The sequence below is a fragment of the Pseudoalteromonas luteoviolacea CPMOR-1 genome, from assembly GCF_001625685.1.
In the GTDB taxonomy this organism is placed as follows: Bacteria; Pseudomonadota; Gammaproteobacteria; order Enterobacterales; family Alteromonadaceae; genus Pseudoalteromonas; species Pseudoalteromonas luteoviolacea_K.
The window spans coordinates 57,672-115,342 of the sequence record NZ_AUYC01000022.1 but is presented as its reverse complement, the minus strand read 5'-3'; the positions used below and the strand labels follow the sequence as shown (position 1 = coordinate 115,342).

Here is a 57,671-nt window from a genome sequence, read left to right as displayed (position 1 = left end):
CCGCTCAGATCAGTGGGTTTGAGGCCGAACTCAGGTGGTACGCCAGCGAACATTTTGAACACATTTTAAGTTACCAGCAACAGTCCGGGGAAGATAATCATCAGCAAAGGTTAGATGATCTACACCCAAGAGAATTGAGTTGGACCATGTTAGTGCATTTTGACAATTGGTCGCTTTCAAACGCTTATCGATATACTTTAGATGCTGATGAGGTGGGTGGCTCTGAGCTGGAGCGAGACGCTTTTACCGTGTGGGATGTGTCAGTTGAGCATCAATTAACGGACAGACAAACAGTGACCGTTGCGATTAATAATCTTACAGACGAAGCCTACTATGGAAGCTTAGACGAAGACGCCGCCTTGCAGCCTGAGCGCAGCGTTAAATTATCAACGAGTATACAATTTTAAAGGAAGCAATGAGTTTTAATAAAAAAAATAGAAGTATTCATAAGTGGGCGAGTATTATTATTTCTATCCCTCTACTTGTGATTATTGTCACTGGTATTTTATTGCTAGTAAGAAAAGAGTTTAGCTTTATCCAGCCGCCTTCTGCAAAAGGAGTTGGCACTGTGCCTGAATTGACGTTTACGCAAATTTTAGACATTGCTAAGTCAGTAGAGTCGGCTGAAATCAAAAACTGGGATGATGTGAATCGCTTAGATGTTCGCCCTGCAAAAGGGATAACAAAAATTCGCAGTAATAATAAAATTGAGATTCAAATTGACAATCAGACCGGCGAAATCTTACACAGTGCAAAGCGTAACTCCGAGCTGATTGAAAGCTTGCATGATGGCACTTTCTTTGAAAAAAACGCCAATTTATGGCTGATGTTACCAGTTTCTTTTGTGACTTTAGTTATTTCTATCACTGGTATGATTTTGTTCTTTTTCCCTTATATTAAAAAGCGCCGAAAACGACAACACGTCGCCTCATGATTTGTAATTTACTGGCCTATTTGAATTTTAAAATCACGTTTGCAGCCAGCAGTTGCTGAAAAAACTGGCTGCAATTTTCTTCAAATTAAGCTTGATAGCTTGACCAATCTCCTCGAATTGCCAAGGTCTTGGTGGGCGAATAGATATTGACGAATAAGGTTGACCCATCAGGAGAAAAGCAGGCGCCTGCAAGCTCAGTTTTAGCGCGCAGTTTAGCAAACGGATATACTTCGCCCTTGGGCGACACACCACGTAGATGATTGTCTGGCAATAAAGTATATTGGTCCTCGCACACCAGTAGGTGTCCTTGCGGTGTGACCGTAAGATTGTCGCCAAAGTCATACAGTGATTTATCACTGCTCTCTAAAAACAATTGAATTTGACCCGGATGCTTGGTTTCTTGTGCGGTGCCTTCATAGGCTGAAGGTAGATAACGCATGATTTGCCCTAGTTGTTTTTCTCCGCCATTGGTGCAACAAAAATAAAGCTCATTGTCGCCAAAATGAATACCTTCGCCTCGTGCAAATACAGCTGCACCTAAATCATAACCGCGCAGCCGCAGGTCATCTTCAGGACTTTGCGGGTTATCCAAGGTGATCCACTCGGTCTCGAACCAAGTTGATAAAGGCATGTCAGCTTGTGTCCAGTTACGGGTGTCAAAATGTGGTGTGTTTTTAACCACGAGGGCTTGCAAAGTACCGCCTAACGCCAATTGGCCTTTTTGTTTAGGAATAAAGCGATAGAAGAGACCATCACCTCGGTCTTCGGTTAAATAAACAGTCCCTGTTCTTGGGTCTACTGCGGCAGCTTCATGGTTAAATCGGCCCATATCCACAAGCGGTACCGGTTGAGTTAACCCTTGTTGATTTGCTGGCACTTCAAAGATGTAACCATGATCTTTATTCAGTCCATCTCCAGCCAGTTGTACCGTTTCTTCGCAGGTAAGCCATGTGCCCCAAGGGGTTGTCCCGCCAGCACAATTTCTAATAGTGCCAACGAGACTATAATATTGCTGTTCAATACGCTGAGTCTCAAGGTTATACACCATGGTTGTGGTGCCCCCGGGCAGTGCAATGTCTTTATTTAAGCTGTCATAAGCGTTATTGGTACGATGCGCAGCAATATCTGGTGCCGCATTTTTTAAATGTTTTGGGCTCAGTTCATGGTTTCTGATTAAAGCGACGCGTTTTTCATCTAATCCGATACACCCCATGCCATCAGCATTGTCTGGCACACTGAGCCCATCATCCATTTTGTCATGCAAACTAGAGATAATTTGGTAACTAAACCCATCAGGTAAGTCCAACAGGCCTTTGGGGTCTTTGATGAGCGGGCCATAACCTGTGGTTGTTGGTGTGGGGGTGATAGAACGCTTTTGCGCGCAACCCAAGATACTGTTGTTCAACCCGACAAATGCAAGTGCAACTGTCCCTTTAGTAAATTGTCTACGTGTGACCATGCTTACTACTCCCAAAGTCGTTAACGTAATTATTTTACCCATGTCTTATGTTTTTTTCGTGGCATAACGGTGGATTGCACGAAAATAAGTGATTCATTTAGGTATTTTGTGATATGTTATATTGTAACATTAAGTGTTGGGTGGCAAGTAAATAGGGTCTTATGAGTCAAAAAAATAATAAAAATAACCAAGAAAGTGAGTTTGTCGAAATTTTTAATTACGCAGGTATCAAGCCTACTGAAAAAAGAATAGCTATTTTCAAGGGGTTAAAGATGGCGGGCAAAGCGCTATCACCCTATGATCTGGTTCAGTATTGTAAGCAAAATTTGGGACTGACTTTGCCAGCTGTCTCCATTTATCGTATCTTAGATTTGTTAGTTGCAGCTGATTTGGTCCATAAGCTGGATACCGTCAACAAATACATCTGCTGTACGCATATCGATTGTCATAAACCTCATCCACATACTCAGTTTTTAATTTGCTCCCTGTGCCAAAAAGTAGAAGAAGTGCATATGCCTGCTGAGCTAATGGCGCAATTATCTGCGCAAATTCAATCGCATGGCTATCAATTAAACTCACCTCAGTTTGAGTTTCAAGGTATTTGCACAGATTGTCAGGCACTGGAAGAAGAGGCGGCATCGAACGCCTAAATTGCTTTTATTTATAAATGCCACAGAAAATTTTATTGTTAACGCGTGTCTTAAGGTGAAATAGAAATGTCGAATATTCTATTAAAAAATGCTCAGCTGATAAATGAAGGTCAAGTTGAGCACTGTGATGTACGAATTATCGGGCAAAGGATTGATAAAATTGCCAGCAGTATTACACCAACGGATATGGACCAAGTTATCGACTTGCAAGGAGACTTTTTAATTCCGGGCATGATTGATGATCAAGTGCACTTCAGAGAACCCGGCCTTGCTTGGAAGGGCACTATAGGCACTGAATCTCGCGCCGCCGTTGCTGGTGGCATTACAAGTTTTATGGAAATGCCCAATGTGAGCCCGGCAACGACGGATAAATTGGCTGTGGTTCAAAAGCATCACATTGCTGCAGAAACATCAGTAGCTAACTATTCGTTTTATTTGGGGGCAACACCAGATAACTTAGATGAAATTAAAGCCTGTGATCCAAGTTTTATATGTGGTGTGAAAGTATTTATGGGCGCATCTACAGGCGACCTGCTGGTTGAGCACCCAAGTGCCCTTGAAGCGATTTTTAGAGAGTGCCCGGTACTGATTGCTACGCACTGTGAAAAGGGAGATGTGATCAGCGATAATTTGGCAAAGCTGGGTGACCGAGTGCTGACCATCGAAGACCACCCTGTTATTCGTGATGCCAATGCATGTTATGAGTCGTCTTCTTATGCGGTGAGTCTTGCCAAAAAATATGGCACTCAACTGCATGTACTTCATTTGACGACTGCTAAAGAGCTGGATTTATTTGCCCCAGGGCCAATTGATAATAAGCAAATTACCGCAGAAGCCTGTGTGCATCATTTATGGTTTAATCAGGATGATTACGGCAAATTGGGGAATTTGATCAAGTGCAATCCTGCCATTAAAGCGGAATCAGACAGACTTGCTTTGATAAACGCTCTAAATGATGGTCGTTTAGATATCATAGCAACAGATCATGCACCACATACTTGGGATGAAAAACAGCAAGCATTCGCGCAAGCCCCTGCGGGTCTTCCCCTAGTACAGCACGCGCTGCTGACTTTATTTGACCAAGTGAAACGTGGCACCATGAGCTTGACTCAAGTAGTTGAAAAAACAGCGCATAACCCTGCTAAACGATACAAAGTGCAGCAGCGAGGTTTTGTCAGAGAAGGGTACTTTGCCGACTTAGCTGTGGTGAGTGCGAAAGCAGGAGAAACTGTACGTCATGACAATACGTTGTATCATTGCCAGTGGTCACCGTTTGTGGGGCATCAGTTCTCTCATCAGATCCGCTATACGTTTGTTAATGGTCAATGTGTTTACAAAGATGGCGCGGTCATTGAAGTAAAAGACAACGCAATGCCATTGGTATTTGAGCGAGACTAGTTGTATTTATTCTCAGTGAGCGACGACTAAATTGTTGCTCACTGAATTATTTTACGCTCTGTCTAATCAAAAGTGGTAAACAGCCGACAGTTGTAGCGTTAGCGTATCGTAATCAAGGTTATTGAATTCACCTGTGCCGCTTTCTGCATTGAGTGTTATATCTTTCATTTGCCCATACCGGATTTCGCCTTGCCAAGACCAAGCATCATCTACTTTGAACAACATACCAGCAAATACTTGGTATCCGGTGTCGCCATCACTGGAGTAGGAGCGCTCAGATCCTTGCTCTTCTAAATCAATGTCTACTTCTTGTGCCCAGCTTACCCCAGCGCCAATATAAGGCTGCCATGAGCTAGGTGTATTGAATACATAGTAAGTATTTAGAAAAAATAGATTTGAAGCGATGTTGCCTTCATAGAGGGAATTATTAGATGGCAATGCGGTTGTTGATTCATTGCTTCGATACTCCCATGCCAACTCTATCGCCAAATTGTTATGTATGACATAACCGACACCAAGCCCTGATACAAACCCGCCATCAAGTTGTATATCGCTATTGCCCGTCTGACTTTCTACATTTTGTGCGACGAGCGTCATATCTGACATCTGACTCAGTCCAACGTAAGGCTTGACAAACCAATCATGTTTTGCGCTGCAGATTGGAGAGAGTACTAAACAACAGCAACCAAAAGAGAGTAATTTAATATTCATGGCTAGGGCTCCATTATTAGCTCAACCTGCTATACGAGAGAATAAAGTATTTAGATTAAAACTTGACCGGTGCTATTTAAATAAATCTTTAAATTGGTCCCACACGCCCAAAGATTCATTAGGGAAAAGATCAATGCCCAGCCAAGATTTCAGTAAATACAAGATAACGAAAACAAGCCCGAGGACCATCATTCCAACAATGGTTAATGCAGTTACAAATACCATGGCAGCAGTAAAGCGCTCCGTTGAGTTTAAGCTGCGCTTATTCACACCGCCAAGAAAGACGATATAAAAACTCCATGGTAAAAATGGAAAGGCGAGCGTCGGCCTAAAGTCAATCTGGTGATTATTCCAACCTCGCGTATTAATGACTTTATCCAGCGCTTTTCGCTGTTTATAGGTAAAGCTGGCGGCAACTTCGGGGTCCATCTTGCCAAGCAGTTGTTTGACGTGAGTGTGGCGTTGCTGGGATTTATGCACTGTCATTGAGTCTCCTTAGCCTAAGATCAAGTAAAAAGCTGCATGTGTAAAAATGGCTTTGCTAAATACTCACATGATCCATCGACTGTCTTTTCATATCGATCGGTTACATCCTGCTATCATTAGCAATGATAGTCGCTATTTTCTCACTTAACCCTGAATTTACTTTTAGCTGTGTGATTGTGAGGCTTATAATTTCATCATGTTGATGACATATTGAATATCAGCCCCTTTTTCGAGGCTAAAATCCTAATGCTTGGTCAACTTTGCTTTTAAAGCGACGAAACATCACTGACGCCCTGGAAGGCATGTGTGTTTTTCTTGAGTAATCTATAGGCATTATTTGAGGTAGCTGACCTTTTCGCGCAAAAGGGATCGTTTGGATTGCGAGATTGTTATTATAGTGACTGCCAAATAAATATGAGAGCGCTGGGTTTGCATTGTTTAATAAAGCGCGAGTTTGATGAAACCCATCTAGCTGTGCTTTTGAGTGTGCCCAGCCATTGGTCTGCACAGATAGTTTTAAAACACGTTGCTTTGTTGAACCGTTCTTTTCATGTAGGCGGTGGTATAAATCTCGATTCCATAAAAAGCAGGTGCCTTTGCGCCCCTTTAAATTACAGTAGTTTAGATTACTTTCAAGCGGGCCTGTTGCATATCCAGGTATAATCTCAAAAGCACCTTCATTGGTCTGTTTGACATCATTAAGATAGATATATATTGAGAATGGTCGGCAGCCATAAACCGATTTGATATTTGGGTCACGATGGTCTTTGTGCCAGCCCTCTAACAGGTCACAATGAGTTTGGCTAATCGCTTGACTCCAATCTATCTCAAAGCAGTGGCATTGAAAAAGTATGGGGCAAGGGTCCAGCACGGTAATAGCGCTGAGCAATTTGTTGTTTAACACATCATCGAGAATGCCGAGTTCAACAAGCTCACCTGAGTACACATAACTAGTTTCCGGCGATTGACGGTCATGAAAAATGGGATCTAACAACCCATTCCATTTCTCAATCATTTGCTGTGTATACATGTTTTGAAAAGGGAGCAGTCCATGCTTTAAATACATTGTTTGTAAAGACAGCTCTCTCTTATCTAATTTCATTGTGATGCAACCATGGCAATTTATCTAGCGTGTATAGAGATGAGCGAAACTCATGCCATGATGGACGTTTTGAAAATGTTTATATATGTTAGCCACTTATAACTTTTAGGTGGTTTTTAGCTGTACGTGGTAATTGGATGTTTGCAATCTAGTAATGCAAAATGCGAATTTTAGAGAGTGTAACGAGAAACATTTTATCTTGATGCAGGAGGAGAATAGTATCAAATAACAAACGACACTATTTCCTCTGATTACACTGCGAGTCTTATGCTTTTTTGATTGCCCAAGCGGTATAAAGCCCCGCACTGATGAACATAAATAGGCCGTAAATACTTGGCGCAATCGACATGACTTCACTATTTAATAAGCCGGTTGTCACCAGAAGTGCTAATGTCCCGTTTTGTAAACCGACCTCTAAAGTAATGGTCCGTGTTTGCGTGGCGTTATACAGTAAAAAATGGGCGACTAATAACCCTGCGACCATAGATAGCAAATTTAACGCGATAACGGCAGGGCCTGCCATGACAAGATAATCAATTAGTTTATCACCTAATTTAAAGCAAATACTGATGATCACTAAAAGCAATACCGCAACAGAAAACCAACTAATATACGGGCTTGCTTTTTTTGCAAATTCGGGCCATTTGGCATTAATCGCCATACCAATTAAGACCGGCACAACACCGACAACAATGAGTTGTAGCCAAGCTTTTAGAATTGGAAACTCAATCAAGGTGTCATTTTTGCCGTAATAACCAATTGCCCATGCCGCTAAAAAGGGCAGGGTAAATGGGGTAATAAAGCCCACAACAGCAGTTAAAGACACAGAGAGCCCAACGTCTCCTTTGGCCAAATAGCTGTATAAATTTGAGGTTGTACCGCCAGGGCACAGGGCTAAGATAAATAAACCAATGGCAAGCTCTCCTGTAAGCCCTGTTAAGGCAATCACGGCAATCGCGAGTACAGGCAGTAACAGTAGCTGACAAAAAGCACCGATGAAAAAGCTTTTTGGTTGCAGGTATACACGCTGAAAGTCTGTAAGTTTTAAGCTTAACCCAACGCCAGCCATGATAAAAATGAGCGCGATGGGTAAACCTATTTCAATTAAAGCGGGTGGCATGTTGTTATCCTTGTTAGGCCAAATTATATTTATATTAACAAGTTATTTAACATGCCGTCATACCGAAATGAACAGGTAGGATGTGAAGGTTATATGACGCAGTGAGGTGGTGACAAGCGTATGCTTGTCACCAAAGGCGCTTAAAACTGATAAGTGGCTTTGAGATAGCCGCGTCTGCCAACCGTGTCGTAAGTAAATACATCTGTATTGGCATCATTCCAAGAGGTCAAAAATGGCGGTCGCTTATCAAATAAGTTGTCTATGCCCAAGGACACAACAAGTGAGTCAGATACCGCATAACCCAATTGCACATCATGATAAAGGATACTGGGTACTTGGCTGCCAATTGGACCGCCTTCGTTTTCGTCTTGGGCTTTACCGATATACTGAATGCTATAGCTGCCTTGCCACTGTGCAGCAGCGACATTGGCAGTTAGATTAGACTTCCACTTCGCAAAGCTGCCCCTGTCTGAGGTGATTTTGCCAAGTAACACTTCGGTTTCTGCGCCGTCGAAAGCGGTGTTTTCATGCTTGAGCAAGCGCGTTGTATCCCAAGTGAGTTTGTAGTCGACATGCTTATAATTAGACGCAAATTTGATGTTTAAATCTATTCCAGAGACTTGCTCACTGGCGGCGTTCATGGGGCGCTTTTCAAGCAAGGTGACTTGGTGTGTAATAGCGTCTCTAGTAATGCTATCGCAATAGGCTTTGTAGGCGAGTGGATCGCTGTAGCAAAGGCGCAGCATATTAGAGCCAGACACACTATTGATGGCGTTATCAACGTCAATATCAAAATAGTCTAGCGTGGCTGAAAATAATGCGTTTTGGTATACCACACCCAGTGTAAAGGTGTTCGCAGTTTCCGGGCCGACCTCGGTGTTGCCGCCCACACCTGTACGAATTGTTGAGCCATCTTGTACAAAGCTACTAGGTACGCCAGCTGCGAGACAGTTATTTAAAATCATGCCTGTTGCGCCATCGCATGGGTCCATAGTGATGAGGTTTTCGATGTTGGTGCCGCCAAATTGTTCGGTAATGGTTGGTGTTCTAAATGCACTAGAGCGGACGCCTCGTAACAGCCATTGGTCGTTAACACGCCAAGTTAGGCCCAGTTTATAGGTGGTTTCGGCATCAAAATGTTGATAATCAGAGTAGCGCAGCGCGACATCCGTTTTAACGGATTGCGCGTAGGGTAAGTCACTTAAAAGTGGGATGGACAGCTCCAAAAATGCTTCTTTGACTTCGGAGTCACCAGAAATTGCATCTTCTTCGCCGTTTTGCATTGCAATCGGATCTGGGTCACGCCAGCCTTTTTCTTTACGTAGAGTGATACCCGTTGCAAAGGCTAAGCTGCCTGCTTTAAGCTCGGTGATATCGCCCGTCAAATCAAAACTAAGAGATTGAAGTTGGTTGCCACCCGTTCCTTCGCGTTGGTAAGTCACATAGTCTATGACGTCTGAGGTTAATTCACCGATACCAAAATAGTCTCCACAGGGAATGGCGGCATTACTTGCTGTGCTACATACATTTGCATCGAGTGTTTGCGCAACTTTGGCATCGTTAAAATCATAGCTCCAGCCATCGGTTCCGGTATTTCTGCCCCAATTATAGCTTGCCTGCCATAACCAGTTATTTGCTAGTGTGCCAGAGAGTGCAAATGTGGTTTGCGTGGTATTGGTTTCTTGATAGAACTCAGGGTTGGGGACTTCAATATTTCGACGACGCTTTAACGTGAGATCTTGTCCAGTTGGGTTGTAAGCAAACAACTTAGAAACGTTGACAGAGTTAAACCCTCTCGGTGTGACGACTTGATCTGACTGTCGATTAGCGTAAAGCACAGATGTATCAAGCACAATAGAGTCGGAAAGCTCGTAAGAGACAAAAGTCGCTAAATTCAGGCGCTGCATTGGACTGTATGCATTGAGCGCTTCAAACCAATTGTAGCCGTGCTTGTCATTGTCATAGGCTTCAAAGTGATCGCCATTTTGGCCAGCGACTTGGTTAAATTGCACTTCTTGCCCATCAGCCAACAGTGCGCGCCCGCCAATGGTTGAACCAGATGAAATACACACAAACTCGCTATCCACTTCGCTTAATGGGCAGAGGTTACGGGTGGATTGCAAGGCGTTACCGTTGTCGACATAATTGATATTAACGGTGACATGGCCTTTATCAAATGCAGTACCATAAGACAGGTTTAGCTCTGCATTCTCGGCATCTTTTTTGCTGCTTTGACCTACTTTTGCAACAAGTGTCGTGCCTTCAAAATTAGACTTGGTGATGATATTGACCACACCCGCGACAGCATCGGCACCATATATCGCTGAAGCGCCATCTTTTAAAATATCAATGCGCTCAACGAGTCCCATTGGGATCATATTAAGATCTGGGCTGTCATTGGCACCTGTGCCTCCTGCTACGAGGCGCTTGCCGTTAAGTAAAACCAGAGTGCGTTTAATGCCCATGCCGCGCAGGTTGACTTGCGCGGTGGCGTAGCCATTGCTAGTCCAGTAGGCATTAGTGGCATTTCCTGCCGGACCTGCTGATGCACTTAAGCTTTGCAATACCTCTTCTAAGTTAGACATACCGGTTATTGCAAGATCTTCAGCGGTTAATGTGGTTACTGGGCTAGCTGACTCTAAATCGATATCTTGAATTTTAGAACCCGTTACTTCAACACGTTCAATATGGGGTGTTTGCTGCGCAGAAACAACATGAGAGAGGCCAAGGCCGAGCAGCGCAAGAGATAATTTTGAATACGAAAACATAAAGAAAACTCTGAAAAAAACTGCGGCGAGTATAATGAAGTTGACCTTGTTTGAGATGTGACAAATTGTCGCAGTAGAGGCATTTTCTAAAAGCTTTACAATCACTTATTAAAAATAAGTAACAAGAGTGTTGTGGTGTTGATAATGTAAAAGTGAAGTTGAAGCGCGATTGGAACACGCGCTTCAGGAGCTGAGTTATTGATGCTTTAAGCGACCAAATGCCGTTTTACTTAGCAAGAAAAAGCTGATAGCACTGGCTATCACGGCATTTACAGGGGTGATCCCTGGTAGCCAATGGCCCGCAGCGATACCGATAAAAACGCTGATGATGGCAGCCCAATTTACTGTCTGGCACTGTGCATTTTGCATATTTTGATAGTGCGTTTTATGGGTCAAGTAGTGCGTGATCAGCACACCACCAATAGGGGGAATTGCTGCCGATAGAAAGGTTAACCAGCTAACAAAATGATTGTAGAGCCACAATGCGCAAAGTGTGCCTATGAGACCATTGATGACGCTAAGGTATTTGCTTGAAAGCCCGGTGATATTGGCAAACCCAAGTCCAGACGCATAAAGCGCATTATCATTGGTGGTCCAAATATTTAGACCCAGCACAATCACTGCGGGCAGTAATAACCCTTGCAGCATCAACACCTCCGAAACATCCGATTTGCCTGTTGTTGCAGCGCCTACACCACCAAATACGAACATTAAGCTGTTACCGATTAAAAATGCGATAACTGTGATCAGCACTGCTTTTTTAGCATTTTTGCCAAAGCGCATAAAATCTGCTGTGAGTGTGCCCGCAGAGATAAACGAGCCTACTACCAGAGCGATCGCTTGAGTTTGACTCAGTGGTGAAGTGATAGGCTGAGCTGCCAAACCTGATAACCCGCCTGCATCATCAATGGCTATCCACACTGAGAACCCGCCAAGTACGGCGATGGCTGGCACTGCTATCATTGAGAGTACCATGAGGGCAGAGATCCCAATATACGCCGTTGCGGTCATTAATGCTCCCGCAATGAGAATGAGCCAGTCAATATCAAATCCGGTAATTTTGCTCACAGGCAGCGCAAACATGGCGACACCAACGCCAAACCAACCAACTTGTGTGCCAGCAAGGAGTGCGGATGGCAGCCAAGAGCCTTTTAAGCCAAAAGAAAAGCGCGCAAGTAAATGGGTCGAAAGCCCTGTTTTTGCGCCGATATAAGCTAAAAATGCAGTGTATACAGCGAGAATAAGGTTGCCAGCAACAACAGCAGTTATGAAGTCAGCTTGTGATAAACCAACGCCGAGTTTGCCACCTGTCCACATACTCGCGGAGAAAAAAGTCAGGCCCAGCATTAACATCGCCATGGCAATGGATGCGCGCCTTGCTACTGTGGGTACAGGTTTTAAATCGAATTCATGCGCTGACATAAGGACTCCATTTTACTAAGTAAATATAAAGTGTATTGTAAAATTGCAGCACAATTATGGAGAGTTAACTTTATTGCACTGTACACAAGTGTGTTCTGGGTTTGTTATACTGGGCGAATCTTTGGCAGTACTAACGGGCACATATGTCTTTCCAATCTTTAAATCTTGCAGATGAACTCAATCAAGCGCTAGCACAGTTAGAGTTTACTGAGCCAACACAAATTCAAGCGCTGAGTATTCCGCTCATTCTAGAGGGTAAAGACTTACTGGCTACAGCTCAGACCGGCACAGGTAAAACTGCGGCGTTTATGCTGCCGATTTTGAATACATTATTAGAAAGTGAATTTGATACGCCAGCGGTACGCGCTTTGGTACTTGCACCGACTCGAGAGCTGGCGCAACAAGTTGCGAAAGACACCAAACGCTTGGCTAAATTTAGCCATTTAAAGGTTGCTTGCTTGTATGGCGGTGCCAATATTGGTCCTCAAGAAAAGATCTTAAAAGAAGGGGTCGACATCGTCATTGCCACGCCAGGTCGTTTATTAGATCACATGATCAAAGGAACTTTGTCTCTTAGTGCCATTTCTCACTTGGTGTTTGATGAAGCTGATCGCATGTTGGACATGGGCTTTATCGGCGAAATTAAACGCATTATGCGTAAAATGCCTGAAAACCGTCAAACAATGCTGTTCTCGGCAACAATGGATGAGAGCGTGCTGACGCAGATAAAAATGTGGCTGAATATGCCAGAGCGTGTTGGTGTTGAACAGCAAAACAGCACGGCTGACAAGGTGGAGCAAGTTTTTTATGCGGTGGATGAAGACCGAAAACGTGAACTGATCTCGCACCTGATTGGTAAAAATAACTGGCAGCAGGTGCTGGTATTTACACGGACTAAAAAGAGTGCAGATGAGTATGCAAGTGAGCTTAATAAAGATGGTTTGGCGACGCTATCTATCCATGGTGATAAGTCTCAAGGCGCACGAGAACGCGCATTGGAGCAATTCAAATCAGGTAAAACACGGGTGCTTGTGGCAACGGACGTTGCAGCACGCGGTATTGATATTAAAGCATTAATTTATGTCATCAATGCAGAACTGCCTTATGTAGCAGAAGATTATATTCACCGTATTGGACGTACAGGCCGTGCAGGAAACAGCGGCCAATCGATTTCTTTAGTGAGTATTGATGAACAGTGGTTATTGGAAGAAATAGAAGTATTGCTCGATACTCGACTCACACCTCAGTGGTTGGCGGGATATGAGCCTGATTTAACTAAAGAGCCCAAAGACAATCGTAAAAACTCTGCGAAGTCGAGAAAGCAAAGGGATAAGAAGCGTGTTCTAGGCCAACGCACAAGGCGCAGAAAAAAGTAAATGAGAAAAAGGGGCTTTTGTAAGCCCTTTTTTTATTGCAGGTGCTGGGTTAAAAATATGACGTGTGCCATCACTGTAAAGTGGTGTTGGGACAATTATTAACAATTTAATTTATTCTTATCGACACAATAATCTTTCTTGAACATGAAAGGTGTTGCATGTACTCTGCGCGCAATTTTTATCATAAATTGGGAACAAGCGAGTGGCATCTACAATCTCAAAAGCATGTTTATTTGCGTTTACTTTATTGATCCTCGGTTGCGGTGGTGGCGGTGACAAGCAGCAGCCTGAAACTCCATTGACGGAAACACCTGTGATCACGCCTGATCCAGGGCCTGAACCTAGTCCTCAGCCTAACCCAGAGCCTCAACCGACGCCTGAACCAAAGAATGAAGCGCCAATTGTGGGTATAGAGGGCACATCCACAGGACAAGAGCGACAACCGATAGTATTACAGGCCAAGTCTTCAGATGTGGACGGTTCTATTGTCAATTATCAGTGGCAACATGACTCGGATTTATTGCTAAACCTCTCTGGAAGCGCAACTGAACGGTTAACGCTTAGCACGCCCGATATTCAACAAGATGTGACAGTGACCTTCACTGTTACAGTAACAGATAACCAAGGTGCATCAGAGAGTGCTTCACATACAGTGCACTTCGCACGAAATGAAATCACGTTCCAATTAAGAGGCCTGGTGACAGATAAGCCAATCCCTAATGCAATAGTGACTGCGACAGTTGGCAAAGAGACGTTTAGTACAACAGCCAATGCATCAGGAGAATATACACTCGATATTGCTGCTGATGAAGCGAGTCAGTCAACGCTTGTTCAATTGCATGCGCAGGGCGTTGGTGCACAGTCTCGTGTAGCGTTTATTTCACAATTGCCAAGTGTCAGTCTGATACGCAGCAAGGCCGGTGAAGATAATGTCTTGGACGCTTCAGAGATATTCGGTGTCAATGTGACCAATGTAACAACGGCTGAATATGTACAATTGTCCGAGCATGAGGGAGCTTTTGACTCGCTAGCTCAGTTGCAAAATGCACTGCTGCTGGTTGATACAGCGGATAAGATCAAATTAGCAACCTTAATTAAAGCTTTAGTTGATGACAATATCGACCTGATGCCAGTAAAGTTCAGCTCAACACTTGCACTGGCTGAGGATACCGCAGGGGCAGCGCAACTCTACTCAGAACTAGAGGTGGCACATCCTGAACTGCTCAAAAAAGCCGAGGACGCTTTACTCAAAGATACGACGCTATTGCCTGGTTTAACATCTGAGTTGCTGGGTGACTATACGTTAGCAATCCCAAATACAATGCATGGTTTGCTCGTCAACTTGTCATTTAATGACGATGGCACGGGTCAAATTATAGCTGAGGAAGTGAGCAGCTTTGATTGGGAAAAAATAGGTCAAACGGTTACTTTATCTTTTGCTGAGCCTGTGACCATCTTACCTGCGGGTATTAAATCTGATTATGGTCCTAGCGCCAAAACAGTGCTAAATACACTAACTTTTGATGTTTTAGAGGAACGCAGCGGTCTCATTGCTGCACGTGTTTCGTATCAACATGGGTTGGTTTTAGAGTTTTTATCAGAACCAATTACCGATGTTACAGAGGCTTTTGCACACCTTTATAAAACAGTACCAGACCTTTCAATTAATCGCGATGAACTTATTGGAATTTGGCATCTCCAACACCACCTGTTGGGGCATAGCTTAGGTGAGGCTGTAAAATTAGATCTATTAGAAGATGGTACGGCTAATCAAATATCAACTAATACTGCTTGGCAGTGGCAGCTTAATGGCAATACGTTAACGTTAGAAAGTACCGATAAGACATTAACTTACCAGGTTCTAGAGTACGCAAATGGGCAATTACATACCATAGTGAAAGGCCATGTTTCAGAAAACCTGAATACACGAAATGGCGCTGTATTTGTAAAGCATCAAAATGTAGAGTTTGATGCTTTAAATGTCACCGGAAGTTGGTCTATTTCACGTTCACAATATGATGAACAGCAGTATTTCTTTTTTGACAACAATCGTTATTTTTCAGAGCTTGGGCGATCTAGTGCATGGGTACTGGAGCAAGGTAAACTTGAACTGGGTGAGTATTTATGGAATGGCACACACGTAGAACAATGTGATGTGAGTCAAGCATCTTGCATTTATAACGTCACCGATGAGTTTGAACTGGTTGGGGTTTATGGCAATGATGTGGTCGTTAATCATAATAAACTTCAAACAACGGGTGTTGTAGAGGATCAATCTCGGTCATTGTTGAGGTTTTTTACCCGTGATCAAAATCATGGACATCGGTTGAAAAAAGTGTCGCATTTCGGTTCGGAACAAGTACTGTATGGTGCTGAAGAAACACTGACATTCGACATGCATTGTCCTAGTGGGCCATGTTACTCCGTGGTTGAGTATCAAGGGCTGAGTTATCGAATTGAAGAGCAAGGCTCAGTGATGTTGCTGTCTAATGACGAAACCGGTGAGCAATTGGTATTGTCAGTGAAAGTGTTATCAGCAACGGAGCAAGAAGTGTGCATTCGCTCGACTAATGGTCAATGCGATACGTCAAATACTTCAATATTCACTACCCTAGGTCCTGAATTAGATTTCAATATTACGATTGAAGGTGAAGGAAGCATGCTCGCGCATACTGATAAGCCAAGGCTTGGGGAGACATTGTCATTGACTGTCATTCCGAGTGCGGGCTATATGGTCAGTAAAATATCGGGCTGTAATGGCTACTTTACAGAACAGAATATGACGTTTTATGTTCACGCACCAGCGAAGTCATGCCATATCACTGCTAAATTCATAAAGTATAATGAGTTTGTTGGTGAAAATCGCTTGGTGAGAAAAGGTTTTTATGCGCCTTCTTCCTTTGACTTTAATGTCTTTGCTTCTGGTGATGGCACTATCTTTCGGTCTGGTTTTTATTCCCCCTTTACTTGGCAAACAAAGGCCAATGGTGGACTAACCGCGCAATTAGAACAACCAACATTTGCAGGTCAAGAGTTCTCCAATTCAGATCCTAGTATTTCATATGATATTGAAATTACTGGTTTTGAATTAGTGCGCCACCCTGAAGGTGTTGAAGTAACATGGCATCGTCAATTGAGTATAGAGGGTATCGTTCAAAGTTCAGATAGCATGAGAGAGGTGTTAGACGACATACGTGATTTTGAAAAGATCACATTAACTCATGCCGAAATGGTAGGTACTTGGTCACTGGGGTATGGAAGCAACGAGTTTGATTATTTTTCTCAAAGTAAGAACAGAGCTTCTTTACGTTATTTGTCGACATATAAGCTTATCTTAAATGAGCAAGGTGATGGAGAAATCATAGACGCACTAGGTCGGACCCCAATTAATTGGGTGCTTGGCGATGACTATCTTGAGCTTCAACAACTTAATGGTCAAAATCATGTTATGCGTATCTTTGTGTGGAATGCATTAGATGGCAGCTTTCAATTTAACACCCAGTTGGTCACTGGGAGTTACCTGACGCCTTTGAACAGAGGAACAGGTGCCATGGTAAAACATCAAGTTTCAGCCCCTGATATTGTAAGTAAAGTGGGCATATGGCGTTTTAAGGAAGGCGATCATTTTGATGTACTGAGCGGGTTGGAAGTCTATGATAATGGCGTGATCAGGCTGGGTGCAGATTTTAATTATCACCATGTTTCAGTGGAAGGTAATGTTATATATATGGAAAACCTTTGGGATTATAAACAAAATATCATCGATCCAAATTGCTCAATTGATAAAATTGAATGCTCATTGCACTCATCCTTAACATTTGAGCTGGTCGCAACAGGCGACAACAAATTGTATGTTTTAGAAACATCCGTGTTTGTGCCAAATGCTTTTCCATCATCGGTGCTGAGAGTGGTAGAGTATAACTCCACTGGGTTGGAAAAGTTTGAGCATTATATGCTAGCAAATTTAAAATTGAGTCAGCAGGTTGGGGATACAAAATTAGTATGGCGCACCGATGTGGACAGTAGTAATAATGCGGTAACTATCACTACACCAGATGGTCAGTTTTCAGCAATTCTCGATGAACTGGGTAGAATTGTTTATGACAATCAGGGGGAAAACTATTATTTGCAAGTGGTTGACGCCAGCCATGATGGGGTAAAAGTATGCCATTACTCTGAGCATGATGTATGTAATGTCGATAATGAACTGTTTTTAACCTATCAATAATACATGCCAAATAGGCAACAGCGAGGCCTCGCTGTTGCCTAGTACTTAGAATCACCATGATGTGGCTTGCCTGTTTAACTTAGTGAAAAACTCAATGGCTTTATGCAGCAAAATCAGAAACTTAAAAAATCGCCTTAAATTGTCTAAAAATCAACCTTGAATATATTTAAACTTACGTGTAACCTGCGCGCTTTTTGTGCAAATTAGTGAGGTTAATACAATTGTATAGGTCGGTAATTCGAGTTTGTCTCGCGGGCGTTATGGGCTTGGTTGCGGGGTGCGGAGGCGGTGCTTCAGAAAACACCAATGAGGAAGTAAAGCCTCCAGTGATAACAAATAGTGCACCAGTAGTTTCTATTGAGGGTCAAGTGCTAGTGCAAGAAATGCAAGCACTGAATTTGGTTGCCAAAGCACACGACAAAGAAAGCCAATCACTGAGCTATACATGGTCTCACAACGGTAACGCACAGATCACCCTTGACGGTGAAAATGAAGCCAATGTTACTATTCGCAGTACTGATTTAACTCAGGATACACCGATCCTACTTTCGGTGACTGTCTCAGATGCACACGGCGCGACAGCCGTTGCAAAGCACGTTGTCACCGTTATCGACGCACCTGTGGTATCAGTTGACATTCAAGATAAGACGATTGAACAATCGACCTTTTCATTATATGCCACTGCAAACAGTAGTAAGGCCATTAAATCATACCAGTGGTCGGGTCATACTCCAGATAGCATCGAGGTGAGTGGTTATGAAACCGACACACTCGTTATTAAAACTGGGGACTTAACAGAAGATGTACCGCTCATTTTTGACCTGACAGTCATCGATGAAACTGGGGGCCAAACAACGGTATCTAAATCTGTGCTTATTAAGTCTTTTGCACACCAATTGACAATCATGGGTAAGGTAACTGATCAGCCTATTGAGCATGCCCATGTCCAAGCGCAAATAGGTGATAAGGTCTTTACGTCGATTGCTAATAATTTGGGTGAATATGCACTTGCGATTAATTTAGAGCAAAGTGAAGAAGCCTACATCCATGAATTGGTTAAACTAACCGCAACAGGGCAAGGCCAACTGGACTTTGTCGAATTTGTCTCGCAGTTAGGCGCCTTGTCTCAACTAAATTTGGCCGCAGGTACTGATGCAGTGCTCAATGCAGAAGAATTATTTGACGTAAATGTCACTAATGTAACAACTGCTGAATACGCGTTATTATCTGAGTTTGATGACGCATTCGACTCCGCTGAACAGCTTGAAAATCGCAGGTTAGGTATCAGTGCCAAACAAAAGTTAGACATTGCAACTGTATTAAAGGCGATTGTTGATAACGATTCGGTGGATTTGCCCGAAAGCCACGTCACTACACTTGATTTGGCAAAAGACAAAGAGGCATCAAATCAGTTTCTCTCTAAATTAAAAGAAGAACAACCAGACCTTGTTCAAAGCACTGTTGACGCGTTGAAATCAGACGCTGATCTACTACAACCTGCTGTGCTCACTTTAGAAGAGGTTTTATGGGTTACTGAGCCTGATTATCAAAATGGCTATTATTTTGGCCTTGAGTTAAATGATGACAACACCGGTTATTATATTGCCGAAGAGCGTCATAAAGTGTCTTGGGAGCGTGAAAATAATCGCGTTCTGGTTACTTTTTCTGACCCTTTGTTGTTGAGCTATAGCGCGCATATGGATGGGTATAACCACTTAAATTTAAAGTCAATTATATTAGATTTTTACGCGCAAAATGAGCATTATAACTCGGCAACAGTGACGTTTATTGGCGATGAATATGGCACGACTCAGTTGACGCCTCGCCAGTTTTCATTTCACTCACAAATCTACACTAAAAGTAGTTTTGCACAATTATCACAGCACATGCTAGATGGAGATTGGTCTTTCCTTAAACTTGGTGTGTCTCAAAATGTCTATCACGAGTATGTATTTGATGACAGCGGTAAAGTTATAGACCGACAAACATCTAACCAAAGCGAATGGCTCATTTCTGGTTCTGAACTCAGAATTAAGGATGGTGAAAGCACTCAAATATTACAGCTTATCGCGCACAGTGAGTTTGGTTATCACTTGATGGGCCATACCTTAGAAAATGAGCAAATAACCAATGCATACACGGCCTACATGGTAAAGCGTCAAGATGTGAGCTTTGATACATTTGATTATCAACGTACTTGGACTAGGTTACAGAGCACTCAAAGCAGTGTGTTTAATATTGATGAGCAAGGGGTGGTTAATTTCGGGCTTAGCACAGGAAGGCGGTATGTATTAGAGTCAGGTGAGCTTGTATCTTATAGTTATACCTTTAATGGGGAAGGTCGTTATGATAATTGTGAGCACCGCGAGTTATGTGCTGTTAATTCTGTATATTCCTATCAATTATTGGGTGTTGCTGGCGATAGAATAGCTGTTAAGTTCACAGCCAGACTTTTCGAGCGCGATTATACATTTGAGGTGATAAGGTTCATTGATGTAAGGGATGATGAAGGCGCACTATCTTCATCTTTTAATGACGCGCTGTTACAGAACACGCTGAAGTTATATAGTGAAGACGGCAGTATCATTGATAGCGTTAATTATTGTCATGAGGATGAACCTTGCGCGCTTCACTTTAGGCTCGCTAAGCATGGTGACTTTAACTTCTATCAATTTGAGCAGCGACAGGGCTACTATGAGCTAACCTCAAAACTTGACAATAGTGTGTTGTATCTCGAAGTAACGGAGCTTGGTGATACTCGCTTTGCCATATGTCTAAAATCAGAACAATCTGCTGTATGTAATGAGTTAAATACGACGACTTATACTGCAACACCAATAACTTACCCTATTTCAGTTAAAGCTTCTGACGGTGGGCGAATAGATTTGCGTACGGCGAGTGTGACTATTGGTGAGAGTGTTAATTTTCGTGTTTTAGCTGATGAAAATTACTACATCTCTTCTCTTAACATATGTGGGCGTGACTATTCTGCTCAACTAGCGAAGCTGAATTCCGAATTTTTTCACTCAGAAACGGTTTATGATGCTTGTCACATTGAAGCTACATTTGAAGAAATATTACCAATATATGGCCAGCATCTTCTATATGATCCGTCGTTATACCTACCTCTTTTACATGAATTAGACTTTTACCCCAATGGTAAAGGGGAGTATAAATACACTGGGGGTGTATATAACTCAAAAAGGGTGCAATTTGATTGGCATACCTTATCGGAGTATCAGTCTCATGTAGAGCTTGAATACGCTTCATCCTTTGTTTTGAAAAATTACTATAACGATGTTTTTAAAAATACTGATCTGTATGTTGCCATCAACGCGTTGAAGTTTGATTATCTAGATGGCAAATCTCTGAGTTGGGAGCTAGAAGGGGATTTAAATTACTATGGTCTAACAAGTCAAATTGGCCCAGTCACCCTCAATGATACGGCAGATAGCGCAGTCTACAATGTCGTTGATTGGGTAGGGAAGTGGGTATTTGTATATCAATATTCAGATACCTATTATGAGCTTAATCTTGAAGCTGATGGTCAAGGCACTTTTTTAGCGGTGTCAGATGCGGGTGTTCAAACACATCCGACGGAATTGACTTGGGAAGTTGATGAGTCAGGGCAACTGAAGTTGAGCGCTGTGGGCATTGTTCAGAGCCCTTATATTTTAAAACCGATTCAACAAAACAGTGGGTTTATTCAAATAGAGACGCAAGGCCGACACTGGTTTGATAACTCAGAGCATTTTAAAACTGGCGTTGGTATCATGGCAAAAGCAATGGAGGAGTCATTAACGCTTGATGAGGTAGTTGGAAAGTGGCACTTCAAGTGGGGACCTGAATCAAATAGTTACCATGGCTTTGTCATTAATGATGATGCATCAGTCGATAAATACACTGCACTCGGCAATGTTATTGTTGAAGAAGATACATTCACTATTCAGTATTTTTATGATTATGTAAAAGGGAATTATGTTCCGAGTTGTAATAATGACTATACTCACTGTTCGTTGAGCCATTCGGAGCAATTTAAAGTCATATCAAAGCAAAATGGGATGGCATTACTGGCCAGCGATGGTGGTGAATATCATGTAGCGCAGTACAGTAAAGATCTTCACGTTGACCACTTTATCCCAAGTTTAATAGAAAATTTCACCTATTACTTTCTGGATGGTGAGCACTATGGTGTGGGTCTGCTGAGTCGACATCATAACCAAGTTGATGAATATAATTGGTCACTTTCTTCGCCCGCTATGTATAGTCAAGATACAGTTAAATATATTGATGGCAAGTTCTTTCATCAAACATCACAGGGGGCTTATTGGATTAAGCCTGTGATGTATGTACCACAGGGTGTTCAGGTATGTATCTATGAAGATGGGCAAAGCTGTGAGCAAGGTACTCAGCAAACATGGTTATACCAAGCGCCAACTTTTGATATCACTCTTAAAGTTGGGCAAGGCGGTGCTGTAAATGCTGATACTACATTAGAAAACGTGCTTTTTGGAAACTATATTCATCTGACAATTCTCGCGGATGAAGGTTATCGTATTGCCGACTTTGAAGGCTGTAACGCTCGCTTTTTATGGGAAATAAGCTTATCTGAGGCTCTCATCGAAGTCGCGCCAAGCGTATCTGATTGCACATTGACAGTGTCTTTTGAACGAGACTCTGGGCAGTCTGTAGTCGATTCATTGGGTATTAAAGATCCTGGGCTTAAATCCTGCGTAGAAAGTCAAGGCCTAAGTTACCCTCAGTTTTTGGCATTTCTCAATTGTAACTCAAGTACGATTGATAGTTTTTCTGGTATAGAAAACTTTAAATATTTGCTATCTATTTCATTATACGACACAAGCTTATCTGCACAAGCGAAAGCAGATCTTGAGAACATGACGCAATTGAAGTCTCTGCATCTTTATGATGTTGACTATACGGTGCTTAACCTCAGTAAACTTAACCAATTGACAAACTTATCCTTAAGTCAGGCATCGACAGTCTCTAATATCGTATTACCAGTTCAAAGTTCATTGTATACGTTAGATATAAGTAATTCATCGGTCACTGAAATAGATTTATCTAATCAAGTTAAGTTACGGTCTTTATCGGTTGGAGAATCAGCACTCACTCATTTGGACTTATCAAACAATCTTGAGTTAGAGCTTTTGAATATTAGCGGCAGTAAAGTTGAGGACATTTCGGGGGTGACTACAGATCACAAAATACAGCGTTTAAATGCAGCGTCCTCAGCACTTGCTACGTTGGAACTTCGTAATTTTGATGATGTTGAGGTAGTTGACTTATCAAATACGTCGATTTCTCTGCTAGAGCTAGGTGGAAATGCACAGCTGCATACACTTAATGCATCCGACACGCCATTAGCGCGCATAAATGTAGAGCCCGGCCAGTATACTTTGACTGATTTGGCACTGAACAATACTAATCTCAAGGAACTAGAATTGAGGTATTTTGAGCAGCTGTCTAATTTGGAGCTCACGTCCACTTTCTTGACAAGTTTAGATTTAACGAATAATCAGCAGTTATTTTTTCTTGAAGCTGGTCATGCTCAGCTTTCGGAGGTAATTTGGAGTACTCTACCGAGATTATTCTCAGTGAATTTAGCTGCAAACCCTTTAACAGAGTTTATATTTGAGCAGAATATGGTGAATTTGCATCAGTTAGACTTGTCAAATACGGGTATTCGAGTGCTACACATACCTGATGGAGCGACATTGAGATCTTTAAAGTTCTCTGAGAATCAGTTAGATAATATAACGGGTGTTGAGTATTTATCGACAGTGGGTTCAACCTTTGATTTGACGAATACGACTTTGAGTGCAGAGTTGTTACAGTATATTCAAAGTCATAATGTATCCGTTATTCATTGATCATTAAAAGAAAAAACCAGCATTAAGCTGGTTTTTTCTTTATTAGGTAGCGATCATATACCTTAATCGACGCCATTCTGAACGAGGTTATTTATTTCTTTTTCCACTTAGCATTGTCGGGGAGTGATTTAGGTGGCACGCGAACTTGTATTAATGAAGGGCTGTCTAAGTTTTCAAGCGCGCCTAAAATTGCCTCGTTGAGCTCTTCGTACGTATTGGCTTTCCAGCCTTTACAGCCGAATACATCGGCAAGTTTACAGTAATCCCACTGGTGCAAAATACATGACTCAAAGAAGGGCTGATCGCTTGAGAATATTTCCGCATCATATAGCCACTGCTCTACACCGTATACACCGTTGTCCATGACAAAAATAATTGGGTTAAGCTTAAATCTGGTTTGTGTGGACAAACACTGGGGGGTCATTTGAAATCCACCATCCCCCGAGAATACAAATACACGCTGGTGGTCTTGTTTAGCAAGGCTCATGCCTGTTGCTGCTGGACCAATGTAGCCAATGGACGAGTAAGTCGGTTGGGCGACAAACCCTCTTGGTGTGCCGACTTTGAGCAGTAGGCTGCCAAAAAAGTTTAAGCTGGCGTCACTGCCAATAAGCACGTTGTCGTTAATGTACTCTTTGCTCTGGATAAAGTCATAAAAGCCTTGGTAGCTGATATCTCCGCTAAATTGCTCGCTACTCTCTGGTGCTTCGCTTGGGATTGCACACGCAGACAAATTTGAGAGTGGCTTTTGATTAAGTTCATCGATAAAGTTTGCCAATGGCACCTGTGGCACAAAGTAGGTGCCCAGTTTCACTGTATCCCATGAAATAAGAGCCGTTTTATCATAATCAACCGCCTGGCCCAGTGAGTTGATATCTGACAGCCAAACACCTAGAGCTAAAATGAAATCTGATTCATTGACTAGTTTTTGTGTGATCTCAGAAGAGGCTTGACCATCAAAGACACCCGCAAAGAGTGGGTCGTTTTCGGAGAATACCGCTTTGCTGATGAGCTCTGTCACATAAGGTAGGTTCAGTTTTCTGATTAAAGCGTTGGCTTCCTCATGAAGGCCCATGCGGTCCACTTCAGCACCTAACCAAACAATAGGGCGCTCAGCCTGTGTTAAAGCTTGCTGAATTTTATCAATGGCTTGGTCTACATTGTCTTGCAGCGGGATAGGCGTAAGCGGTGTAAGCTTGCCTTGCGGCGCTGCACAAGGCTGTTCTACCATATCTTCCAGTAGCTCTATGTAAGCGGGGCGCTTTTGTGAAATACACTCTGTTAGTGCATAGTCAATCAGTCTTGGCGCAAGTTCAGGGTTATCTATTTTGATTGCTGCTGTGGTGATATTTTTGTAGATATTTAAGTCGGTTTCGCCATCAATCATATGGTGGTACGTAAAGCCTGTTTGTTGGGCAGTGAGACGCTTTTGTATGCTCGGTGCACCGTTGACCACAACCACTGGGATTCGCTCTGCATAGGATGCCGCAACCGCGTTTACCGCGCTGAGGGTACCGGCAGAATACGTAAAGCACATAGCGCCAATGCCTTTTAATCTGGCATAGCCATCGGCCGCATAACCTGCGTTAAGTTCGTTGACCTCTTCAATAAGCTCAATACTGCTTGGCTCAATATGTTTGTTGATCCATTCAATGGTGTAGTCCCCCGCGATTGAAAACAAGTGACCTAGGCCAAGCTCTTCAAGTCTTTGAGTGAGGTACTGTCCTACTGTATATTGTGTATCCATGCTGATCCACCTATTAATTTGGTTAGTGTTGATTAATATTCGCTAGCGCCGTCAAAGAGTCTGGGTAGGTAAATGTCGAAAATGGCTGGACATTGCCTAGTTGGAAATTTGTTGAGCATAAACGCTTTAAATTCCTGATTTTTCAGTCCATCAGCAATGGCTTGCTTAGCAGCAATTAGATACTTGAGGTTTTCCAGTACTTCATTTTTATCTGCAGGCGCGCCGTGTCCCGGTAAAAACAAGTCATAGTCAGATGTCAGCATATCTTCATGTTGCTCCATCCAATGATCGAGATATTTAGTCAGATAAAGATGCGTGCCGCTATAAAGCAAATCTTGGGCGATAAATACGCCAAGGTCGGGGAGCTTTAAGGTGATCCCATAGTCAATTTCCGTATCGACAATACGCTCGATGACGTATTTTACTCCATCGATGATTTCAATACCGGGGCTGACCGCATGCTGTGGGATAACGACTTTCTCTGGCGCAAGATCGCCTAATTTACCCATATGATCTTCACGAGACTCTTCACCATGAGCTTTTAAAAAGTCGATGGTTTCGGGCAGTGTATATATTTCAATATCTGCAAATGCATCCCCAAGGCCAAACCAATGATCTGGATGGCGGTGCGATAAATACAAGCGCTCGATGGGCTTTTTTAAACTGTCGGCGTATTCACGAAACTTTTTCGCGTAGGGACTTAAAAACTGGCCATCAATCAGTACTAGGACATTTTCACTTTCAATAATGTGTGTTGCATTGGCAATATTATCGCCTTCGTATGAAGAGATGAAGGTGTGAATTTTCACACTGCCAGTGTGTTTAACAACAATTTTGATTGGGTTGGTAATAGGTATATTCATAGCATTTACTCGCTGTGATAGATAAAAGAGACAAAGCACATGCACGGCGTGCTTTGTAACAGCTAAATAGATAATGAGACGGTAGAACTATTGGCCAAAGGTAGCGGGTATGACGATTAAAAATGTCTGGTTTACAAGGTGATGTGGCAGTAAACACAGATACTATGCGCAACTTGCGCTGCGCATAGTGTGGGTAAAGTTGTTGTGCTTTTACCATATCAACATCCGCTGTTACTGTGTGCCACATCCTAAAAGCGTGATTATTTGCTTTTGGTCAAGTACGGTTTAATAAACTCTAATAACGACCGTAACCTCAGTGCTTGCGGCCGTCGGTGATTTCAAATCTTTAACGCATTGCGTAAATCAATGGCGATGGCTACGGATACATAGCTCCAAGTTAGGTGCTCAGCACTGGTCATGTAGCCGTCGTAGCGACTAAATTGCTCGGACAATGACGTGTGCTCGCCTGCGTGGATCTGTATGCGGCGAAGATACGCGTCTCCAAGCGCTTTTAAGCCAGAGATGATGGACTTGAAGGTTTTGGTTCTGCTACTGAAGCATTCGCCCACCTCAAGCTGGCATTCGGGATCGACCAGCTTCACTGCCAGATTCAATTGGCCGAGGTTATATTTATTGATTTCAATATTTTTTTGCTCAGCAAATAGGGCTGCGGCTTTGTAGCAAATACTGCTCAAAGAGGCGGTACACAGAAACCAAGGATTCCCCTGCCCAAGTGGCGCACTGCCTGCGTATTTATCCTCTGGGTAGCGTCCAATTCCCGGTGCGACAGGGTCGCCAGATGTGGTGTGCTCTATGGCATTGATCAGATAAAGTGGGTCAAAAGCTTGGTGGAGTGCATAGGCGGTTGCCAGCACTTTATCTTCGTGCGGGTTTAGGAAAGGGTGGGTGTCTGACAGTGCTTGGCAGATGCCTAAAGTTGTCGCAACATCAAGGTTTGACGACTTGTAATCTAGCCCGCCAACACGGTTTAACGTGGTTAGAAAATAGCCCTGTTCCTCACTCCAAAAATCATCTATTGAACTTTCAATTAAAGCCGCCTGTTGGTTATAGTAATCAGCTGCCCCTGGATCATTAAGCTTATTCGCTAAATCAGCACCTTCGCGCAGCGCTGTGCGTTGTAGCAGTCGAGTATAAAAATGGGTGCCATCGACTTCCTCCCACAGATCAAAGCAAGGGTCCTGCCAGTGGTTCGCAACAAAATCTAAATCCGCTTTGATGATGCTGAATGAAGGCTCTTTTGAGTCGTATAAAGTGCCTGTGACATAGTCTTTTTCGCCATTCTCTAAAAGAGTATTTGCCCAGCGAGAGATAGTGAGTGCGCGTTGTGCTGGACCATCATTTTGTGGTCTGCCCCAAGGTCCGTTGAACGCTTGTCCAGTGACGTAAAACTTGGGTTCGCCCAAACTATTACTGACGGTTGGTGTTGTTTGGTTTATTTTGGTGAACTCGACATAGTCAATCATCATGTCGTAGTAGTTATCTTTAAAATTTCTATGATCAAGACCATTGAGCTTGGCAATTTCGCTCATTGTTCGTGCCGCATCTCTTACCCAGTGGTAATAGTAGTTTGGGTTGGTGCGAGAGGGAGAGGCGAGTACAGCTCCACGCTCTCCATCGTCGGGTGAAATATTCGCAATCATTCTATCTAGCACATGTTGCCTTGCCACTTTTACCCACTTTTCAAGTGGTTGTGCATCAATAGCCGTCGGGTATTGTTGCTCTGATTTGAGTACCGTGTTCGTTTGAGTTGTCATAAGTGTTCCAAGAGTAAAGGTGTTAATTGTCTCGGAATGTCGGTGTGAGAAATCAAACATACAACCAAGTTCATTCACTAACTGTCTCACATTAGCAATCCGTTGTAGTCGCACTGAGTGCATCAGAAAGTATATACACAAAAAACAGCTACCCGCTTAAATATTTCGATTTATTTAACAAGTTATTAATTTGGCAGGGGAAACCAAAGCGTAGTCATGAAAGACGAGTTTCAAGATGTTTGGTTTTGAGTTTTTATACTTATTTGCTTATTTTGTCTACATAAACATCTATTTTAGGAACCTATTTCTGCTATATCCATGTCGGAGTTTTTTCGGGTACTTATTTTATAATTGCCATTTTGTAATATCTGCTACACTGATTTTTAGCTTGAATGTTAATGCTGTTGTTAATGGAATAAGATGGGGACACTTGAATGAGTGAATCAAATTCAACAATAGAGCAAGTAACACCTGAGCAAGCAATTCAAAATTCGAATGACGGTAAATATGATGCAGTGATCGTTGGCTCAGGGATTAGCGGTGCGATTGCCGCGAAAGAACTCACTTCTAAAGGGTATCAAGTACTTGTGCTTGAAGCTGCACCCGCAAAAAGCTTAAGTTATGACGGCTTCAAGGAGTATGTATCTAATTATTATGTCAACGCGTCAAAAGATAATAATGCGCCATATCCTGACAACCCTAATGCACCTATGCCTAGGTCGACTGATGTTCGCAAACTATGCCTGGGTCAAATGGATACCCAAGGGTACATGGTGCAAAATGGTCCTTTGGCACTAGATAGCACCTACACGCGGGTTACGGGTGGCACAACCATGCACTGGGAAGCCAAAATTCTGCGCATGTTACCAGATGATTTTAAAATCAAAACCCACTACGGTGTCGGGTTAGATTGGCCCATCAGCTATGATGACTTGATGCCCTATTACCGCATGGCTGAACGTGAAATTGGCGTATCTGCTAATGTTGAGGAGCAAGGCTTTTACGGGCTTAAGTACGAACCTGGCTACGTATACCCAATGCATGGGTTGCCGGCCTCCTATCTTGACCAAGTGGTGGGAAAAGGCATTGATGGGGCTGAGTTTGAGTTAGCTGGCGAAGTACACACGGTAAAAGTGCGCCCGTTTCCACAAGGTCGAAATGGGATTCCTAATGCGGATTATCAAAACGGTGCGGGGTTTAACCCTGTCGGAGCTGTGGGCGCAGTGCAGAGCGAGCAAGGCGGGCGCTGCCAAGGTAATAACAACTGTGTGCCGATATGTCCTGTACAAGCCAAATATGATGCACGTAAAACCCTATACAATGCGGCGCAAACAGGTAATCTTGATTTTTTACCACAAGCGGTTGCTAGCAAAGTCTTTGTCGATGGATGTACAGACCAAGTCAGTCATATTGAATTCAAGCACTATACCAAGACCTCTTCGCCTGAGCATACGACAGGCAATATCACTGCAAAAACCTTTATTTTGGCGACCAACGCGGTAGAAAACGCCCGACTCATGCTCGCGTCTGATTTACCCAGCTCTAGTGGGTTAATGGGCAAAAACTTAATGGACCATACTTATTTGCTCGCTTGGGGTTTATTGCCAGAAGCGGCGGGGACAATGAGAGGGACAAAATGCACCTCTGGCATTGCGGACTTTAGATATGGACAAAGCAGAGCCAAGCAAGCGCCGTTTGGTGTAGACATTCATAATGATGGTTGGGGCTGGGCAACGGGCTCGCCTTTTTCTGATATCGAAGAGTTAGTCGATACGGAAAATAAATTTGGTAAGGCACTTCGCCAAAGTACCGTTGAGAGAATATCAAATCAATTGCTGTTTGCTTATATGGTCGAGCAGCCAGCAGATGAGAGCAACCGCATTACGGTCGACCCAGAATATACAGATGCGCTTGGTAACATGCGCCCAATCGTCAATTATAACTTATCTGATTACTCCAAAGCGGGCATTGCCTACGCACGTGAAACGTCAAAGGTATTCTTCCAGCGCCTTGGCGCACAGGACTTTTCAAGTTATTCATTGCTCGATTATGGCTCGTTCAATTACCAAGGTGAAAGTTATTACTTCCGGGGGGGTAACCACTTTTCTGGTACGCATGTTATGGGCACCTCTGCCAAAAACTCAGTGGTGAATGAGTATCAGCAATCATGGGATCACAGTAACTTATACCTGATTGGCTCAGGCAGTATGCCGAGTATTGGTACGTCTAATACCACCCTGACACTTGCAGCCCTTTGCTTTAAAACCACAGAACATATTTTGACACATTTGAGCAGTTATCGCGTGAATGTCGTAGCTGATGATGCCTTTAAACTGGCTAAAGGAGCTCGCTAATGAACGAACGTATTATTAATACCATTGATGATCTATATCAGATGTTAGATGCCGCTATTCAGCTGGAACATGCGACAATTCCGCCATATTTAACGGCATTATATAGTATCCATCCTGAAACCAATTTAGAGGCCACGGCGGTTATTAGAGCAGTTTTGGTTGAAGAGATGCTCCATATGACGTTGTCTGCAAATGTGCTCAATGCATTGGGTCGACATCCCAATTTATTGAGGGAAGGCTTTATGCCTTCATTTCCAACCTACTTGCCTGATGGTGAGAAAGACTTCCAAGTCTCGATCGCTGCTTTTACACCAGAGACCCTGGAGACTTTTTTGAATATTGAGCGGCCTTCAAAGGCTCCAAAAAATACTTTAAGTACTTACTCTAATGGCTGTATCGCACGTGCAAATCATGCGCGCTTTCATTTGGATGCGATAAAACCGCTAAAATCGCCAACATATAGTTTTTACAGCATTGGAGATTTTTACGATGCCATTATAGATGGCATTAAATTTTTAGAGACGCAGGCCAGAGAGTGCGGAGAAACGATTTTTATCGGTGACCCTAAATATCAGGTTTCGAATAAGTACTATTACTCCGGCGGTGGCGAAGTCATAGAAGTCACGGATGAAAAATCGGCCATTGCTGCGTTGAATTTGATCAAAGAGCAAGGTGAAGGGAAGGCAGAACAGGGCGAAGATACAGAGAACCAAGAGTTTGATAGTGAGGGAGAGATTTCTCATTACTATCGATTTAAGCAGTTACAGTTTGGTCGTTATTATCGAAAAGGTGATAGGCCAAATAACCCCACTGGCGCAAAGTTTGAAGTCGATTTCAGTAAGGTATATCCGATTAAGACAAACCCCAAGCTGTCGGATTTTGCAGAAAACCCTTCTTTATTAAATGCCGCGAAAGATTTTAACCATAGTTACCGTGAGTTTTTAGGTATCATCAATGCCGCGTTCAGTGGTCATCAAAATCTTCTGTTGGGTGCAGTATGCGACATGTTCAGGTTGAAAGAGTACGCCAGTCAACTGATCCGTAACCCGATTTCGATTGAGTCAAATGTGAACGCAGGCCCTACATTTGAGATAGAGGCTAGTCGTTACGATTTGTCATACGGTGCAACTGCACTGACTGATGCGTGTAAGGAGCGGGCGTAATGAATACTCAGCAAAATCAACAGCGGCAATTTATTGATCTATCAGGTGCACTCACGGATTTCAACGCGTTTGCACTGCATGGTACAGGACAAGTTGAACATTACTATAAAACACTTAATGACATTGTTGGCCGTGACACGGTTGAGCAGTTACTTTGCGTGTTTCAAACCGTGTATGAATGTGCCTGTGACGAGCAAATGTTTTTGACCGGGATACGACAACAGATCATGGGGGATGTGAAGTTGGGGCCCGTCGCCAGAAATATCATCAAGCTTTGGTATACCGGCACTTGGTATCAATTACCACGTACTTGGCGAGAGGCTTATGGCAAAAGCGAGCAGGATAAAACGTTTTTTGTCAGCTCTGCTTCGTATACAGAGGGTTTACTTTGGCAAGCGATTGATGCCAATCCATCAGGCGCAAAAGGACCGGGTTACGGTTCTTGGAGTGAGCCACCTAGAATTCATTTCGACAACAGCTGGCAGTTTGTAAAGCAGCAAAGTGTTCAATCAAAATAAATGTAAGTATTTACTTTCATTTATGTCACCAACAGGATGTTTATCATGAGCAGACAAACAATGTTTCCACAAGGCGCTGTAAAATTTGGTATTACCCCAACTGGATGGGTCAACGATGACTTTTTAGATATTGATATCGGGATCCCATTTGAGCAAATTGTCAGTGAAATGGCATTGGCTGGCTTCGAAGGGTGTAGCCGTGGCCATAAATACCCATCTGACCCTGCGGTATTAAAACGTGCATTAGATATGCGCGGGCTAGTGATTTCTGAGCCATGGGTTAGCACTTACTTCACTATAAATGATATGAAAGAGCAAACGTTTCAAAGTTTTGAGCAAGAAATCCAGTTTTTGAAAGAGATGCAAAGTGGGGATTTAGTACTGGCTGAACTTGGCGGTTCATCTCATCAGCAACCCATTGCCTTAGTGCCTAATGCACCTAAGTTTACAGAAGAGCAGTTTCGTAGACTGGCCGATGGCTTAAATGAGCTTGGCCACAAAGCCAATTGCCACGGGGTGAAAATGTGTTATCACCATCATATGGGCACAGGGGTGATGACGATGGACGAAATTGCGCGATTTGCGGAGTTAACTGACCCTGATTGTGTGCATTTTTGTTTGGATACAGGACACCTCTTTTTTGCAGGTGGCGACAATTTAGAGTTTATTCGACTTTATGGTGAGCGGATCAGACATGTTCATTTGAAAAATATCCGCAAAGACATTATGGATTACAGTTTGGCTAATGACTTGTCCTTTAAAGAGGCCATTTTAAAAGGGGTGTTTACTGTGCCGGGAGACCCCGCGGGTTGCTTAGACTTTAAAGAGATATTACAGGCGCTGGCAGATAAAAATTTTGCTGGGTGGTTGATTGTCGAGGCAGAGCAAAATCCTGCCAATGCAACCCCACTTCTGTATGCGCAAATGGCGCGTAAGTATCTTCAAGAAGTTACTGGCCTTTAAGTGATAAAGGAGTTATCACATGCAGCATAATACGGAGATGTATTTTAGCTTTTTTATGTTTGGGTCAAACTTCTCAATAGAGGATGATGCATTTTTGGACCAAGCGATGACTCATATTCGACGTTTGGCTGAAATGGGTTACACCGGTTTTGAGTTTCATCCGGGTAGAGAGGACACCACAGCCTATGCATTTGCCACTTACGAGGATGAACTCAATGCCTATAAGGCTTTTCGTCAGCGTATGGATGATGAGGGGTTCGGGCATATCAAAGTCGCGACCAATGTCGGGGCTACGACCTCGTGCGATCCAAGCTCTGCGATTAAATCTGTTCGCGATGCTGGTATTGCTTACTTAAAATCTCGAATAGATATTACCGCAGCATTGGGTGGTGAGATCATGATGGGACCCTTGGTGATCCCTTATGGTGGTTTTGTGTTTGATGCGCCAAATGGTCAAGCCGTATGGAGTGACAAGTTACAAGATGAACTTGCGCTACGTTATCAAATGGCACAGCCAAGTTTTGTTGAACTTGGCGCTTATGCCTCTTCTAAAGGCGTTAAACTGGCAATTGAACCAATTAGCCATTGGGAGACGCCAGGGCCGAATAAATTGGCGCAATTGATCACGTTTTTAGATGGCATAGAAGATCCTACTGTGGGGGTGGTACTCGACAGTGCGCAAGAGACATTAGATGGTGATGGGCCTGAGGTATTTACACAGCAAATTAATTACTTGGCTGATCAAAATCGTTTGCACTACGCACAAGCGTCACCGCCAGATAGGGGGGATTTAGTGCATTGTTGGTTACCATGGGAAGGTATATTTACACCTATTTTGTCGCGATTTAATGGTCCCATTGCGGTGGAGATTTTTAATGCGGTGGGGGCATTTGATCAGGGTCTTCGTTTGACCCGACGCAAGTTTTGGGTGCCTGAAGTGGATACGCCGAATCAATATCCAGATGCCTATCAAATAGCACAGCAAGCTTATGAATTTACGCAAGCGAAGCTCAATGAGGTAAGAAGTAAGTTGCAGCAGAGCCGGTGTTGAACGGATAGCTATATTGCTGATAATTAGGCTTTTCAATAGAAGTGACAACTCTGTCACTTCTTTTATTTTCACTTACTTATTAACAAAAATCTTTTGTTGGGGGAATCGTACAGCAGTCATCTACTGAAAGTGTAATACACATAGTGCCTGATGCACCACCGCCCACGGCAGGGGTATTTTTGTGTGAAAGCGCTTTATTTTTAAGTGACAAAGATTTTAGTTGGGTCTTTTTCAATATCATGTTTTTCATCATATAATTCCTTTATGAACATCAGCCAATTTGCTGAGGTTGAAATTTATCATTAAATCATTTCTTTGTGAATATTTTATTCTTTAATTCTGTTATTTTTGCTTCGTTTATTTCTCAATGGTTATTCGTATGTTTGCTTTGATGGGAGAGTAGGTAATAATAACGTGAAGAATAGCAGTGAAAAGTTTGATAGATTGCGATATGAAATTTGAAAGGCGCAGCAAGTGTTCGCTGTGCCTTTCACGCTATGAATGTTGTGTTATCTCATCCAAAGTAGTGCCCACTGAGAGCCATTTGGCTCATTTCCTTGGCTACAGACCGCAGAGCCAGATGAGTAAGATTTGTATGTACCTCTAGCTACCCAGCAATATGGAGCAGTTATGTCGCCTTGCCAGCCAACAGTCGAGTTGGAAACATTACCACCCAAGTAAGCAGTGCCTACGCATCCTTCATAGACTGGAGCATCGGGAGCTAAAGAGGTGGTACAGCTTGGTTTATCAGAATTTCTTGGCATCAGTTCTAGGCGGTCTGACGCGCCCCAATTATATCGAACCAGTTCAAGCTCTCTAGGAGTAAAGTTTTGACCGTAAACAGTGTAGCCATCTCCACAGCCGACGGTTGAGCAGCTAACTTGCTCTTTTGCATCAGTAAATACACTTAAGTCACCTTTGTATAACCAAAGTCTGGTGACGTTATTGGGGTCTGTTTCTGGGATGTCTCCGTATTCTTCGATACGATGTATACCACCAGGTTGTGATTTTGGATAACTGCCAACAAGTGTCCAGCCACCGCCGTCTCGGGTCATATCACAGTAAACACTGATCGATTCACCTGATAAGGCGCTAATTTCATAAACACCGTCACCTTGGCTGAGTCCAGCATCTAAAATGTCTTTACAGCTGGTTGCTGTATTTGGCTGAAGAGCAGTCAAATTCCAGTCACCTTTAGTCCCATTGGCGGCAAACCAAGTACCGCTGTATGTACCGTTGATGTCTACATTTCCAGAAAAGTATTGCGTATTTGAGGGGGCTTTATCTGAAAGTTTAAAGTAAATGATATTGCCATTTTGCACTGTACTACCAGATAAAAACTGTGCAGTCGTTTGTGCCATAAAGTGTGCTTTATCACCTGTAATCGTAATTTCTTGTGATGTGCCGGACTCTACTTGGCCATTGTGAAACTCATCTGTTTTGAGTACGTAGGTACCCTCTAAAGTTTGTTGTGCGATGGCACTTTGACTTAATAAAACGGTGCTAATTGTGAGAGCGAGTAATTTCATATATTTCCTTAGATATGACTTATTGGTTGATAGACAAGTTTTATTAAAGCATTATTCCTTATGCATATTTTTATTATTTATTATCTTGAAGTTAAATAATAAAAATTAAATTTAAATATTTTTTTAATTTCGAGGTTGGTTTTATTTGTTGTGGTTATAATAATGTCTAATTTATTTACTTTCCTTTAAAAATTATCATTAGTTATATTCATGACTGTCTATAGAGTAGCCAACTCCCTTAAGCTATCTTAGCCCTAAGTTAAAATTCACTTTACTTTAAGGCATTCTTTATTGTCTTTTGGTATCAGTCTTGTTCATTATGATGACATATCACGTTGGCTGATGACCTAAATCCATGTTTCCATGGTAGATATATAAACAATAGACAGCCTATTTTGAGTTGCTCAGTAAATCAGTTGGCAAACTAAAGAAGTCACCATTCATCAATTTAAGACTGTTAACCCTAGCGGAACTAAAGCCGTAATGTTGTTGCTTACATTAGCATGTTAATCGTTTTACGGTATTGAGGGAGAAGGTGTGTTGTTGCTTTGGGTTAAAAAACGATCAGTCAATATCTATGCAGTTTTAGTTCATAAATATGGTTTTTAATGCAATGGTAGCGGCTAGGTTTTAAGCATAGTAGAGTTGATAAAGTGGCATGTGTCTTGTCAATTCTAAGAAAAATATATAGGGTATCAATAATAAAGTTAATTATTTCAATGGTTTATGTTTTTTTGGCTGTGGTATGAATGTGTGCGTTCGTCTTTATGATGTAGTGTGTTATTACTAATCATTTATCAATACTTATTTGCTTAGATTTTAGAGATAAAAAAAGTTAACCACAGCCTATTAACAAAAACTGTGGATAGAAAATGCTGTTTTGGTGCGATGTTTTTTGCGCTAAGCCTTCCTATTGGAAGGTGACTTATTTAGCCACTATGCGTAATTTGACGTCATTGGCATTTTATCAAGGGAATATCAGACCAGCGTGTGGTGTAATAAGGTGATAAAAACGCGCGGCGCATTTGCCATGCGTTAGATTGCAATTGCGCACCAGTGCGTGCTGTGTGATTGCCAAATCTGGTATTGATTTCATCTAGGCACTTCATCAGAGCTGGGCTATCTTGAGATTGACTGAATAAGTCAGTTTGTAAAAATGTATCGTCTTCAAGCTCAATCGCACCAACCCCCGCTTTGTAATACTTGACGCCAGATTTGAATAGTTGATGAAAAATGTCACTAACAGCATTGGTAAATACTCGAACATCACTCGAAGCGACTGGGAGTTTTTGAATAAAAGACTTTTTGTAATAGCTGTCTTCAAACGGTGAGCTATGTGCAAAAATCACAATATTTTTTGCCAATGAATTTTGCTTTCTGAGTTTTTTACTGACGATGGCACAGTGGGTTGCTAGTGCGGCTTTAAGTGCTTTTGGATCTGTGATGCGCTCGCCAAAGCTACGTGTGCTGTATATCTCTTTTTTTCTTTGTGTGATCTCATGCCAAGATAGGCACGTTTTGCCATTGAGCTCAGATACTGTGCGCTCTAAAACCACACTAAACTGTTTTCGCATCAAACGCGGGTTTTGATTGGCTAAGTCTAAGGCGCTATAGATGCCTTGTTGATTGAGCTGTTTGGTCAGGCGTTTGCCAATGCCCCAGACATCCTCCACGTTTAAATTCGCCAGTATTTGCCTGCGGCTTTGTTGATTATCTATTACCGCAACACCCGTCGCATTTTTAAATTTTTTAGCGGCGTGGTTTGCCGCTTTTGCAAGTGTTGGAGTTGGGCCAAACCCCACGCCAACTGGAAGCTTGGTGGAGCGCCACACGCTGCGCCTGATGACATGTCCGTATTGTTCCCAAGAGTCAACAAGGTCGCCAAACCCCTCGAATTTTAAAAATGACTCATCGATAGAGTAGATATGATGATTATCACTGAATTGATTAATCACCTTCATCATCTTATCTGACAGATCTGCATACAGCTCATAATTGGAAGAGCGAATAATGACATTGTGCTCAGCCAAAACCGACTTCAGTTTAAAGTAGGGCTGAAACTTGGGAATATTTAAACGCTTAGCCTCAGGCGAAGCCGCCACAATGCAGCCATCGTTATTTGACAACACCACAACAGGCTTATTGCGAATACTCGGATCAAAAACTTTCTCCGCAGAGGCATAAAATGAGGTGGCATCGACTAGCGCATACATCTAGTCAAGCCCGGATTTGTGCGATGCATGCGTATTGAACCTGTGACCACGCCCTCTAGTTGGAATTGATCACACTCACTGATCTTGACTGGTGCATAAAGTGTAGATGCTGATCGCAGCACTCTATTTTGTAAGTCGAGCAGCTTGCAGACAAATTCATTATTAAAATTTGCAACAATCACATCATTCTGCTGAGGGGAAACAGCGCGATCAACCAATAACAAATCACCATCAAAGATCCCAACACCTTGCATAGAGTCGCCTGATGCGAGCCCGATAAACGTGGCGTTGGGGTGGTTGACTAAGAGTTGATCTAACGACAAACCAAGTTCTTTATATTCTGCCGCTGGTGATTCAAACCCAGTGATACCTGCTTGGGCTTTGATGGGGATTACTTTCATACGTTACCTATACTGTTTATATATACAGTATAGTGTGAGGCCTGCGTGTCGTGCAAGTAGCACAGTCATCAAGTGTCTAAAAAATTCATAAAAGCTAAGAAGCTGTGCACCTTGAATCGACTTATCTGATGCAGCCAACCTGCTATTTTAGTTATTAATATTAACAAGTTGAGTGTTTTTACATGAACTGATACGCAGTTTTGAGGGCGCGATTTGGGGCTCGTATTATTTAATCTTAATATCTTTTGTGGGTATTTATTTGACCATTACATATGTTTTGATTACATTTTTTTAACTTTAAATTGTTTGTGAACTGTCGGAAAGCGAAAAATATGTGCGCTTTGCACACGTTTTGAGTTTTTACGGTCAGTGCCATCCATAAAGTAGGTTGTCTAGGTTGTCTAGGTTGTCTAGGTTGTCAGCTACAGCCACACAGCTATCGGATAACTGGAATTTGAACAGTGTCAAAAAGGAATATGAATATGTCTGCTAACTTAACCGACTTGCTTGCCAATAGAGGTGACTTAACGAGAGCTGAGCTTGATAAGTTTGTTCTATCGCAGTGGCAGCAGGGCAATCACTTTTTGCGTGTGCCCACACATGTTTTGCCTAACCACAATGAGTTTGAGTCAGTTGCATGGGAAAAAATAGATTGCATGTTGACTAAAATTGTCATGCAAAAAGCAGATGGTTTGTCATTTGGATTTGATATGTTTCCGCCAAAATCTGCGGCAAAAGGGGATGTGCATGTACATCCTTTAAGTAGTCGGCTGATATCTGTTTTGGAAGGCTTTGGTACTGCTATTGTGCAAACACACAAAGGAAAAATGGCGAGAAAAGAGGTCGGCCCGGGAGACGTGATTTTATTTCCTCACGCCACGCCCCATTGCTTTTGGGGCGCCGAAGACGAACCTATGGTGGTTGAAGTTGTACTTGGTCCATATGTGCCATTTGAGCACTCTTTGCATACACTTAGTCCAAAAGTCGCGAAGGCAATTGCTGCAGTTTATCCAAGTTTAATGAAGCCTTGTGCAGTTGATGAATTAGAGCTGATTGACGCCAATATAGTCAGCTTAAAGGCGCAAGGATTGATCGAATTAGAGGTTAATACAGTTATGGATTGGGGAGATGAGTTTTTAGCTGTTATGGAAACCGAAGGGGAAAGTACTTTGTAACAAGCTGATAAATACTGAAGCGTCTAAGGATATAATATTTTAGATACGGAATCGTATTGATAATAAGCAAGGATAGCGGCAAAAAATGATTTATTAATAAGAGGCAAAGTTGCTTGCCTCTTATTTTATAACTAAGCAAAGTGCTGTTTGAATTACGCGTCTACTAGGGTTTTCTTATCAAATGAGATTCGTATATCTATAATTTTATCCCTAAGATTGAAAATAGTTTTAGAGTTCTCTATATATTGATAAGAAATAACCGATACAATATGAGTTAGTACAGTGATACCAATTAGTACTCCAATTTCTTCCATAAAGGTAAGTGTATTCCCGAATAGATTGAAGAACACACAAATCACTATAATATGAGAGAGGTATGTAGAGAATGAATAATCACCCAGCTTTATGAGTTGTTTGATTATGATGTTGTCTCTATTACATAAGTCATCAATAAGCAGAAACCCTAAAACTAGCGCAATTGCTGCCAGTGTTTTGTATATAAGTGCGAACTCACCCCAGCCAAGAATTTCTGAGAGCAAAACAGCGGATGAAAGTATTAAAGCTAGACCTAGAGACGTTCCTGCTTTCGGTGAGATAGTCATTTTTGAATATATAATAGCCACCAAAAAGCCACATATAAATTGATACATCTGAGGGCTTTTCAGAACTTCGAAAATCGAGGCTTCTATATTTAACATCCTTAATAGCATCGGTAACGAGATAACAATCACTGAGCATAGAATGATAGCGCGGCTTTTCGAGATAAAAATACATATAGATAATATCGTATAAAAGGCTACCTCAAAATTGAGAGTCCAGCCAACAGTAAGAAAAGGAAATACACCTAATCCAGACGGGTTTTCTGTGGGTATAAAGAACAATGAACTGATAAAGGAGCCGAGTGTGAATGAAGTTAAATTCAATTCCATAGCAAATATACTAGTAACAGCTAATAATATGAAGGTATAAAACCAATATGCGGGAAGCACACGAAATAACCTTTTCGTGAAGAATGCAAAGCCACTTGCAGAGGCTCTATTTGCTGAAAGGTACATTACAAACCCGCTTAATACGAAAAATACATCAACACCAAACCCACCCTTGATACCAACTAAATTTCCGATTTTGCTTTGGCTATTAAAATCATAAAATAGTTGCATATAGTGATGGTATACAACTGCCCACGCTGCAAACCCTCTTAATATTTGTAGAGAACCTATCTTCATAATACCTCCTTGTATTCGATATAAAAAAATGAAGTTAAATCATGTGAAGTATCTTTGGCTAATGTCACGCTACACCTATTCACGAGTAAGTGAATTCTTCATAAAATTAAATTAATAACTATGAAATCTATAAAAGTCAGTATGTTAGAACTATTTACCTTATAATGGAACATTAGAGTTGAAAGGTTTTATTTATTTAATTTTTTGTGCACATTAAAGGAACTTTAAATTTACTTTTATTTGTTTTTCTTAATCTAATATTGTATTTAACATTTTTTTAAAGTGTTTTTGGTGTTTTTTTATTTTTACTTAGGTGAGTTGGATAATATTTTATTTGGTTGGTTGCTTTTTAATGTATTGGTTTTAGGTGGTAAAAAGTTTATTTTTTGGCTCAATATACAGTAATAAAGGAGGGAGGTGTGAATGTCCTGTATTTTTACAGGACATATTTAGAATCTCTGTATATTTATTAGCTAACTTTTATACTTTATCGAACAGCCATAAGGTTTTGTTAGCTTTTGTTCAATTGGTTTGCCAGCGAATAAGTTGTTTAACCCAGCGGTGACATAATTGGTTGCTTTTGCAATATCAGCAGGGTTGGCTGATTTAATACTGTCTATAGCACCTGCGTAACTTAACTTGCCTTGAGGGTTTATGATGTACATATGTGGGGTGGTTTTTGCTTTATATAATCGCCCGACTTGTCCATCTTCATCAAACAATACGTGTGACGGGGCTGCGCTGCGGCTTTGGGTCAGTTCATTGGCTTTTTGAGCATTCACATGACCCTGTTTACCCTCTGCGGAAGAGATAATAGATAGCCAGACAACATCTTTCTTGGTGTATTGACGCTGTAAAGATTGCATGTTGTCACTGCCATAATGTTTGACGACATATGGGCATAAGTGATTTGTCCACTCAAGTACCACATACTTACCTTTAAAGTCAGATAGGCTGACGGTTTTGCCAAATGAGTCCTGAAGTTTAAAGTCAGGGGCGTTTGTGTCTATTTTCGCTGCTGCCACACTCATCAGTGGTGCAAATAACATAGCCAGCATGAGCCATTTAGTTAAACGTTGCATGGTTAATCTCCTTCTTTGCTTGTTGAATAGCATTAATGACAATGTCAGGTGTTAAAACCTGAGGTAATACTTGCTTGCTCTGGTTACCTGCATACACAACGTATAAAGGCACGCCAGAGCGTTGATACTGTTTTAAATACTCGTAAATTGCTTGGTTTTTGTTGGTCCAATCACCCACTAAATAGTCGACTCTACTGTCTTCAAATAATGCTTGTAGCTCAGCATTGTTCAAAGCCACTTGCTCGTTTACTTTACAGGTAATGCACCAATCTGCGGTCATATTCACCAACACCACGTGATTGTTGTTACGTAGCTCGGTGAGTTTTTGTGCACTAAAGTGATTGTTTTTTTGCTCGCTGACTACTTTGCTTGTTTGTGCGCCTTTGATACTGCAAAACGTCGCAAACACAATTGCAAGCAATAGACTCATAACACCACAGACCCGATTGACTTTTGCGGACACCCAAACAAAAAATACAAACCCTAATAGTCCTGATAACAACCACAGCTGACCAAAACTGCTGGTCTGGGACAGAAATATCCACGTAAGCCAAACAACAGTAGCCAGCATGGGAAAGCCGAGAAAGTGCTTAAATGTTTGCATCCAGGCTCCGGGCTTTGGGAGTAGTTTAGCAAACCGAGTCGACAGCGAAAGTAGTGTCATAGGCAGTGCAAACCCGACTGCGAGTGCAGTAAAAATAGCGAGGGTATCTAACATTGGGCTTATCATGGCTACACCGAGCGCTGTAGCCATAAATGGCGCGGTGCAGGGAGAGGCGACAATGACAGCAAGTACTCCAGTGAAAAACTGCTGAGTAAAGGTACTTTCGCCCGTTAACGATTGCCCCACGCCTGCCAGATTGATGCCTTTTGGGAGTAAATCCCACAACATCATGGCAATAAAGGTGAATAAAAACGCAAGCCCAGCGATAAGCAATGGCTCTTGTAGATGAAAACCCCAGCCAACAGCACTCCCAGCCTCTTTTAGTACCAGAATGATGCTCGCGAATAACCAAAAGCTGATTAAAACACCGACAGGGTATCCCCAGTGATTTACATGTTTGGACTGTGTGAAAGACAGCGCTTTCATGGACAGAATTGGCAGTACACAAGGCATAATGTTAAGAATGAGTCCACCGATAAACGCGAATAGCAGCATTAACCAAAGGGATTGTGATGGGGAATTGTTATCCGCGCTACTTGTATCATTTGGGATGGCCTCAACGTAAAAGCCATTTTTACCATCGCTGATTAAAAAGTTGAGTGGTTCGCTTGGAGTCGCAAAGTAGTCTGATAAGGATATGACCACTTGTGAGCTATTTGCTTGATGCGCCCAAGCTTGATCTGCGTTGTGCGAAATCACGTCTCCTTTAAAAGGGAATACGTGCCAGTCAGATTGATAGGGTAGGGTGGTTTGTAATCCAAGGTGCGTGCTTGTAAGTTCAAACTGTGCGGTGTCTTTGTGTTTTTCTGGTAACGTTAATCGCGTTTGCTCAAATAGGTTTGCGTGTTCTGATGGCGTTATAGAGTCTGCGATAGGCAAATCTATCGTTAATGTTGCCCAGCCGGGAATGCAGTCTTCTTTACAGACCAGCCAGGATAGATTGGCGATAATAGAGACGCCATCTTTAGTTGCCTGTTTGAGGTTGATAGGGACCATGAGCAAGGTCGCACCTTCGTAGCCATAGTTAACCAGGTGAGCGACTTGAATGGGCTTTGGAAGCGGCCAGTGAATATCTCCAAATTCAATGTCTGCATCACTTTGCCATTGTATGGTGGGCGCCTCACCTGAATCGCCGGGGTTTAGCCAGTAGGTATGCCAGTCTTTATCTGGGTTCAGTAAAACTCCCACCCACTGTATTTCGCCAACACGTACTTGATTATGTTCTGACACCAGTGCTACTTCAATATGCGGTCCGGTCGCGGTATTTTGAGCGAACACAGCAGCGGAAAACATCAATAATAATACGTATAGGAGTCTAACCATGACGCTACTTTATCCTATTATTTTGTTTTAACTTTAGTTATACCCATAGAGCGAAAATAAGATCATAAAATGACCATATAAATGAGCTTACTATGTAATCACGACGTATTAAATCGTTTTGGGAGGAAGTATGCTTTTAAATAAAACCGTGTTTCACCTGGTGGTCGCTATCAAGCTTGGCATGGTTTATCCCGTTTGGGCTGATACATTTACATTAGAGCAGTTGCGGTGGCAAAGCAGAGCACTGGTTGTGTGTGCTCTGCAAGAGCGCAACCTGACGCGGTTGGCTGCGAAATTCAATCAGCAGGAGTTAGAGAAACGGCGGTTACGGATCTTTGCAAACTCATATTTCGGTGTTTTTGAGCTCAATACAGATCATATGCAATCGAGTCATTTGGAGTTTCAACTTTGCGATGACATGCCTGAAAGTACTGCTCACTTAATTGGCTTGGATGGCACGATAAAAGCAAGTTATAGATTTGAAAACTTGAATGAAAACACCATATATCGAGACATTGACGCTATGCCAATGAGGCAGTTAGAGCTAAGTCGCTTAAAGGCAAGGTAGCGCGATCTTGTTGCTAATATCGTTACTTTGTTTGGAGCATCCAAGGTCGGCCACAAATAAATTTTCACCCTTTTTTTCATTTTTGCACGTTATATCTCGATCAAAACAATAACAAGACCCAAAGGATATGAGCATGATGAGAAAGTGTGTAATAAATATATGTGTAGGACTGTGTGCATTTGCGAGTTATGCGGATGAAAAAGCGTTTGATGCTGTTTTACAGTGTCACAGTGCTGCTGATGAACCGGGGTTGATTGTCCAGCTGGTGCAATCCGATGAAGTCATATATAGCGGTGCGGCTGGTTTGGCAGACCTTAAGACAAAGCGACCGCTTAAGGTAGATGATGTGATGCAGATAGGGTCGGTGACAAAAATGTTCACGGCCGCTGCCATTTTAAAATTAGCTGAAAATAACGCTTTGTCTTTGCAAGATTCGATAGGGAAGTTTATTCCTGATATTAATCCTAAATATAAAGACTTAACGCTTTTTAGTTTATTAACCCATACTTCTGGCCTATCCGATTACTTGGGTGATCCCGTTGTGAACAGTGTTTGGGGAAACTACGCATCACTAGATAAAGTGATAAAGATCATTACAAGGCTGCCGCTGAGTTTTAACTCGGGCGATACACATATCTATTCTAATTTAGGCTATATCCTGTTAGGTAAAGCAATAGAAGTAGCCGCTGGTATGCCTTATCACCAATATATGAAAAATACATTTTTTAAGCCTTTGGGAATGGATAACACATTTGTTGTCACACAAGGGATACGTGTGAATGACGTGGTTGGATATACGACAAACTTTGATGAGCCGAAAAAGCACATTAAAGCAGAAAAATCAAAAGACAGGGCATGGAAAGTTGATCGTAGCTGGATCCATGCATCAGGCGCTATCGCTTCTACTTTACACGATATGAAGGTATGGAATAAAGCGTTGATGTCTGGGCAAGTTGTCAGTGAAAAGGGCTTGAACTTGATGACCAAAAAGTGCGACTTAATGACAACTCAACTGCAAATTATGGTTTGGGGTTGAATGTTTTTAAATTAGGAGGGGCGCTGAGTTACAATCATGCGGGTATGGTACCAGGCTTTTTTACTTGGCATGTGTATTTACCTGAGTACGATTTGGTCGCCACCGGTATGAGCAACCAAGATAAGTACTTCCCGGGCCTTGCGATACTCGATATGGTTGCAATTCAGTTAGGGTTATCACCTAAGCTTCTTGAAGATGATGAAAAGATAACTGCGTTGGCTAATAAGTTGATAGGCAATTATCACAGCTCGGATTCATCCGTCCTGACAATTAGCATGGAAAACAATCAGCTTTACGCTCAGCATAAAGGAAAGCCGAAGCGGCGGATTATGCTTCGTGAAAACAATGCATATTCCTATGAATGCACCGAGCATTATTTCACTTTACAGGAAAATAATAGTCAAATGTCGATTGTCTCTACACACCTTATCCATGGCAAACAAGAAACTTATGTTAAGTTATGACTATAGTGAGTAGGTCATGTTCAAGGCTACGTATAGGTCTTGCTCTTTAATGTCATGAGGTGTAAACCAGCTTGAGCCAAGATAATGGAAGCAACACGAAAAATCAGCCCCGGAGGCTTTATCCATTATGGAAAGCCGTATTTTTATGTGTGCTACCAGTCGCGGTGATGTATCAGATAGCGTGGTCTTTGTATTTTTCAGGCACTTCGTCCCAGTTTTGGCTTAGCGATATTTCACAACATACTTTGATTGTGAAACATATGGGAGAAATCGTACTGTATGTGATAATGTTTTTGCTGATTTTAACCAAGACGAACGCCAAAAAAAAGTATATGAAGTCTGCTGTATTACTGATGTTGAGTGTCATTGTGTTGATGACACTACGCGCTTTAATTTGGCCGGACTTTATTTTTTTGTAATGGTTGTATGTGTAGTGACTGCGTCTTAAAAACAGGCGGGAGAAAATGTAGAGGGGGGTTATTGTCTGCGAAACCTAAAATGCGTTAATTTAATTTTTTAACAAATTAAGTTAAAAAATAGATAAAAATGTTTGTTTTAGTGTATAAAGTTAAAGGATAAATAGCTTTTGGACAGAAGCCTTAGACATGACGTCTGCTCAACCACTTAGTGACTCTTCCGAAAAAAAGCCCTCGCTGGCTAAGTTAAACTATGCGCCTCGCGTCATAGGTGGTGTGCTTATGGCGGTTATGTTAGTCGGTGCGCTTTATGCCAGCTTAACCCCCTTATCTGTAAGCTTTATTATCGCCAATTGTATTTTATGGCCTCACATCGCGCGTTTTCATAGCAAAGTTGTCTGTAATGAAAAATCTGCTGAATATATGAATTTGCATCTTGATGCACTTTTTTATGGGCTGTGGTTTGCGGCTGTTGGGTTTCAAGTGTGGGTTGTCTTTGCTCTGTTAATTGTAAACTCTTTAAACAGTTTGATTTTGGGGGGGATAAAACGGTTTTATAGTTGCAGTGCTTGTTTGGTATTAGGTGGACTGTCCGGCGGGCTGATCCTTGGGTTTGAATTCGTTGAGCAGTCGCCGCTCATTACGCAAGTAGTCGCTGCGTCAAGTATTTATCTTTATTGTTGTAATGTTGGCTTTTTTAACCGTAAGTACTCCGGCCAACTGAAGCGCTCTCGAGACAAAATGCGTAAGCAAAACCAAGCGTTGATAGAAGCAAAAAATAGAGCGGAGCAGGCATCTAAAGCGAAAAGTGAGTTTTTGGCCAACATGAGCCATGAGATCCGAACACCAATGAATGGCATTTTGGGCACATTACAAGTATTAGAGCAAAATAGTCTCGATAAAGAGTCTGTGCACTTGGTCTCAAAAGCAGTGTATTCGGCTAAAGCACTATTGACCGTAATCAATGATATTTTGGACTTCTCAAAAATAGAAGCCCATAAACTAGAGTTAGAGGTTGCGCCTTTTTCTATAATAGAAACTACAGAGTCTGTTATGTCAGACTTAAAGAGTGCAGCACAAGAAAAGGGGATCTCCCTAGAAACTCAGATTAAACATGATTGTCCCCCCAATTGGCTGGGCGACTCAGTCAGAGTGCGGCAAATTTTACTTAACCTGGTTGCTAATGCTGTTAAATTCACCAATTCGGGTGGTATTACGATTGAAGTTGAAGCACAAAGCCATAGCGCGTTGAGTATTACGGTGAGTGATACTGGCATTGGTATGAACCAACAGACGCAAAAGTCTATCTTTAATCGATTTGAGCAAGCGGATTCATCGACAACTCGAAAGTATGGGGGAACAGGGTTAGGGTTGGCGATTACGTCAAGTTTAGTCCAATTGATGAAGGGCTCGATAGAAGTAACCAGTGAAGAAGAACAAGGCACTCAAATCACGGTGACTCTGCCATTGCAGCAAGCCAAGCGTGCACAAGTCACTGAGCAAAATAGCCATGAGATCTTACCTGATTTATCAAATATCAAGATTTTGATTGCTGAGGACAACAAGATAAATCAGCTTGTTATCGAAAAAATGCTGGGTAAAACTGGCGCTAATATTGTCTTAGTTGAAAATGGGAAACTGGCAGTAGACGCATTTGAAAAAGATCACTATGACATTGTTTTAATGGACATTCAAATGCCAGAAATGGACGGTATTGAAGCTTTTTCATTGATCCACAAGCAGGAGCCAAATACCCCAATAATCGCTTTGACTGCCAATGTGATGCCTCAAGATATTGCGCAGTATAAAGCAATGGGGTTTGCAGATCATATCGGAAAACCTGTTGCAATGTATCCAATGTACCAAGTAGTAAGCCGTTTCGTCAGCTAGTTGATTGATATCGTCAACTTGAGATGGACAATAGATTATTGCTCGCGAGTATAGCCTGAGTTTATTGGTGGTTTTTAAAGACAAACGTATTGTGGATTAATTTTTAAACCGTATTGAAATGAAAAGGAAACACTTTTGGCTTATTTATTACCGCACGGACTGAACTCGGCTTTACTTTTTATTTCTCTTTTATTCGTCGTAGGGTGTGGTACAGAGGACGGGACGATTGCGCCTTCCGTAGAGCAAGTTAATGAAGAGTTCCAACCTGGAGAGCGCCATCAATTAAACGCCATTAGTTCCAATTATACTGGTGTTTCTTACCCTCTAAAAGTGTATTTACCTCATAATTATGATGCGGGTAAACGGTTCCCTGTGATTTATGTATTAGATGCTGAGTGGCGTTTTGAGACGGTCGCTGACAGCATTGATAAAAATAGGCTAGAAGTCATTTTAGTTGGTGTAGAAAATTATGTTGATGAGCAATATAAGCATAGAGAAGATTATTCTCAGTGGCCACTTGCGAAAGACTATTTTGATTTTTTGACTCAGGAATTGGCATCTGTAATTGAGTCTACTTATTCTATAGACGCAACCAACCGTACAATTATGGGTCATTCACTGACCGGATTATTTGTTGGATTGGCTTTGTTAATTGATGATCACCATAGTCCTTTTTTTCACCATCATGTGTCATTTGATGGCAGCTTTTGGGCACATAGAGACATTACACCACAGTTGATAAACGATAGGCTGTCTGCTCATCCAGTTTTAAAAAGCCGAATGATATTAGTTGCTGCCACAGCCTCGCCAGGGAATGCCAGGTACGTAAATTGGTTTGAACAGCTATTAACAATTGCGGGGTTTTCACAATTAGAACTTTATCGCTATGAGTATGAAAAAGCACATATCCCCGTTGTCGCAGAATCTATCGATGACGTTATTGTGACTTTATATTTAAGGTGATAAATACAGTGGTAAATCGTCATTAATATAGGAGGGAATTTACTTTCCTTTTTTTGTGGGTTTTTAAGTTTTTAAGTTAATATTGATGGTAAATAAAATAAGTCTGTTTTGGTTTGTCTGGATGCGCTTGAAGTTCATAAATTTACTACTCTTTATCTGTATTTTGGCAAGTGCTACTGCATTTGGAGATAACACTACAAAAATAGTGAATATTAAAGGTGGTAGTTTAGAGTATATTGATATTGGAAATGGTGAATTCACAATTGTGATTGAATCAGGTGTGGGGACAGGCACAGGTTATTGGCAGCCTTTGCTTGGAATGTTAAGAACACTAAATCAAAGAGTTATAATATATTCGCGAGCAGGAATTGGCAGGTCAACGGACAACTCTGATGTAACGTTACAAAGTTCAAATAAACGGCTTAGGGCATTACTGCATGCTTTAAATATTAAAAACAATGTGATCTTGATTGGTCATTCTTTTGGTGGATTACATGCAAGGCAGTATGCGTTTACCTTTTCTGAACAAGTTAAAGGGTTAATATTACTAGACCCCAGTCATGAAGCTTTTTTAGCCGAGTTAAATAAACTGAACTTGGAATGGTCGCAAAGGGATAATCAGCAATTAAATAAAATGATGTATCAAAATGCTGAGTGGAGTATTTTGCAAAAGCTGTATGCTTCTAGCACCATGTTGGATAAAGGGAAGGTATCATCTGTACCCACAGTGGTGGTTTCTTCGAGTATGGAAGGTGAAAGCGATTGGTGGATAGGGCACAGCAAATCGGGTAAAGCTGTGTGGCGGAACCTTCATGCATCGCTTATTGCTGATAACCCAAACTCTGTGCACATAGTATCGAACACGGTTAGTCATAATATGCCATTGGATGACCCTAATTTGATCGTCTCTTCTATTATGCTTTTAGTGAATATGCTTGATGATAAATAGCAGGCTTTTGGGTTACTGTGTCTCATATATCTCGTACGTTTTAAGACACCGTAACGTACAGGGTAAAGCGAGATAGGTAGGGCGTGTATTTTTATTGATAATAAAAGAATAATAATTTACACCTTTCACTCTGTCACCGATATAAAAAAGAGCAAGTTAATTCGCTTACTTCTTTCCACGTGATATCAAACTTTTTCTTAAAAAATAACTTTTATCTACGAGTTTTACATTCACTGTTAACATGATAAATCATTACTTTTTTCGCGTTAATTTCTTTTATCCTTATAATTAATCCCTTTTTGCTAGTTATTTAGTATTGGTTTTTTGGTTGTTGATATATGTGTTTAAAAAGGGTCCTAAATTAATTTTTTATACAAATCAGATGAGTATGCTTTTTATTCAAAAAGTTTTTGGAACGATGCTGAAAATAACTTTTTTTGTATTGCGTTTTGTGTATGATTTGCGCAAATATTCTACAAGAATCCTACAAGAATCCTAGGTAGATCTTCTCTAGATTTGAGGGCAGTACTTTTGAGCATCAACCGACTACTAAGCAACATTAAAGTTGCTAATAAACTACGATTAGGCACGTTAGTGGCCGTAGCAATCATCATAGGTATTCAGTTTTCAGCGGCTAACAAGCTTCGAGAAAACATGATATCTGAGCGCAAAGAGCAAGCGATAAACCTTGTTGAAACATTAAGCACACAAGCCAGTGCAATGGCAAAGCAATTCAATGTGAGTGAGCGGGAACGCCAAGCACAGGTTAAACAGCTGGTAAATACCGCTCGTTATGCAGATTCGGGTTATTTCTTTCTATTTGATACACAGGGAGATATGGTTGCTCATGCAATTAAGCCGCAGCTAAACGGCCTCTCTATGACAAATCACAAACAAGCATTTATCTCTTTTGCGTTTCGTTCATTTGTTGACAAGGTGAATGAGAAGGGGGCTGGTTTTGTTGAATATGCTTGGCCGAAACCTAACTCCAAGGAGGTGTCTAATAAAGTTTCTTATATAAAGCAGCTGCCGGACTGGGGGTGGGTCATAGGGACGGGCATTTACTCAGCAGATATTGAAGAAGCCTATCAGCAGGAGCTGATGTTCATCGCTTTTGAACTTCTAATTTATATTATTTTGTTGATGGTTGTATCAGGGATCGTGGCGAAAAATATCTCTAAGCCTTTAAATAAGTTGACACGCACCATGTCGATGGTAGCCAGCCAAAAAGATTTAACCATTGAATTGAAGCACCGTGGAGATGATGAGCTGTCAGCAATGGCGGTAGCATTCAATGCGAGCAATGCGCAGTTTAGGCAGGTGATCGATAATATTAATGTGAATACCCTGTCCTTGGCTTCACATGCTGAAGAGTTATCGGCAGTCACTCAGCAAATCCAATTGGGCCTTGCCCAACAAAATAGGGAAACCGAGTCAGTTCAAGATAAGGTGCTGGATTTAAAAGAGTCTGCGAATAATGTGTTCGATCAGAGCCAGAATGCTTTGAAGCTGATTGACAATGCCAGTGGGCTGACCGAGCAAGGTAAACAGCATATTATTGATAATGCACATCAGATTGAACAGGTCGCTCAGCGTGTAGAATCCGCTTCTATGTCAGTGAAAAAGCTGGAAGAGAGCTCTGCGCAAATTGGTGAAGTGCTAGATGTGATCCAAAAAGTTGCTGAGCAAACCAATTTGCTAGCATTGAATGCGGCAATTGAAGCGGCGCGTGCAGGTGAGCAAGGCAGAGGGTTTGCGGTCGTAGCTGATGAAGTAAGGACATTGGCAATTCGTACACACGAATCTACAGAGGATATTCAGTCTATCATTGAGCAGTTACATGCCGGTGTATCAGAGACAGTGGGCGAAATGGAAAAGTGCAAAGACTCAACAGAGAAAGGATTAACAACGAGCAAGCAATGTGATCAGATTTTGGTTGAAATAGACAATGCAGTGAAGCAAATTCAAAGCTTTGGTCAAGGTGTGGCGAGTTCGGCGAAGGTACAGTCTGATGCGATGAATAGCATTGCTGATAATATCAGTGGCATCGTCACTGTCTCTCAGCAAACGGAAGCCGGTGCAAAGCATACTAACTCCTCTAGCCGTCAGCTTAGCGAAATGTCACAGCAGCTAAGTGATATGGTGGGAGAGTTTGAAGTTTAATGTTTTAAAACTGAGCAGTACAAGTAGTCAAAATAGCTACTTGTACTTAAGTTGAAATAGTCTCTACTTGATTTGTATGTCGACGAGAAAGACAGAGCACCCCGTTTTGATAAAGGTGTCAAATCTTTGTTTAAACAGCTAAGGCGTAACGCTTACATTACTGACTAGTAATCCAATTATTAAACACAAAATAGGCTCTCTCAGTTTTGCTGAAGAATAAGGTAATGCTTATAAGGTTTACAGAGTCAAAGACGTCTCACGGTAGGCGCTTTATCGCTATGAGGAGTGAGTTGATGATGAGACTAAAAAAGTAATCGTCCTGCATACTATCTAACATCCAGCACAGAGACAGCATAGAACGCGTTAAGAAAGCAAGGGATCTTTGTATCTGGAAGTGGAGTGCCATCAACTGGTTTCGTCAGGCCTAGAAAATACCTCCAAAAATAAACAGCTCACTTAATATAATAGGTGATCTAAAGTATATAACTAGTTTTGAAGTAGGTTGTATTTTGTTCGGCCAATTCGCGGGAATGTCTGTAATGTAGGCTATAGCACTGATGCTCAAATCACTCATTTAGATGGGTGTGGCTTATGCTGTACTTAGTTTATATAAAAGTTGTTCGATAAAGTCAGATATTGAGTTGGTTCATCGAACATAATTTATTTTTTACAATATTTGTATATATAACTTCATGTAAACCAAGCATACTAGGTGTAATAGCTGTAGTTATGGTGAGATAGATATGAGTAGCTCTGAAAGTCAGGTAGATAATGAAGAATATGGTTTTGTGGGGTTTTGGCCAAGGTTTTGGGCAAGTATAGTTGATACCATTGTTATTGTCTTAATCACACTACCATTAATACATTTAGTGTATGGAGAAGCATATTGGGGGTCTGGTCGTATTGCTTCGATAGAGTCTAACTTTTTAATTAGCTACATTTTACCATTAGCCGTTGTTATTCTTTTCTGGCTTTATAAATCAGCGACTCCTGGAAAAATGGTGGTACATGCCAAAATTGTTGATGCTGATACAGGTAAGAACCTGACAACGAAACAATCTTTCATTAGGTATGTAGCATATTATGTATCTCTGATCCCATTAGGTATAGGGTTTTTATGGGTTGCATGGGACCCAAAAAAGCAAGGTTGGCACGACAAAATAGCGGGTACTATTGTTATCTATTCAAATAGAGATACGTAAGTCATTTCAGCTAAATTTAACGAGGCTAGTTTGTTTACTGGCCACTTCTTACTTTATCTTCTCACTAAACTTGTTCAAAAAACATTCTCTTCAGTGCAATATAATTTTCATTAAATCACGATAATTTAGCCCGCAAATAAAATCAAAAAAGAGTGCCGTGATGCAGCACAGTGACCGTATTTGGGGAAAATACCTTATTATTTCGATGACAATAGTGCTTGTATTGGTGCTTACTTTATTATTTTTTGAATACCCCTTTAAAAGCAGTGATATTGAGCATACTCAAAAAACAGCCAATGTCTTAGGCAGGGATGAAGTAAATTCTGAAGGTGAGGGTATGGCAACCTCAAAGCCGATCTTACCAGTTGAAACACAGTCCTCAGTCATTAGCAAACATGCTGTCGCCTTAAAGAAAGTCACATCGAGTGAGCGGCTTGAAAGTACGTTGGCGCAACTGAGGGTAAATATTGCACAAAGTAATGAGCCATTGCAGCACGCTATAATGGGCCCAAGTAATTCACATATTGTATTTCGCAGTCACTTACTGATGTTACTTGAAGAAGACCCGAGCCTTGTGACTGATCTAATTGATGCCTTCATAGATGAACCTGATAGTTTATTAGGTAGGGAGTTGAGTGCTGTGTTATCTGAATCCGGACACCCTCTTGCACAAGTTGCAGCGCTGGATCTGGCGTTCGATTTATCGATGGAGGAAGCACAGCGGGCTGCTGGATTATTATTGGTTGCCAAAATGAAAGAGGTAACAGGTGAGACGAGAGATCGGGTCTTAGCACATATTGATTCAGAGGGAGATCTGGGTTCAGATATGCAGCAGTTTGCCATCATGGCATTAAAACCTGCCCCCAGTAGTGAAGAGGATTACCAACGAGTTCACAGTACTTTGTCAAAAGTCGTTCAAGCAGAAGACCACAATGTTCGTCGCCACGGTGTTTATCAAATGGCTCAATGGGCAACCAGTAATCAAGATTTGCAGCCAGTTAGAGAATTGGCACTGAGGGATCCTGATGTTAATACACGTGCACGTGCGGTCATGTCACTGGGGGATAGCGCGTTTAAATCTGATGAAAACCGCTCAGTCCTTTGGCAAGTCGCTGATGATGTCAATGAGCCGCCGCCAATTAGGCTATACGCGCTTAAATCACTCGCCAAATTTACTTTAAATGATAATGAAATGAATAAACTACGAGTAATGCAACGTGGCCTCAAGGACACTGAGCGTGCCCATCAAAACATGTATAACTGAAGCGAATAGCAGTAATCATAAAAACAGAATTTGGAATGTATTTTCCAATACCCAAGTGAAACAACAAAATACAATTAAATGAATTAAGGAAAAATGATGAAACTTGTAAAATTACTGATGGTAGTCGGTACATTGGCAGCCGCTTCTTTTGCGAGCTCGGCAGAGGCGCGTGGTACACATTACGGTACGGGTGGTAATGACATTATTATTGGTGGCACAGGTACAGATATCATTTACGGTTATGATGGCAACGACCGTCTTTATGGTGGCACGGGTGCTGACGTAATTTATGGTGGTAATGGTAACGATAAATTATATGGCGAAACTGCTGCTGATACATTGTTTGGTGGTAACGGTAATGACTATCTTGATGGCGGCACTGCGGGTGATTCTTACTATGGCGGTGCCGGTTATGATATATGCAAGAATATCACTGGCACGCCTTATTATAATTCTTGCGAGAGCTTTTAATACTGGGTGACAAATAAGGGAGTGATACTCCCTTATTTGATGTTAGACCTTTGCAACATTGGTTGGCCAAGGGTCATCAAAAGTTCCGCCGTTTCGCCAGAAGTTAAGCTCTTCGTCAGTTAAAAAACAGGCTTCGAGTGCTTTGACGAACCCAGAGGCTTCGTCTTTTTGGCCAATCACAGTAAGCCGACAGCGCCTATCACCAAAACGACTGTCTATTTTATCAATTTTTTTCTTTAAAATATCGTAATGCTCAGGTGTAAAGTCGTGGCTTTCATCTTTTAAGATTGGGGCACGCCAAAAACCAACAAATTCCAACCCAACATTGCCATTGGCTTGGCTCCAAAGTAAAGACATATCGTCCCTGGTGGGTAACCAAAAGAACCCTTTGCTACGAAATACACCATGCGTTAAATGGTTGTGGCATACTTCCCATAAGCGAGTAGGGTGAAAGGGCCTATCATCTCGAATGACTTTCGACACTAACTTTTGATTTTGCTTACCTGACAATGTCAAAGGCGCGTTAATCGTGCTGCGTAATTCAGAAGTTAATTGCTCGACTAGAAAGAAATTATAGTCTGGAAATTGATGGAATTGTGTGACATCCATGTTTCCCCAAGCAGTACCAGAGATAGCTGCGTAAGGGTTAATTGGATGCAGTGCTTGTGCAATGGTTTCAACAGCCTTGGGGGTGATTTTATCGGTTTTTGTCAAAAATACCTGATTCGAAAACAAGATTTGCTCTACAAGTAAGTTTTCAATTCCTCTGACTTCATTGCTTAAATTTTCTTGCCATTTCGGTAAAAGTGATTGTCCAAATTGATAGTCATCTTTTAGCCACGTTGCATCAACGAGGGTGATCACGCCTTTGAGTGTGTAGTCGCGGTTATTTTTGAAAAACTCAATCAGCGGCAGTGGGTGGCTACTCCCTGAGGTTTCTATCACGATCCAGGGTGGCCGAACGTCTTTTTTCAAAGTTTTGAGCGCTACCTTGAGGTCCTTTAACCCTTTTGCACTACTGATGCTGTAGCCACTGATGGTAAAAAACTGATTGCTGTCATCATCAAATACTTCCGTGTTTTTGATCAATACGCCATCGACATCAAGTTCACTCATGTCGTTAACGACAACACCTGGGATTGAACCATGATTGGCTGACTGAGATAGCAAACTACGCAGAAGCGTTGTTTTTCCTGAACCTAAAAAGCCATGCAAAATAGTAACTGGAATTGGCATCAATTTTATCCTTGCACACCCAAACCTTATTCAAGGGCACAGTGTTGGATGTGCCTAAATAAGCAGTGTGTGACTCTATAACAAAGGTGAGTGTAATATTGAATATGATATAACATAACCAATTTTGACGTAAGAGTTGAGACGGTCTTTTCGACGCCTCGCAGCAAAACTTATACAGGGTGGCTTTGAATGACTCTAATATTATGGATAGTATCTTTTTGCAATGTGAAGTCGATCTGTTTTCGTCATTGAACAGTATTTATTGTAAAATGCACAATAGGTCGCTACTCAGAGTGGCGCGTTGTTGATTTGATGGAATTAGAGTCATAAAAATGAGACGTTATGCTGATTATTCGTTAGAAGAGTTACGCCAAGCTTATATAGATATTGATAAAACTACTTATCCCGATAACTATCAAACTATTGTCGAGGAGTTGGCGCGCAGAGAGTCGATGACTGAACAGCAGCCAAGTTTAGATGTTAAACCAGACGACATCGCACCTCAAGCGGATGAGGAGGACATGAATATCGTGGATGATAGTCATAAACAACATGATGTAAGTGCCTCAGATAGTGAGGTGGTGGCGTTAAATCCGTGGGTGAAGCGAGTAACTTCGGTGCTGACAATCGGTGGCTCATTTTTGGGCATAACACAAATCCTTACAGGGTTACCTAATATATCAGGTGTTATTAACTCAGTATTATTTGCATTTTTTATCCTGATTTATGTACTTGGCATTGTGGCAGCCGTGAGGCTGTTAGAAAATTCGACAGTCAGTGTAGTCAAAGACAACTTAATATTTTGGGTTATTCAAATTCCTATGTTTATGTCTCCATTTATTGGGTATCAATTCACAAATGGGGCGTTTTTAAATATTTTTGTGTCTAGTGATACTGGGCTGAATGTTGTGCCTATGTTAGGCAGCCTCGTGCAATTTAGCTTTTTTCAGTATCATCAACCTTGGGCTCTGGGTATAAATCCTGCCGCAATTCTGGTATCGGCCTACTTTTACTATGTACTAAAAACAAGCAGGCAAGGCACATAACAAACAGTAAGTTGAGTTAACTACCAGTTTAATTGACTGGTAGCTGCTCTTCTTCTCTTAAAGTCAGAATTTCATATCCTGTGTCTGTCACCAAAATAGTATGTTCCCATTGCGCAGATAATTTTCGGTCTCGAGTCACTACAGTCCAGCCATCTTTGAGCGTTTTGACTTTAGGTTGGCCTTGATTGACCATTGGCTCGATTGTAAATGTCATACCGGGTTTTAACGATAACCCTTCATGAGGTTTGCCGAAGTGAAGCACATCTGGACCTTCGTGCATCTCGCTACCAATACCATGGCCGCAAAACTCTCTGACAATGCTATAACCCCGTTCCTCAGTGTAAGACTGAATAGCATGGCCTATATCTCCCAGCGTGGCGCCCGGTTTGACTTGTTTAATTCCTTGCCACA

43 protein-coding genes (2 of these 43 cut by a window edge) are annotated in these 57,671 nt (G+C 41.8%); 24 read left to right on the top strand and 19 right to left on the bottom strand.

What is annotated here, in order from left to right; genetic code table 11:
- Positions 1-407, top strand: the end of a protein-coding gene (locus N473_RS09425; RefSeq protein WP_063367691.1) for a TonB-dependent receptor domain-containing protein. It extends 1,465 nt beyond the left edge of the window; the window shows 407 of its 1,872 coding nt (coding positions 1,466-1,872); the start codon falls outside the window, past its left edge; it ends in the stop codon at positions 405-407.
- A gap of 8 nt (positions 408-415) precedes the next feature.
- The gene (locus tag N473_RS09420; protein WP_063367690.1) at positions 416-934 is read left to right on the top strand and encodes a PepSY-associated TM helix domain-containing protein; all 519 of its coding nucleotides are present in this window, start codon (positions 416-418) and stop codon (positions 932-934) included.
- Positions 935-1,019: 85 nt separating this feature from the next.
- Here N473_RS09420 and N473_RS09415 read toward each other — a convergent pair whose 3' ends face one another.
- A complete protein-coding gene (locus tag N473_RS09415; protein WP_063367689.1) occupies positions 1,020-2,393 on the bottom strand; it encodes an alkaline phosphatase PhoX in 1,374 nt (457 codons plus the stop codon).
- A gap of 161 nt (positions 2,394-2,554) precedes the next feature.
- Between N473_RS09415 and N473_RS09410 the strand changes: the two genes are divergently transcribed.
- Entirely contained in the window at positions 2,555-3,043 is a 489-nt protein-coding gene (locus N473_RS09410) for a Fur family transcriptional regulator (protein ID WP_063367688.1), read from the top strand.
- Between the two features lie 66 nt (positions 3,044-3,109).
- Positions 3,110-4,441, top strand: a complete 1,332-nt coding sequence (locus tag N473_RS09405) for a dihydroorotase (RefSeq protein ID WP_063367687.1) — start codon at positions 3,110-3,112, stop codon at positions 4,439-4,441.
- Positions 4,442-4,507: 66 nt separating this feature from the next.
- On the opposite strand, the gene N473_RS09400 is transcribed toward N473_RS09405, so the two are convergent.
- The 6 genes from N473_RS09400 to codB form a co-directional block, all read right to left on the bottom strand.
- Positions 4,508-5,152, bottom strand: a complete 645-nt coding sequence (locus N473_RS09400; RefSeq protein WP_063367686.1) for an outer membrane protein — start codon at positions 5,150-5,152, stop codon at positions 4,508-4,510.
- A 72-nt stretch (positions 5,153-5,224) separates the two neighbouring features.
- Positions 5,225-5,638, bottom strand: a complete 414-nt coding sequence (locus N473_RS09395; RefSeq protein WP_039607893.1) for a hypothetical protein — start codon at positions 5,636-5,638, stop codon at positions 5,225-5,227.
- 235 nt (positions 5,639-5,873) lie between these two features.
- Complete coding sequence (locus N473_RS09390) at positions 5,874-6,740, bottom strand: hypothetical protein (protein WP_063367685.1); 867 nt, start codon at positions 6,738-6,740, stop codon at positions 5,874-5,876.
- Positions 6,741-7,005: 265 nt separating this feature from the next.
- The gene (locus N473_RS09385; protein ID WP_063367684.1) at positions 7,006-7,860 is read right to left on the bottom strand and encodes a bile acid:sodium symporter family protein; all 855 of its coding nucleotides are present in this window, start codon (positions 7,858-7,860) and stop codon (positions 7,006-7,008) included.
- Positions 7,861-8,000: 140 nt separating this feature from the next.
- Complete coding sequence (locus N473_RS09380) at positions 8,001-10,628, bottom strand: TonB-dependent receptor domain-containing protein (protein WP_063367683.1); 2,628 nt, start codon at positions 10,626-10,628, stop codon at positions 8,001-8,003.
- A 195-nt stretch (positions 10,629-10,823) separates the two neighbouring features.
- On the bottom strand, positions 10,824-12,050 hold the full coding sequence (gene codB, locus N473_RS09375) for a cytosine permease (protein WP_063367682.1): 1,227 nt from the start codon (positions 12,048-12,050) through the stop codon (positions 10,824-10,826).
- 143 nt (positions 12,051-12,193) lie between these two features.
- Here codB and N473_RS09370 point away from each other — a divergent pair, with 143 nt between their 5' ends.
- The 3 genes from N473_RS09370 (at position 12,194) to N473_RS09360 (ending at position 23,545) form a co-directional block, all read left to right on the top strand.
- Positions 12,194-13,426, top strand: a complete 1,233-nt coding sequence (locus N473_RS09370) for a DEAD/DEAH box helicase (protein ID WP_063367681.1) — start codon at positions 12,194-12,196, stop codon at positions 13,424-13,426.
- Positions 13,427-13,628: 202 nt separating this feature from the next.
- Entirely contained in the window at positions 13,629-17,654 is a 4,026-nt protein-coding gene (locus tag N473_RS09365; protein WP_063367680.1) for a PKD domain-containing protein, read from the top strand.
- 221 nt (positions 17,655-17,875) lie between these two features.
- Complete coding sequence (locus N473_RS09360) at positions 17,876-23,545, top strand: leucine-rich repeat domain-containing protein (RefSeq protein ID WP_155735566.1); 5,670 nt, start codon at positions 17,876-17,878, stop codon at positions 23,543-23,545.
- Positions 23,546-23,636: 91 nt separating this feature from the next.
- On the opposite strand, the gene N473_RS09355 is transcribed toward N473_RS09360, so the two are convergent.
- The 3 genes from N473_RS09355 to N473_RS09345 all read right to left on the bottom strand — a co-directional run bounded on the left by N473_RS09355 (position 23,637) and on the right by N473_RS09345 (position 27,930).
- Positions 23,637-25,292 (bottom strand): alpha-keto acid decarboxylase family protein, encoded by a 1,656-nt coding sequence (locus tag N473_RS09355; protein WP_063367678.1) that lies wholly within the window; start codon positions 25,290-25,292, stop codon positions 23,637-23,639.
- Positions 25,293-25,324: 32 nt separating this feature from the next.
- Positions 25,325-26,155, bottom strand: a complete 831-nt coding sequence (locus tag N473_RS09350; RefSeq protein WP_063367677.1) for a hypothetical protein — start codon at positions 26,153-26,155, stop codon at positions 25,325-25,327.
- Between the two features lie 338 nt (positions 26,156-26,493).
- A complete protein-coding gene (locus N473_RS09345) occupies positions 26,494-27,930 on the bottom strand; it encodes a glycoside hydrolase family 15 protein (protein ID WP_063367676.1) in 1,437 nt (478 codons plus the stop codon).
- A gap of 434 nt (positions 27,931-28,364) precedes the next feature.
- Here N473_RS09345 and N473_RS09340 point away from each other — a divergent pair, with 434 nt between their 5' ends.
- The 5 genes from N473_RS09340 to N473_RS09320 are packed head-to-tail and all read left to right on the top strand — an operon-like array spanning position 28,365 to position 33,979.
- Positions 28,365-30,284 (top strand): GMC family oxidoreductase, encoded by a 1,920-nt coding sequence (locus N473_RS09340; protein ID WP_063367675.1) that lies wholly within the window; start codon positions 28,365-28,367, stop codon positions 30,282-30,284.
- Positions 30,284-31,447, top strand: coding sequence for a ferritin-like domain-containing protein (locus N473_RS09335; RefSeq protein WP_063367674.1), 1,164 nt, complete (start codon positions 30,284-30,286; stop codon positions 31,445-31,447). The genes N473_RS09340 and N473_RS09335 overlap by 1 nt, the downstream gene beginning before the upstream one ends.
- Complete coding sequence (locus N473_RS09330) at positions 31,447-31,965, top strand: hypothetical protein (protein ID WP_063367673.1); 519 nt, start codon at positions 31,447-31,449, stop codon at positions 31,963-31,965. The genes N473_RS09335 and N473_RS09330 overlap by 1 nt, the downstream gene beginning before the upstream one ends.
- Positions 31,966-32,010: 45 nt before the next feature.
- Positions 32,011-32,928 (top strand): myo-inosose-2 dehydratase, encoded by a 918-nt coding sequence (gene iolE, locus N473_RS09325; RefSeq protein ID WP_063367672.1) that lies wholly within the window; start codon positions 32,011-32,013, stop codon positions 32,926-32,928.
- 19 nt (positions 32,929-32,947) lie between these two features.
- Entirely contained in the window at positions 32,948-33,979 is a 1,032-nt protein-coding gene (locus N473_RS09320) for a sugar phosphate isomerase/epimerase family protein (RefSeq protein ID WP_063367671.1), read from the top strand.
- Between the two features lie 79 nt (positions 33,980-34,058).
- Here the strand turns inward: N473_RS09320 and N473_RS26160 are convergent, their stop codons facing one another.
- The 4 genes from N473_RS26160 to N473_RS09305 form a co-directional block, all read right to left on the bottom strand.
- Entirely contained in the window at positions 34,059-34,232 is a 174-nt protein-coding gene (locus N473_RS26160; RefSeq protein WP_155735565.1) for a hypothetical protein, read from the bottom strand.
- Positions 34,233-34,488: 256 nt separating this feature from the next.
- Positions 34,489-35,508 carry a fibrinogen-like YCDxxxxGGGW domain-containing protein gene (locus tag N473_RS09315; protein ID WP_063367670.1) on the bottom strand — a complete coding sequence of 340 codons (1,020 nt, stop codon included), beginning with the start codon at positions 35,506-35,508 and terminating at the stop codon, positions 34,489-34,491.
- Positions 35,509-36,461: 953 nt separating this feature from the next.
- Complete coding sequence (locus tag N473_RS09310) at positions 36,462-37,721, bottom strand: Y-family DNA polymerase (protein ID WP_063367669.1); 1,260 nt, start codon at positions 37,719-37,721, stop codon at positions 36,462-36,464.
- Complete coding sequence (locus N473_RS09305) at positions 37,709-38,122, bottom strand: LexA family protein (RefSeq protein ID WP_063362145.1); 414 nt, start codon at positions 38,120-38,122, stop codon at positions 37,709-37,711. Before N473_RS09305 ends, N473_RS09310 begins: the two co-directional genes overlap by 13 nt.
- Positions 38,123-38,604: 482 nt before the next feature.
- On the opposite strand from N473_RS09305, the gene N473_RS09300 reads away from it, so the two are divergent.
- Positions 38,605-39,297, top strand: a complete 693-nt coding sequence (locus tag N473_RS09300; protein WP_063367668.1) for a cupin domain-containing protein — start codon at positions 38,605-38,607, stop codon at positions 39,295-39,297.
- Positions 39,298-39,449: 152 nt separating this feature from the next.
- Here N473_RS09300 and N473_RS09295 read toward each other — a convergent pair whose 3' ends face one another.
- The 3 genes from N473_RS09295 to N473_RS09285 all read right to left on the bottom strand — a co-directional run bounded on the left by N473_RS09295 (position 39,450) and on the right by N473_RS09285 (position 43,592).
- Positions 39,450-40,523: an acyltransferase family protein gene (locus N473_RS09295; protein WP_063367667.1), complete on the bottom strand. Its 1,074-nt coding sequence runs from the start codon at positions 40,521-40,523 to the stop codon at positions 39,450-39,452.
- Positions 40,524-40,996: 473 nt separating this feature from the next.
- Positions 40,997-41,605 carry a thioredoxin family protein gene (locus N473_RS09290; RefSeq protein WP_063367666.1) on the bottom strand — a complete coding sequence of 203 codons (609 nt, stop codon included), beginning with the start codon at positions 41,603-41,605 and terminating at the stop codon, positions 40,997-40,999.
- The gene (locus N473_RS09285; RefSeq protein ID WP_063367665.1) at positions 41,589-43,592 is read right to left on the bottom strand and encodes a protein-disulfide reductase DsbD family protein; all 2,004 of its coding nucleotides are present in this window, start codon (positions 43,590-43,592) and stop codon (positions 41,589-41,591) included. The genes N473_RS09290 and N473_RS09285 overlap by 17 nt, the downstream gene beginning before the upstream one ends.
- A gap of 130 nt (positions 43,593-43,722) precedes the next feature.
- Here N473_RS09285 and N473_RS09280 point away from each other — a divergent pair, with 130 nt between their 5' ends.
- The 10 genes from N473_RS09280 (at position 43,723) to N473_RS26860 (ending at position 54,978) form a co-directional block, all read left to right on the top strand.
- A complete protein-coding gene (locus N473_RS09280; protein WP_063367664.1) occupies positions 43,723-44,160 on the top strand; it encodes a DUF4174 domain-containing protein in 438 nt (145 codons plus the stop codon).
- 133 nt (positions 44,161-44,293) lie between these two features.
- Entirely contained in the window at positions 44,294-45,196 is a 903-nt protein-coding gene (locus N473_RS26155) for a serine hydrolase domain-containing protein (RefSeq protein WP_063367663.1), read from the top strand.
- Positions 45,193-45,660, top strand: coding sequence for a hypothetical protein (locus tag N473_RS26865; protein ID WP_063367662.1), 468 nt, complete (start codon positions 45,193-45,195; stop codon positions 45,658-45,660). Before N473_RS26155 ends, N473_RS26865 begins: the two co-directional genes overlap by 4 nt.
- A 605-nt stretch (positions 45,661-46,265) precedes the next feature.
- The gene (locus N473_RS09260) at positions 46,266-47,966 is read left to right on the top strand and encodes an ATP-binding protein (RefSeq protein WP_063367661.1); all 1,701 of its coding nucleotides are present in this window, start codon (positions 46,266-46,268) and stop codon (positions 47,964-47,966) included.
- 135 nt (positions 47,967-48,101) lie between these two features.
- Complete coding sequence (locus tag N473_RS09255; RefSeq protein ID WP_063367660.1) at positions 48,102-48,929, top strand: alpha/beta hydrolase; 828 nt, start codon at positions 48,102-48,104, stop codon at positions 48,927-48,929.
- A 127-nt stretch (positions 48,930-49,056) separates the two neighbouring features.
- Positions 49,057-49,878 carry an alpha/beta fold hydrolase gene (locus N473_RS09250; RefSeq protein ID WP_196766384.1) on the top strand — a complete coding sequence of 274 codons (822 nt, stop codon included), beginning with the start codon at positions 49,057-49,059 and terminating at the stop codon, positions 49,876-49,878.
- 594 nt (positions 49,879-50,472) lie between these two features.
- The gene (locus N473_RS09245) at positions 50,473-52,041 is read left to right on the top strand and encodes a methyl-accepting chemotaxis protein (protein ID WP_231099550.1); all 1,569 of its coding nucleotides are present in this window, start codon (positions 50,473-50,475) and stop codon (positions 52,039-52,041) included.
- Positions 52,042-52,784: 743 nt separating this feature from the next.
- Complete coding sequence (locus N473_RS09240) at positions 52,785-53,243, top strand: RDD family protein (RefSeq protein ID WP_063367657.1); 459 nt, start codon at positions 52,785-52,787, stop codon at positions 53,241-53,243.
- 160 nt (positions 53,244-53,403) lie between these two features.
- Positions 53,404-54,507, top strand: coding sequence for a HEAT repeat domain-containing protein (locus N473_RS09235; RefSeq protein ID WP_063367656.1), 1,104 nt, complete (start codon positions 53,404-53,406; stop codon positions 54,505-54,507).
- Positions 54,508-54,600: 93 nt separating this feature from the next.
- Complete coding sequence (locus N473_RS26860; RefSeq protein WP_081221044.1) at positions 54,601-54,978, top strand: calcium-binding protein; 378 nt, start codon at positions 54,601-54,603, stop codon at positions 54,976-54,978.
- A 42-nt stretch (positions 54,979-55,020) separates the two neighbouring features.
- On the opposite strand, the gene N473_RS09225 is transcribed toward N473_RS26860, so the two are convergent.
- Positions 55,021-56,214 carry a CobW family GTP-binding protein gene (locus N473_RS09225; RefSeq protein WP_063367654.1) on the bottom strand — a complete coding sequence of 398 codons (1,194 nt, stop codon included), beginning with the start codon at positions 56,212-56,214 and terminating at the stop codon, positions 55,021-55,023.
- Positions 56,215-56,546: 332 nt separating this feature from the next.
- On the opposite strand from N473_RS09225, the gene N473_RS09220 reads away from it, so the two are divergent.
- Positions 56,547-57,260 carry a hypothetical protein gene (locus N473_RS09220; protein ID WP_063367653.1) on the top strand — a complete coding sequence of 238 codons (714 nt, stop codon included), beginning with the start codon at positions 56,547-56,549 and terminating at the stop codon, positions 57,258-57,260.
- Positions 57,261-57,288: 28 nt separating this feature from the next.
- Here the strand turns inward: N473_RS09220 and map are convergent, their stop codons facing one another.
- A protein-coding gene (map, locus tag N473_RS09215; protein WP_063367652.1) for a type I methionyl aminopeptidase crosses the window boundary here: on the bottom strand, positions 57,289-57,671 show its 3' portion. Its footprint extends 400 nt past the window's final position; only the last 383 of its 783 coding nucleotides appear in the window; the start codon falls outside the window, past its right edge; its stop codon occupies positions 57,289-57,291.

Coding starts and splice junctions, on each gene's coding strand:
- N473_RS09300 (WP_063367668.1), top strand. CDS start 38,605: ATGTCTGCTAACTTAACCGACTTGCTTGCCAATAGAGGTGACTTAACG.
- N473_RS09320 (WP_063367671.1), top strand. CDS start 32,948: ATGCAGCATAATACGGAGATGTATTTTAGCTTTTTTATGTTTGGGTCA.
- N473_RS09330 (WP_063367673.1), top strand. CDS start 31,447: ATGAATACTCAGCAAAATCAACAGCGGCAATTTATTGATCTATCAGGT.
- N473_RS09340 (WP_063367675.1), top strand. CDS start 28,365: ATGAGTGAATCAAATTCAACAATAGAGCAAGTAACACCTGAGCAAGCA.
- N473_RS09415 (WP_063367689.1), bottom strand. CDS start 2,393: ATGGTCACACGTAGACAATTTACTAAAGGGACAGTTGCACTTGCATTT.
- N473_RS09220 (WP_063367653.1), top strand. CDS start 56,547: ATGAGACGTTATGCTGATTATTCGTTAGAAGAGTTACGCCAAGCTTAT.
- N473_RS09370 (WP_063367681.1), top strand. CDS start 12,194: ATGTCTTTCCAATCTTTAAATCTTGCAGATGAACTCAATCAAGCGCTA.
- N473_RS09290 (WP_063367666.1), bottom strand. CDS start 41,605: ATGCAACGTTTAACTAAATGGCTCATGCTGGCTATGTTATTTGCACCA.
- N473_RS09390 (WP_063367685.1), bottom strand. CDS start 6,740: ATGAAATTAGATAAGAGAGAGCTGTCTTTACAAACAATGTATTTAAAG.
- N473_RS09400 (WP_063367686.1), bottom strand. CDS start 5,152: ATGAATATTAAATTACTCTCTTTTGGTTGCTGTTGTTTAGTACTCTCT.
- codB (WP_063367682.1), bottom strand. CDS start 12,050: ATGTCAGCGCATGAATTCGATTTAAAACCTGTACCCACAGTAGCAAGG.
- N473_RS09385 (WP_063367684.1), bottom strand. CDS start 7,860: ATGCCACCCGCTTTAATTGAAATAGGTTTACCCATCGCGCTCATTTTT.
- N473_RS09405 (WP_063367687.1), top strand. CDS start 3,110: ATGTCGAATATTCTATTAAAAAATGCTCAGCTGATAAATGAAGGTCAA.
- N473_RS09335 (WP_063367674.1), top strand. CDS start 30,284: ATGAACGAACGTATTATTAATACCATTGATGATCTATATCAGATGTTA.
- N473_RS09310 (WP_063367669.1), bottom strand. CDS start 37,721: ATGTATGCGCTAGTCGATGCCACCTCATTTTATGCCTCTGCGGAGAAA.
- N473_RS09285 (WP_063367665.1), bottom strand. CDS start 43,592: ATGGTTAGACTCCTATACGTATTATTATTGATGTTTTCCGCTGCTGTG.
- N473_RS09280 (WP_063367664.1), top strand. CDS start 43,723: ATGCTTTTAAATAAAACCGTGTTTCACCTGGTGGTCGCTATCAAGCTT.
- N473_RS09380 (WP_063367683.1), bottom strand. CDS start 10,628: ATGTTTTCGTATTCAAAATTATCTCTTGCGCTGCTCGGCCTTGGCCTC.
- N473_RS09420 (WP_063367690.1), top strand. CDS start 416: ATGAGTTTTAATAAAAAAAATAGAAGTATTCATAAGTGGGCGAGTATT.
- N473_RS09295 (WP_063367667.1), bottom strand. CDS start 40,523: ATGAAGATAGGTTCTCTACAAATATTAAGAGGGTTTGCAGCGTGGGCA.
- N473_RS09225 (WP_063367654.1), bottom strand. CDS start 56,214: ATGCCAATTCCAGTTACTATTTTGCATGGCTTTTTAGGTTCAGGAAAA.
- N473_RS09260 (WP_063367661.1), top strand. CDS start 46,266: ATGACGTCTGCTCAACCACTTAGTGACTCTTCCGAAAAAAAGCCCTCG.
- N473_RS09305 (WP_063362145.1), bottom strand. CDS start 38,122: ATGAAAGTAATCCCCATCAAAGCCCAAGCAGGTATCACTGGGTTTGAA.
- iolE (WP_063367672.1), top strand. CDS start 32,011: ATGAGCAGACAAACAATGTTTCCACAAGGCGCTGTAAAATTTGGTATT.
- N473_RS09235 (WP_063367656.1), top strand. CDS start 53,404: ATGCAGCACAGTGACCGTATTTGGGGAAAATACCTTATTATTTCGATG.
- N473_RS09410 (WP_063367688.1), top strand. CDS start 2,555: ATGAGTCAAAAAAATAATAAAAATAACCAAGAAAGTGAGTTTGTCGAA.
- N473_RS09315 (WP_063367670.1), bottom strand. CDS start 35,508: ATGAAATTACTCGCTCTCACAATTAGCACCGTTTTATTAAGTCAAAGT.
- N473_RS09350 (WP_063367677.1), bottom strand. CDS start 26,155: ATGAATATACCTATTACCAACCCAATCAAAATTGTTGTTAAACACACT.
- N473_RS09355 (WP_063367678.1), bottom strand. CDS start 25,292: ATGGATACACAATATACAGTAGGACAGTACCTCACTCAAAGACTTGAA.
- N473_RS26160 (WP_155735565.1), bottom strand. CDS start 34,232: ATGATGAAAAACATGATATTGAAAAAGACCCAACTAAAATCTTTGTCA.
- N473_RS09240 (WP_063367657.1), top strand. CDS start 52,785: ATGAGTAGCTCTGAAAGTCAGGTAGATAATGAAGAATATGGTTTTGTG.
- N473_RS26860 (WP_081221044.1), top strand. CDS start 54,601: ATGATGAAACTTGTAAAATTACTGATGGTAGTCGGTACATTGGCAGCC.
- N473_RS09345 (WP_063367676.1), bottom strand. CDS start 27,930: ATGACAACTCAAACGAACACGGTACTCAAATCAGAGCAACAATACCCG.
- N473_RS26155 (WP_063367663.1), top strand. CDS start 44,294: ATGATGAGAAAGTGTGTAATAAATATATGTGTAGGACTGTGTGCATTT.
- N473_RS09395 (WP_039607893.1), bottom strand. CDS start 5,638: ATGACAGTGCATAAATCCCAGCAACGCCACACTCACGTCAAACAACTG.